52 protein-coding genes (2 of these 52 cut by a window edge) are annotated in these 56693 nt (G+C 65.6%); 34 read left to right on the top strand and 18 right to left on the bottom strand.

Annotation, left to right across the window (positions count from 1 at the left end; genetic code table 11):
• Together ACM9LZ_RS11765 and ACM9LZ_RS11760 are read left to right on the top strand one after the other, a co-directional pair.
• Window positions 1–200: the 3' portion of a glycoside hydrolase family 3 protein gene (locus tag ACM9LZ_RS11765; RefSeq protein ID WP_416619659.1), read on the top strand. It extends 1753 nt beyond the left edge of the window; only the last 200 of its 1953 coding nucleotides appear in the window; its start codon lies off the left edge, out of view; it ends in the stop codon at window positions 198–200.
• 11 nt (window positions 201–211) lie between these two features.
• On the top strand, window positions 212–1714 hold the full coding sequence (locus ACM9LZ_RS11760) for a carboxylesterase/lipase family protein (RefSeq protein WP_416619658.1): 1503 nt from the start codon (window positions 212–214) through the stop codon (window positions 1712–1714).
• A gap of 48 nt (window positions 1715–1762) precedes the next feature.
• Here the strand turns inward: ACM9LZ_RS11760 and ACM9LZ_RS11755 are convergent, their stop codons facing one another.
• The 4 genes from ACM9LZ_RS11755 to ACM9LZ_RS11740 are packed head-to-tail and all read right to left on the bottom strand — an operon-like array spanning window position 1763 to window position 4780.
• Complete coding sequence (locus ACM9LZ_RS11755; RefSeq protein ID WP_416619657.1) at window positions 1763–2545, bottom strand: crotonase/enoyl-CoA hydratase family protein; 783 nt, start codon at window positions 2543–2545, stop codon at window positions 1763–1765.
• A complete protein-coding gene (locus tag ACM9LZ_RS11750) occupies window positions 2542–3189 on the bottom strand; it encodes a TetR/AcrR family transcriptional regulator (protein WP_416619656.1) in 648 nt (215 codons plus the stop codon). Before ACM9LZ_RS11750 ends, ACM9LZ_RS11755 begins: the two co-directional genes overlap by 4 nt.
• On the bottom strand, window positions 3186–3989 hold the full coding sequence (locus ACM9LZ_RS11745; protein ID WP_416619655.1) for an SDR family oxidoreductase: 804 nt from the start codon (window positions 3987–3989) through the stop codon (window positions 3186–3188). The genes ACM9LZ_RS11750 and ACM9LZ_RS11745 overlap by 4 nt, the downstream gene beginning before the upstream one ends.
• A complete protein-coding gene (locus tag ACM9LZ_RS11740) occupies window positions 3986–4780 on the bottom strand; it encodes an enoyl-CoA hydratase/isomerase family protein (RefSeq protein ID WP_416619654.1) in 795 nt (264 codons plus the stop codon). Before ACM9LZ_RS11740 ends, ACM9LZ_RS11745 begins: the two co-directional genes overlap by 4 nt.
• 334 nt (window positions 4781–5114) lie before the next feature.
• On the opposite strand from ACM9LZ_RS11740, the gene ACM9LZ_RS11735 reads away from it, so the two are divergent.
• Together ACM9LZ_RS11735 and ACM9LZ_RS11730 are read left to right on the top strand one after the other, a co-directional pair.
• Window positions 5115–7457: a TonB-dependent receptor gene (locus ACM9LZ_RS11735; protein WP_416619653.1), complete on the top strand. Its 2343-nt coding sequence runs from the start codon at window positions 5115–5117 to the stop codon at window positions 7455–7457.
• On the top strand, window positions 7457–8314 hold the full coding sequence (locus ACM9LZ_RS11730; protein WP_416619652.1) for a MaoC/PaaZ C-terminal domain-containing protein: 858 nt from the start codon (window positions 7457–7459) through the stop codon (window positions 8312–8314). The genes ACM9LZ_RS11735 and ACM9LZ_RS11730 overlap by 1 nt, the downstream gene beginning before the upstream one ends.
• A gap of 8 nt (window positions 8315–8322) precedes the next feature.
• Here ACM9LZ_RS11730 and ACM9LZ_RS11725 read toward each other — a convergent pair whose 3' ends face one another.
• Window positions 8323–8928 carry a TetR/AcrR family transcriptional regulator gene (locus tag ACM9LZ_RS11725; protein WP_416619651.1) on the bottom strand — a complete coding sequence of 202 codons (606 nt, stop codon included), beginning with the start codon at window positions 8926–8928 and terminating at the stop codon, window positions 8323–8325.
• Window positions 8929–9210: 282 nt separating this feature from the next.
• Here ACM9LZ_RS11725 and ACM9LZ_RS11720 point away from each other — a divergent pair, with 282 nt between their 5' ends.
• From ACM9LZ_RS11720 to ACM9LZ_RS11660, 13 genes are all read left to right on the top strand, one after another.
• Window positions 9211–10179 (top strand): NAD(P)H-dependent flavin oxidoreductase, encoded by a 969-nt coding sequence (locus ACM9LZ_RS11720; protein WP_416619650.1) that lies wholly within the window; start codon window positions 9211–9213, stop codon window positions 10177–10179.
• On the top strand, window positions 10176–11342 hold the full coding sequence (locus ACM9LZ_RS11715) for an acyl-CoA dehydrogenase family protein (RefSeq protein WP_416619649.1): 1167 nt from the start codon (window positions 10176–10178) through the stop codon (window positions 11340–11342). Before ACM9LZ_RS11720 ends, ACM9LZ_RS11715 begins: the two co-directional genes overlap by 4 nt.
• A 42-nt stretch (window positions 11343–11384) precedes the next feature.
• Complete coding sequence (locus tag ACM9LZ_RS11710; protein WP_416619648.1) at window positions 11385–12155, top strand: enoyl-CoA hydratase/isomerase family protein; 771 nt, start codon at window positions 11385–11387, stop codon at window positions 12153–12155.
• A gap of 193 nt (window positions 12156–12348) precedes the next feature.
• The gene (locus ACM9LZ_RS11705) at window positions 12349–13248 is read left to right on the top strand and encodes an SDR family NAD(P)-dependent oxidoreductase (RefSeq protein ID WP_416619647.1); all 900 of its coding nucleotides are present in this window, start codon (window positions 12349–12351) and stop codon (window positions 13246–13248) included.
• The gene (locus ACM9LZ_RS11700; RefSeq protein ID WP_416619646.1) at window positions 13241–13798 is read left to right on the top strand and encodes a hypothetical protein; all 558 of its coding nucleotides are present in this window, start codon (window positions 13241–13243) and stop codon (window positions 13796–13798) included. The genes ACM9LZ_RS11705 and ACM9LZ_RS11700 overlap by 8 nt, the downstream gene beginning before the upstream one ends.
• A complete protein-coding gene (locus tag ACM9LZ_RS11695; RefSeq protein WP_416619645.1) occupies window positions 13795–15627 on the top strand; it encodes an AMP-binding protein in 1833 nt (610 codons plus the stop codon). Before ACM9LZ_RS11700 ends, ACM9LZ_RS11695 begins: the two co-directional genes overlap by 4 nt.
• On the top strand, window positions 15620–16825 hold the full coding sequence (locus tag ACM9LZ_RS11690; RefSeq protein WP_416619644.1) for an acetyl-CoA C-acetyltransferase: 1206 nt from the start codon (window positions 15620–15622) through the stop codon (window positions 16823–16825). The genes ACM9LZ_RS11695 and ACM9LZ_RS11690 overlap by 8 nt, the downstream gene beginning before the upstream one ends.
• Before the next feature lie 17 nt (window positions 16826–16842).
• Entirely contained in the window at window positions 16843–18969 is a 2127-nt protein-coding gene (locus tag ACM9LZ_RS11685; RefSeq protein WP_416619643.1) for a 3-hydroxyacyl-CoA dehydrogenase NAD-binding domain-containing protein, read from the top strand.
• Window positions 18970–18980: 11 nt separating this feature from the next.
• Entirely contained in the window at window positions 18981–19742 is a 762-nt protein-coding gene (locus tag ACM9LZ_RS11680; protein WP_416619642.1) for an SDR family NAD(P)-dependent oxidoreductase, read from the top strand.
• Window positions 19739–20518 (top strand): enoyl-CoA hydratase/isomerase family protein, encoded by a 780-nt coding sequence (locus tag ACM9LZ_RS11675; protein ID WP_416619641.1) that lies wholly within the window; start codon window positions 19739–19741, stop codon window positions 20516–20518. Before ACM9LZ_RS11680 ends, ACM9LZ_RS11675 begins: the two co-directional genes overlap by 4 nt.
• The gene (locus tag ACM9LZ_RS11670) at window positions 20515–21639 is read left to right on the top strand and encodes a CaiB/BaiF CoA transferase family protein (RefSeq protein ID WP_416619640.1); all 1125 of its coding nucleotides are present in this window, start codon (window positions 20515–20517) and stop codon (window positions 21637–21639) included. Before ACM9LZ_RS11675 ends, ACM9LZ_RS11670 begins: the two co-directional genes overlap by 4 nt.
• Window positions 21620–22057: a PaaI family thioesterase gene (locus tag ACM9LZ_RS11665; RefSeq protein WP_416619639.1), complete on the top strand. Its 438-nt coding sequence runs from the start codon at window positions 21620–21622 to the stop codon at window positions 22055–22057. Before ACM9LZ_RS11670 ends, ACM9LZ_RS11665 begins: the two co-directional genes overlap by 20 nt.
• Window positions 22058–22417: 360 nt before the next feature.
• A complete protein-coding gene (locus tag ACM9LZ_RS11660) occupies window positions 22418–22669 on the top strand; it encodes a hypothetical protein (protein ID WP_416619638.1) in 252 nt (83 codons plus the stop codon).
• A 70-nt stretch (window positions 22670–22739) separates the two neighbouring features.
• On the opposite strand, the gene ACM9LZ_RS11655 is transcribed toward ACM9LZ_RS11660, so the two are convergent.
• On the bottom strand, window positions 22740–23753 hold the full coding sequence (locus ACM9LZ_RS11655) for an ABC transporter substrate-binding protein (RefSeq protein ID WP_416619637.1): 1014 nt from the start codon (window positions 23751–23753) through the stop codon (window positions 22740–22742).
• A 178-nt stretch (window positions 23754–23931) separates the two neighbouring features.
• Here ACM9LZ_RS11655 and ACM9LZ_RS11650 point away from each other — a divergent pair, with 178 nt between their 5' ends.
• Window positions 23932–26754, top strand: coding sequence for a TonB-dependent receptor plug domain-containing protein (locus tag ACM9LZ_RS11650; protein ID WP_416619636.1), 2823 nt, complete (start codon window positions 23932–23934; stop codon window positions 26752–26754).
• A gap of 53 nt (window positions 26755–26807) precedes the next feature.
• Here ACM9LZ_RS11650 and ACM9LZ_RS11645 read toward each other — a convergent pair whose 3' ends face one another.
• The gene (locus ACM9LZ_RS11645; RefSeq protein WP_416619635.1) at window positions 26808–27536 is read right to left on the bottom strand and encodes an SDR family oxidoreductase; all 729 of its coding nucleotides are present in this window, start codon (window positions 27534–27536) and stop codon (window positions 26808–26810) included.
• A 98-nt stretch (window positions 27537–27634) separates the two neighbouring features.
• On the opposite strand from ACM9LZ_RS11645, the gene ACM9LZ_RS11640 reads away from it, so the two are divergent.
• Window positions 27635–28102: a YkgJ family cysteine cluster protein gene (locus ACM9LZ_RS11640; protein ID WP_416619634.1), complete on the top strand. Its 468-nt coding sequence runs from the start codon at window positions 27635–27637 to the stop codon at window positions 28100–28102.
• A gap of 10 nt (window positions 28103–28112) precedes the next feature.
• Here ACM9LZ_RS11640 and ACM9LZ_RS11635 read toward each other — a convergent pair whose 3' ends face one another.
• From ACM9LZ_RS11635 to ACM9LZ_RS11615, 5 genes are read right to left on the bottom strand one after another with little or no spacing between them, the layout of a single operon-like run.
• Complete coding sequence (locus tag ACM9LZ_RS11635; protein ID WP_416619633.1) at window positions 28113–29534, bottom strand: aldehyde dehydrogenase family protein; 1422 nt, start codon at window positions 29532–29534, stop codon at window positions 28113–28115.
• A gap of 5 nt (window positions 29535–29539) precedes the next feature.
• Window positions 29540–29881: a carboxymuconolactone decarboxylase family protein gene (locus ACM9LZ_RS11630; RefSeq protein ID WP_416619632.1), complete on the bottom strand. Its 342-nt coding sequence runs from the start codon at window positions 29879–29881 to the stop codon at window positions 29540–29542.
• Between the two features lie 20 nt (window positions 29882–29901).
• On the bottom strand, window positions 29902–30762 hold the full coding sequence (locus ACM9LZ_RS11625) for a p-hydroxycinnamoyl CoA hydratase/lyase (protein ID WP_416619631.1): 861 nt from the start codon (window positions 30760–30762) through the stop codon (window positions 29902–29904).
• A gap of 13 nt (window positions 30763–30775) precedes the next feature.
• Window positions 30776–32911, bottom strand: coding sequence for an acetate--CoA ligase family protein (locus ACM9LZ_RS11620; protein WP_416619630.1), 2136 nt, complete (start codon window positions 32909–32911; stop codon window positions 30776–30778).
• Window positions 32912–32917: 6 nt separating this feature from the next.
• Window positions 32918–33700 carry an HpcH/HpaI aldolase family protein gene (locus ACM9LZ_RS11615; protein WP_416619629.1) on the bottom strand — a complete coding sequence of 261 codons (783 nt, stop codon included), beginning with the start codon at window positions 33698–33700 and terminating at the stop codon, window positions 32918–32920.
• A gap of 278 nt (window positions 33701–33978) precedes the next feature.
• Here ACM9LZ_RS11615 and ACM9LZ_RS11610 point away from each other — a divergent pair, with 278 nt between their 5' ends.
• The 6 genes from ACM9LZ_RS11610 to ACM9LZ_RS11585 all read left to right on the top strand — a co-directional run bounded on the left by ACM9LZ_RS11610 (window position 33979) and on the right by ACM9LZ_RS11585 (window position 42094).
• Window positions 33979–34863 (top strand): cupin domain-containing protein, encoded by an 885-nt coding sequence (locus tag ACM9LZ_RS11610; RefSeq protein ID WP_416619628.1) that lies wholly within the window; start codon window positions 33979–33981, stop codon window positions 34861–34863.
• Window positions 34864–34921: 58 nt separating this feature from the next.
• Window positions 34922–35833, top strand: coding sequence for a DUF6282 family protein (locus tag ACM9LZ_RS11605; protein WP_416619627.1), 912 nt, complete (start codon window positions 34922–34924; stop codon window positions 35831–35833).
• A 73-nt stretch (window positions 35834–35906) separates the two neighbouring features.
• Entirely contained in the window at window positions 35907–37235 is a 1329-nt protein-coding gene (locus ACM9LZ_RS11600) for an MFS transporter (RefSeq protein WP_416619626.1), read from the top strand.
• A 10-nt stretch (window positions 37236–37245) separates the two neighbouring features.
• Window positions 37246–38178 carry an amidohydrolase family protein gene (locus tag ACM9LZ_RS11595; protein ID WP_416619625.1) on the top strand — a complete coding sequence of 311 codons (933 nt, stop codon included), beginning with the start codon at window positions 37246–37248 and terminating at the stop codon, window positions 38176–38178.
• Entirely contained in the window at window positions 38175–38972 is a 798-nt protein-coding gene (locus ACM9LZ_RS11590) for an amidohydrolase family protein (protein ID WP_416619624.1), read from the top strand. Before ACM9LZ_RS11595 ends, ACM9LZ_RS11590 begins: the two co-directional genes overlap by 4 nt.
• A gap of 230 nt (window positions 38973–39202) precedes the next feature.
• A complete protein-coding gene (locus ACM9LZ_RS11585) occupies window positions 39203–42094 on the top strand; it encodes a TonB-dependent receptor domain-containing protein (protein ID WP_416619623.1) in 2892 nt (963 codons plus the stop codon).
• A 59-nt stretch (window positions 42095–42153) separates the two neighbouring features.
• On the opposite strand, the gene ACM9LZ_RS11580 is transcribed toward ACM9LZ_RS11585, so the two are convergent.
• Window positions 42154–43758: a GMC family oxidoreductase gene (locus ACM9LZ_RS11580; protein WP_416619622.1), complete on the bottom strand. Its 1605-nt coding sequence runs from the start codon at window positions 43756–43758 to the stop codon at window positions 42154–42156.
• Window positions 43759–43894: 136 nt separating this feature from the next.
• Between ACM9LZ_RS11580 and ACM9LZ_RS11575 the strand changes: the two genes are divergently transcribed.
• Entirely contained in the window at window positions 43895–45388 is a 1494-nt protein-coding gene (locus tag ACM9LZ_RS11575) for an aldehyde dehydrogenase family protein (RefSeq protein WP_416619621.1), read from the top strand.
• Here the strand turns inward: ACM9LZ_RS11575 and ACM9LZ_RS11570 are convergent.
• Window positions 45385–46170 carry an IclR family transcriptional regulator gene (locus tag ACM9LZ_RS11570; protein ID WP_416619620.1) on the bottom strand — a complete coding sequence of 262 codons (786 nt, stop codon included), beginning with the start codon at window positions 46168–46170 and terminating at the stop codon, window positions 45385–45387. The two genes, ACM9LZ_RS11575 and ACM9LZ_RS11570, sit on opposite strands and share 4 nt — an antisense overlap.
• Before the next feature lie 160 nt (window positions 46171–46330).
• Between ACM9LZ_RS11570 and ACM9LZ_RS11565 the strand changes: the two genes are divergently transcribed.
• On the top strand, window positions 46331–47518 hold the full coding sequence (locus ACM9LZ_RS11565; protein WP_416619619.1) for an FAD-dependent monooxygenase: 1188 nt from the start codon (window positions 46331–46333) through the stop codon (window positions 47516–47518).
• Window positions 47519–47560: 42 nt separating this feature from the next.
• Complete coding sequence (locus ACM9LZ_RS11560) at window positions 47561–48742, top strand: alpha/beta hydrolase (protein ID WP_416619618.1); 1182 nt, start codon at window positions 47561–47563, stop codon at window positions 48740–48742.
• A 54-nt stretch (window positions 48743–48796) separates the two neighbouring features.
• On the opposite strand, the gene ACM9LZ_RS11555 is transcribed toward ACM9LZ_RS11560, so the two are convergent.
• The gene (locus tag ACM9LZ_RS11555; RefSeq protein ID WP_416619617.1) at window positions 48797–49324 is read right to left on the bottom strand and encodes a VOC family protein; all 528 of its coding nucleotides are present in this window, start codon (window positions 49322–49324) and stop codon (window positions 48797–48799) included.
• A gap of 86 nt (window positions 49325–49410) precedes the next feature.
• On the opposite strand from ACM9LZ_RS11555, the gene ACM9LZ_RS11550 reads away from it, so the two are divergent.
• Window positions 49411–50199, top strand: a complete 789-nt coding sequence (locus ACM9LZ_RS11550; protein ID WP_416619616.1) for a helix-turn-helix transcriptional regulator — start codon at window positions 49411–49413, stop codon at window positions 50197–50199.
• Here the strand turns inward: ACM9LZ_RS11550 and ACM9LZ_RS11545 are convergent.
• Window positions 50183–51061, bottom strand: a complete 879-nt coding sequence (locus ACM9LZ_RS11545) for a LysR family transcriptional regulator (protein ID WP_416619615.1) — start codon at window positions 51059–51061, stop codon at window positions 50183–50185. The genes ACM9LZ_RS11550 and ACM9LZ_RS11545 overlap by 17 nt on opposite strands.
• Window positions 51062–51238: 177 nt before the next feature.
• Between ACM9LZ_RS11545 and ACM9LZ_RS11540 the strand changes: the two genes are divergently transcribed.
• Genes ACM9LZ_RS11540 through ACM9LZ_RS11520 form a run of 5 tightly spaced genes read left to right on the top strand, consistent with a single transcriptional unit; the run spans window position 51239 to window position 55080 of the window.
• The gene (locus ACM9LZ_RS11540; protein ID WP_416619614.1) at window positions 51239–52006 is read left to right on the top strand and encodes an alpha/beta fold hydrolase; all 768 of its coding nucleotides are present in this window, start codon (window positions 51239–51241) and stop codon (window positions 52004–52006) included.
• A 12-nt stretch (window positions 52007–52018) separates the two neighbouring features.
• Window positions 52019–53209: an LLM class flavin-dependent oxidoreductase gene (locus ACM9LZ_RS11535; RefSeq protein ID WP_416619613.1), complete on the top strand. Its 1191-nt coding sequence runs from the start codon at window positions 52019–52021 to the stop codon at window positions 53207–53209.
• Window positions 53210–53217: 8 nt separating this feature from the next.
• Window positions 53218–54186, top strand: a complete 969-nt coding sequence (locus tag ACM9LZ_RS11530; RefSeq protein WP_416619612.1) for an alpha/beta hydrolase — start codon at window positions 53218–53220, stop codon at window positions 54184–54186.
• Entirely contained in the window at window positions 54183–54572 is a 390-nt protein-coding gene (locus tag ACM9LZ_RS11525; RefSeq protein WP_416619611.1) for a carboxymuconolactone decarboxylase family protein, read from the top strand. Before ACM9LZ_RS11530 ends, ACM9LZ_RS11525 begins: the two co-directional genes overlap by 4 nt.
• Entirely contained in the window at window positions 54562–55080 is a 519-nt protein-coding gene (locus ACM9LZ_RS11520) for a flavin reductase family protein (RefSeq protein WP_416619610.1), read from the top strand. Before ACM9LZ_RS11525 ends, ACM9LZ_RS11520 begins: the two co-directional genes overlap by 11 nt.
• Before the next feature lie 73 nt (window positions 55081–55153).
• On the opposite strand, the gene ACM9LZ_RS11515 is transcribed toward ACM9LZ_RS11520, so the two are convergent.
• Together ACM9LZ_RS11515 and ACM9LZ_RS11510 are read right to left on the bottom strand one after the other, a co-directional pair.
• Entirely contained in the window at window positions 55154–55669 is a 516-nt protein-coding gene (locus ACM9LZ_RS11515; protein WP_416619609.1) for a gluconokinase, read from the bottom strand.
• 7 nt (window positions 55670–55676) lie between these two features.
• Window positions 55677–56693 carry the 3' portion of an ABC transporter ATP-binding protein gene (locus ACM9LZ_RS11510; RefSeq protein WP_416619608.1) on the bottom strand. Its footprint extends 75 nt past the window's final position, so 1017 of the gene's 1092 nt are visible here — the last part of the coding sequence; its start codon lies off the right edge, out of view; it ends in the stop codon at window positions 55677–55679.

The following is a 56693-nucleotide window of genomic DNA, read 5'->3' as shown; positions in this document are numbered from 1 at the left end:
TGCGCCCGCACGCTGCCCTGCTGCTCGCCTCCTTCGGGATCAGCGATGCGGCGCTGTTCGACGCGCTGTGCGGTGTCACGCCGCCTGCGGGCCGGCTGCCTTTTGAACTGCCTTCCGGCATGACCGCTGTGCGGGCACAATCGCCGGCCTTACCGCATGACAGCGCAAACCCGGCCTATCCCATCGGCTCTGGACGTTGAAACGGGAGTGGATGATGCGTCACCTGTTCATTGCCTTGTTGTTGCTCCTGTCCCCTGCCGCCGCCGCGGCCCCCGTTACGACCGTGGATGGCGGCAGGGTGGAGGGTGTGGCCGAGGGTGATATCGTCGCCTTCAAGGGCATCCCCTATGCTGCGGCCCCCGTCGGTGATCTGCGCTGGCGCCCGCCGGCCCCCGTCGTGCCGTGGCAGGGTGTGCGCAAGGCCGATACGTACGGCCTGGATTGCCTGCAGAACCCGTTCCCCGGCGATGCCGCCCCGCTGGGCGGCCCGATGGGAGAGGACTGCCTGTTCGTCAATGTCTGGGCGCCGAAGCCGCAGGCCGGTGTAAAGCGGCCCGTCATGGTCTGGATCCATGGCGGCGGCTTCGTCAATGGCGGGTCGTCGCCCACCGTCTATGACGGATCGGCCTTTGCCCGGTCCGGTGTTCTGCTGGTCAGCCTGAATTACCGCCTGGGCCGCTTCGGCTTCTTCGCCCATCCGGCCCTGTCGGCGGAGGCGGGGGCGGCGCCAACGGGCAATTTCGGCTTCATGGATCAGGTGGCGGCCCTGCAATGGGTTCGCCGCAACATCGCCGCCTTCGGGGGTGATCCCGCCAATGTCACCTTGTTCGGGGAAAGCGCCGGCGGCCGGTCGGTACATGTGCTTCTGGCCGTCCCCGCCGCCAGGGGGTTGTTCGACAAGGCGCTGATCATGTCGGGTGGCGGGCGTGCCACGGGGCTGGGGCTGGTCCCGCTGGCCGTGGCGGAAGAACGCGGTGTGACCTTCGCGCGCAATGCCGGCGTCAACCATGAGGATGCCGCCGGGCTGGCCGCCCTTCGCGCCCTGCCGGCCGACAGGATCGTCGACGGGCTCGACATGCGCGCCATCATGGGTGACGGCGTGGATCATTATGCCGGTCCCATGCTGGATGGAAAATTCCTGACCGAGGAACCGGCAAGGACGATCGCCGATGGCAAGGGCGCGCGGATGCCCATGATGATCGGAGCCACAGGCCTGGACGGGTTCCCCATCGGGGACGCGGACACGCTGCTGACGGCCTTTGGCGGGGATGAGGCGGCGGCACGCAAGGCCTATGCCAGCCCGACCCCGCTATTGACCAGCTGGAAGATCGTCGGCGACCGCATCTTCATCGAACCCGCGCGATATCTGGCCCGGCAATGGTCGGCATCGGGGCTTCCAACCTATGCCTACCGCTTCGATTATGTGGCCGAAAGCCAGCGGGGCGCGATGCCGGGGGCCACCCATGCCAGCGAAATTCCCTATGCCTTCCGCACCGTCGAATATCGCTATCCCGGCGCAGTCAGTGCGGCGGATAAGGCCATCGCCAAGGCCTTTCACGATCATTTCATCGCCTTCGCCATGTCGGGTGATCCGGGCTACCCGATCTACCGCGCGGCGGAAGACAGGCTGATGTCTTATGCCCCCGGCGGCGCGGCCTTCGTCCCCGACCCGCTGCGTCTGCGCCTGGACCTGATGGAAAAGGCGCAAAAGTGACCGGAAACGCCGTTCCGGCCGTCCGTTCGTCAGGCAATGCCAGGCGGATCAGCGCCGGGACGGCCCCTTTGCGGCGGCCAATGTCGCGGCATGCTGCGCCGACCGCAGCAAGGCCGTCTGCTCCCGGGCTTCATGATACAGGATATCGGCGGCATCCCGATCCGCGGCGGCGTTCAGCAGGCGCTTGGCGGCGCGGACGGCCTCGGGACTGCGCGTGGCGATAAGGCGGGCCGTGTCCATCGCATCGTCCAGGGGCGTGCCGGACAACCGGGTGGCAAAACCCAGCGTCAGCGCGTCCGCCCCCGTGAATTCCCGGCCCGTGAAGGTCAGGTCGCGGATCACATCGTCGCCCGCCAGGCCTTGCATGCGCGCGATGCCGCCCATGTCGGGAACAAGACCCCAGCGCACCTCCATGACCGACAGCCGTGTGTCCGGCGTCATGACGCGGATATCGGCCCCCAGCATGATCTGAAACCCGCCGCCGAATGCCACCCCGTGTATCGCGGCAATGACGGGGACGGGCAGGGTGTGCCAGCCCCAGGTCGCCTGCTGGAACAGGTTGGCGGGTCCGTGGGTCGGCACGGTCAGCTGTTCCGGTACGCCCACCGTCTCGGCCAGGGCCGCCGTGTCGATGCCGGCGCAAAAGGCGCGGCCCTGCCCGGACAGCACCACGGCCCGCAGGTCGGTCACCCCTTCCAGATGCGCAACGGCGTCGGCGATGGCGGTGAACATGTCGCGGTCCAGCGCGTTCAGCTTTTCCGGTCTGGCCAGCCGCACATCGGCAATGCCGTCCGCAATATCCAGGGTGACGCGGTCTTGGAATACGATCATGCCGTGTCACCTTCCCGATGCGCCACAGGCGGCGGCAGCGCGCCGCGGATGCCGAGCAGCAGGATGCTGCGAAACTGGGCATAGACAGCATCCAGGGAGAATTCGGGCTTGTCCAGGATCCAGCGGGTGACCCAGTTGAACATGCCGAAGATGGCATAGGTGGTCAGGGTGACGTCTCCCGGCACGATGGAGCCGTCCGCCATGCCCTGCTCGACGATCCGGCGCATATGGCGGCTGATGGACCGGCGGCAATCCCGATATTCGGCCTGCCCCTTGTCCGACATCACATTGATGTCCGACAGGACCAGGCTGATCCCGTAATTGTTGGCGATGACCCGCAGATATTGCCGCAGGAATATCTCCAGCCGGGTCAGTCCGGGCAGGGCGGGGTCATCATGTTCGGCCAGCGCGGCTTCCAGCCGGTCGCGCGCCTCCAGCACGCAACCCAGCAGGATGTCCTCCTTGCTGGGGAAATGGTAATAGAGCGTCGGTTTCGTGACCGATAGCGCCTTTGCCACATCATCCATGGATGTGCGGTCATATCCCTTGGCCTGGAACTGCTGCGAGGCCACGTCCAGGATGCGTTCGCGGCTGAGGGTGCCCCGCCGGTGGCGGGGCCGTTCGGCCCCTGTCTTCACGCTCATGCCCTCCCTCCCGCATTTCCCGTCCGTCCCGCCATGTAGCCGCCATCAACCACCATGACGGTGCCGGTTATGCTGGCCGCCGCGGCGCTGGCCAGGAAAACCGCAACATCGGCGATTTCGGCCTTCGTCGTCCAGCGTCCCAATGGGGTATCGCGGGTGAAGCGCTCGCGGTCGGCCGCCGTCGGTGCGATGCGGGCCATGCCCTCCGTATCGCTGACGGCGCCCGGTGCGATGGAATTGAGGCGAATGCCCTCCTGTCCCCATTCCAGGGCCAGCGCCCGGATCATGGCGTCAAGCCCGGCCTTTGCGGCACAGACATGGGCTTGCGCCGCAAAGGCGGTGAAGGCGTGCAGCGCCGAAATATTGATGACCGAAGCGCCCGGCCGGCGCAGGTGGGGATAAGCGGCCTTCATCACATGGAAGCCGCCGACCAGATCGATATCGATGACGGTGCGGAAGCCCTTGGCCGACATGTCCGCGGCCCGTGCCAGGAAGTTGCCGGCCGCCCCAGAAACCAGGATGTCGATGTTGCCCAACCTTTCCGCTCCGGCGCCGACAGCCGCCGTAACGGCATCAAAGTCCCGCACGTCGGCAACAGAACCGCTGGCGTCGCACACTTCCGCCAGGCTGCCTATGGCCGCCGCCACCCTGGCCGGGTCGCGGCTGAACACATGGACGGCGGCCCCCAGTTCGCCCAGGCGCCGGGCGATGGCCAGGTTGATGCCACTGGTGCCACCGGCCACCATGGCCGTCCGCCCCCGAAACAGGCCGGCGCTGAAGGTCGGTCCGGGGCCGGTCATAGCGCCCCCAGCCGTTCGGTGGCCTTGCTGGTGCCGGCCTTCAGCCGGGCATTGCCATCGGCGATGCGGCGCCTGAACAGGCCACGCTGGGTCAGATCCTGCGTGACCGACAGTTCAAAGGCCAGCGCGCTCAGATGGTCCATGTTGCCGGCCCTCAATGCCACATCCTTCAGGACCATGGCCAGTTCGGGCCCGGCCTCCGCAATCTGCCGGGCCAGTTTCAGCGCCGTTTCGCGCAAACGGCCATAGGGCACGACCTCGTCCACCAAGCCAACGCGCAATGCCTCCTGCGCGCTGATCGGGTCACCGGTGAACAGCATGCGCCGGGCGCGCTGCGTACCGATACGTTGCAGCATGCCATGATAAAAGCCGTTCATGGCATATTTCACCTGCGTGGAGCCGAAAGCGGCATTCTCCGATGCGATGGTGATGTCGCACATATTGGCGACATCCATGCCATAGCCCGGTGCCACGCCGGCCACAGCGGCCACCATGGGCTTGGGGAAATCATAGAAGGTCTTCATGAATTTCAGCGCCAGGTCGGTGAAGCGCCGGCGCTCGTCCCCTTCGATGCTGTTCAGGATGTCCAGCCGCCAGCCGGCGCAGAAATAATCCTCGTTGCCGATGACCAGAACACAGGCGACATCGTCATCCTCGGCCCAGGCGTTCAGCGCGGCGATGATTTCATGGTGCAGTTCCCAGCCCAGCGCGTTGCGCTTCTCCGGATGGTTCATTTGAAGGATGCCGACGCCGTCCTGAACGGACAGGATCAGGTGGGGGTAGAGGTTCATTGGATGCCTCCCTGGCTTTAAGTTACCAATTAGTATTTTGGGGGTGGCGGAAATCCAATGTCAATCCCCGATCTCACAGCGTGCGCGGCACGTTCCGCGGCTGAAAAAGAGCAGAAATCTTTAATTCACGGGCACTGGACAGCGCCGCAAGCCTATGTTACCGTCTGTTCGGTAACTGAGAATTGGTGACTGCCGATGAAAGTTACCAACCAGTTTGGAATTCAGCATCAACCTATCGGCGGCCCCGGCAAGCGGTGGCCGCGATGTCCGGCATTTGCCCGGCCCAAGCCCCGCAAAAGGGGCACAATGATCCGACATGGGGAGGAAACAAGAAATGCGCAAGCTGTTCCTGCGGTCTTCATCTGTTCTTGCACTGGGAGCAGCCGCCCTGGTCGCGGCACCCTCGGCGGCGCAGGAACAGCCGTCCGGTGCCGGCCCGTCCCCCGCCTCCGGGCAGGAGGAAGGCAGTTTCCTGGCCGAGATCATCGTGACGGCCCAGAAGCGGTCGGAAAGCAGCAACCGCGTGCCCATCTCCATCACCGCCGAAAGCGGCGTGGAACTGGCCAAGATCGGCGTCACCGATGTGCAGGCCCTGGTCAAGGTGACGCCGGGTTTCAACGCCATCGACAGCGGCTATGGCACGCCCGTCTATTTCCTGCGCGGTATCGGCTTCTTCGACAGCAGCCTGGCGGCCAAGCCCACCGTGTCGGTCTATATCGACGAGGCCCCGATCCCGTTTTCCATCATGACGACGGGCGCCTCCTTCGACCTGGAGCGGGTGGAGGTGCTGAAGGGACCACAGGGCATCCTGTTCGGCCAGAATGCCACGGGCGGCGCCATCAATTACGTGGCTGCCAAGCCGACAAGTGATTTCGAGGCGGGGATGCAGGTCGGTTACGGCCGGTTCAACCGCCTGGACCTGGAAGGTTATGCCAGTGGTCCGGTATCCGACACGCTGGGCGTCCGGCTGGCCGTGCGGCACGAGGGTGGGGACGCCTGGCAGAAAAGCTTCACCCGCGACGACGAGCTGGGGCGGCGCGACTTCACGCAAGGACGCCTGACGCTGGCCTGGGAGCCGGACCCGGCGCTGCGCGTGAATTTCCAGTTGAATGCCAACAAGGACCGGTCCGACACACAGGCCCCGCAACTGGTGGCACCGTTCCGCCAGTCGGCCGGCGGCTATTTCAGTCCGGCCCTGCAGGCCTACCCGGCCGCGCCGGAGAACAACCGCGCCGCCGACTGGGGATCGACCGTGCCCCTGCGCCGCGACAACCATATGGTGCAGGGAACCCTGCGTCTGGATTACGACATCTCCGACACGATCACCGTGACCTCGCTTTCCTCCTATGCGACGTTCGAGCAGCTTTACGGGCAGGATGGCGACGGCACCAGCCTGCAACTGACCGACCTGCTGATCAGCGGCGATATCGACAGCTTCACCCAGGAACTGCGTGTGGCGGGCAGCTTAATGGGGGATCGGGGCAATTGGCTGCTGGGCGGCAATTACGAACATAGCAAGGCCAACGAACTGGTGCGGCAATTCCTGTCCGAGCAGACGTCGGGCCATGTCTTCGACCGGCTGGGCCTGCCGGCGATTACGGAGGTGCCGCAGCGCGGCAACACGAAATATGTCAGCAAGGCCGTGTTCGGCAATGTCGCCTTTCCGCTGGCCGATACCCTGTCGGCCACGGCCGGCGCCCGCTATACCAAGACGGATGTGGATTTCCAGGGCTGCATTCTGAATGCAGGCAATGGCACCTATGGCAAGGGGTTCGAAGCCAATTTCGGCCTGCCGGCCGGCACCTTCCCGCTGAATGCCTGCGCCACGCTGGATGCGACCAACCGCCCGGCCGAATTCGACGGCACCCTGCCGGAAGATAATGTCTCCTGGCGCACGGGCCTGGAATGGGCGCCCAATGCGGATCACCTGCTGTATGGCAATATCAGCCGCGGCTATAAGGTCGGCTCCTTCGCCAACCTTCCCGCCTCCACCCTGGCCCAGTACCAGCCCGTCAAACAGGAAGAGGTGACGGGTTACGAGATCGGGTTCAAGTCGCGCGTGGCCGGCCGCACCATGCAGGTCAACGGCGCCCTGTTCCTCTATGATTATACCGACAAGCAGCTCAAGGGCCGGACCATCGTGCCCATCTTCGGGCCGCTGGAAGCCATGGTCAACGTGCCGAAATCGCAGGTGAAGGGGGCGGAGATCGAGGTGACCTGGGCACCCGTGGAAGGGTTGAGGCTGAAGGGTGGCGCCACCTACCTGGATACGGAGGTGACCCGGTCCTTCCTGAACTATACGGCCTTCGGTGCGCAGGCCGACTTCAAGGGCAGCCGCTTCCCCTTCACGCCGAGATGGCAGGGCAATGCGGATGCCGAATATCAATGGCCCGTGGGGGCCGGCAAGGACGCCTTCGTCGGTGCCAGCTACATCTATCGCAGCGGCACGAATGGCGACTTCATCCCCGATCCCCGTCTGGCCATCGACAGCTATGGCTTGCTGGACCTGCGCGTCGGTCTGCAGGACGCCGCCGGGGACTGGCGTGTCAGCCTTTATGGCCGCAATGTCACCAACGAATATTATTATCAGACGGCGGTGCGGCGGGGGGATGCCATCGTGCGCTATGCCGGCATGCCCGTCACCTATGGGGTCACGGCCAGCATCAGGTTCCACTGATGCCCATCGACAGGGCCATGGTTGACGGCCTGTCCCTGACGGACCAGCCCGTCCACCAGACGGCGGCGGCTTCCATCCTCTACGCGCTGGGGACCGGCTTCGGCCGGGACCCACTGGACGGGCGGGAACGCCGCTTCGTCCATGAACGGGACCTGGTGGCCTTGCCCACCCTGGCGGCCCAGCTCACCTTTGCCGGGCATGTGCTTCTGGAACGGATCGGTGCTGACATGCGGCTGGTGGTCCATGCCGGGCAGGGGGTGGCGCTGCACCGCCCCCTGCCGCCGGAAGGTCACCTGCTGTTCGATACAATCGTCACTGGCATCATCGACAAGGGCGCGGGCAGGGGCGCGCTGGTGCTGCTGGAAACGCACCTGCGGGAAAGGACGGGCGGCGGGTTGCTGGCGGTGGCGACCTCCACCGCCTTTGCCCGCGGCGACGGCGGTTGCGGAAGTGCGGGGCGTGACCGGGCGCCCCCCCTGTTCCCCGCGCCGCCGGCCCGGCCGCCCGACCATGTCGATATCTTCCACACTAGGCCGGACCAGGCCCTGCTTTTCCGGTTGAGTGGGGACATGAACCCGCTGCATGCCGACCCTGAGGCGGCGCGGGCCGCCGGCTTCGACCGGCCCATCCTGCACGGGCTTTGCACCTATGGCATTTGCGGCCGGGCGGTGCTGGCAAGCGTGTTGGATTTCGATGCCACGCGCCTGCGGGCCTTGCATGTCCGATTTGCCCATCCCGTATTTCCGGGGGAAACCATCATGACGGAAATGTGGGTGGAGGAGGGGCGCGTTCTGCTGCGGGCCCATGTGCGCGAACGTGCGGTGGCGGTGATCAGTGGCGGATATGCCCTGATCTGACCCGCCGCTCAGCCGATCCCGTCGAAGATCACCGAGATGAACCGGTCGAACACCTTTTCCAGCGAGGTGCTGCTCTTGCGGAAATGCCAATGGCCGACCCAGTTGAACATGCCGAAGATGGCATAGGTGGTCAGCTTGGTTTCCGGCACATGGATCGACCCGTCGGCGACCCCGGCCTTGATCCGGCTTTCCAGCGCCTCGTTCATCACCCGGCGCAGTTCGTTGTATCTGGCCCGGCCTTCGTCGGACATGACGCGGTCGTCAGCCAGGATCATGCTGACGCCGATATCGTGGGTGATGACCTCCAGATACAGGCGCAGGAATACCTCGACCCGCTTGCGGCCGGTATCGTTCTCATCGTCGCGCCGGGTGATCTCCTCACGGAAATAATCATCGGCGGAGAACACGCAGGCCAGCAGAATCTCCTCCTTGTTGGCGAAGTGATAATAGAGGCTGGGCTTTGTGATGGAAAGCGCGCGCGCGATATCGTCCAGCGTCGTGCGGTCATAACCCTTCTCATGAAACATCAATGCCGATGTATCCATGATCAGTTTCTTGTTGATGGTTCCACGCTTCGGGCGGACCAGCTTCGGCTTGGCCGTTTTAACAGGCATTTCCACACATTCCCCCACGAACGGCCGACGGCCCTTCGACAATGTCTCGAATGAACGGCGACTTTATCGCCCATGGCATTTCGCCACGTTACTTTCGTACCAGTTGGTAATCAACTGGCCTGTTCATTCCGCATGCTGAATCGAAAAGATAGCATTCAGCCCCGCATTCTATCAATAACCACATGAAATACATCGATTTTTAATATTGGCACCAACCCCGCGATTCTATCGTTGACGGACGCATCGCCATAAGTTACCGTCCAGTAAGTAACAGGAGGAAACATGCAAACGAGATTCACGAGGCTCGTGGGTGTCGAGCATCCGGTCATGCAGGGCGGCATGATGTGGGTGGGCACGGCGGACATGGCCGCCGCGGTTTCGAACGCCGGCGGTCTTGGCACCATTACCGCCCTTACCCAGCAGACGCCCGACGATCTGCGGCGCGAGATTGACCGCTGCCGGTCGCTGACGGACAAGCCTTTCGCGGTGAACCTGACCATCCTGCCGTCGGTGAAGCCGCCGCCCTATGCCGATTATCGCCGTGCCATCATCGACAGCGGCGTTTCGGTGGTGGAAACGGCCGGGTCGCGGCCGCAGGAACATGTGGAGGATTTCAAGGCGCATGGCGTGAAGGTCATCCATAAATGCACCTCCGTCCGCCATGCCGTGTCGGCCCAGAAGATGGGCGTGGACGCCATCTCCATCGACGGGTTCGAATGCGCCGGCCATCCGGGGGAGGATGATGTACCGGGCCTGGTGCTGATCCCAGCCGCCGCCGACAGGATCGACATTCCCATGCTGGCATCGGGTGGTTTCGGCGACGGGCGTGGGCTGGTGGCAGCATTGGCGCTGGGGGCCGACGGCATCAACATGGGCACGCGCTTCTGCGCCACGGTCGAGGCGCCGATCCATGAAGCCGTGAAAAGGCTTCTGGTCGAGAATGACGAGCGGGCAACCAACCTGATCTTCCGCAAATTCCACAATACCGGCCGCGTCGCCAAGACATCCGTATCCGACAAGGTTGTGGAGATCAGTGGGCGGGAAGGGGCGCAGTTCGCCGATATCCAGCCGCTGGTGTCCGGAGCCAGGGGGCGCGTGGCGCTGGAAACGGGCGATCTGGAAGCGGGCCTGATCTGGGCCGGCCAGGTCCAGGGCCTGATCCGCGACATTCCCACCTGCCGTGACCTGATCGACCGGATCATGCGCCAGGCAGATGAGATCACGGCCCGCCTGCGGGAGCGTGCGGCATGAATGCCATCGATCTGGTTCCGGCATCCTTCATGGCCGAGACGGAGATGGCCATTTTCCAGCGCAGTCTGGCCGGCTTCCTGGACGCCCACGCATCACCGGCCGCCATCGACCGCTGGCGGGCCGGCAAGCAGGTCGACAAGGCCGTCTGGCGGGCGGCGGGTGAAGCCGGGCTGCTGGGTGTGTCGATGCCGGAGGAATATGGCGGCGGCGGGGGGGATTTCCGGCATGAGGCGGCGATCGTCCAGGCCATCGGCCATCGCGGCGCCGACGCGCTGACCCTCTGCCTGCACAATGCCGTCATCCTTCCCTATTTCGCCAGTTACGGCACGCCGGAGCAACGGGCGCATTGGTTGCCGCGTTTCTGTTCCGGGGAGATGGTGACGGCCATCGCCATGACGGAACCGGCCGCCGGATCGGACCTGCAGGGCATGCGCACCCGCGCCCGCCGCGACGGTAACGGGTATCGTCTGACGGGACAGAAGACCTTCATCTCCAACGGCCAGATCGCCGATATGGTGCTGGTGGCCGCCAAGACCGACCCCGATGCCGGCAGCAAGGGCATCTCCCTGTTCATTGTCGATGTGTCGCAGGCGCCGGAGGGCTTTGCCCGTGGCCGCAACCTGGACAAGGTGGGCCAGGAAGGGCAGGACACGTCCGAACTGTTCTTCGATGACCTGTTCGTGCCGGCTGATGCCCTGCTGGGGGACGTGGAAGGCAGGGGCATGGCGCAACTGATGGCCAAGCTGCCGCAGGAACGGGTCGTCATCGCCTGGCAGGCCATGGCCATGATCGAACTGGCCCTGGGGGAGACCATTGCCTATGTCAGGCAGCGGGAAATGTTCGGCCAGTCCCTGGCGGCCTTCCAGAACACCCAGTTCAAACTGGCCGAATACAAGACCCAGGCGACCATCGCCAAGGTGTTCCTGAACCATTGCACAGAAAAGCTGCTGGCCGGAGAGCTGGATACGGCGACCGCGTCCATGGCCAAATACTGGATATCCGACCAGTTGTCGGAAATCGTCGATGGCTGCCTGCAATTCTTCGGCGGCTACGGATACATGAACGAATATCCGATCGGCCGCCTGTACCGCGACAGCCGCATCCACCGCATCTATGGCGGTGCCAACGAGATCATGAAACTGCTGATCGCCCGGACGCTCTGATCCTGCGCGACAGCCCTGATATTTGAGGAAACGGAGAGCAAGATGGCAAAGTACGGAACCGTTCTGGCCGAGGTGAAGGACGGCATCGGCACCATCACCCTGAACCGCCCGGACAAGCGCAATGCGCTGTCGACCGAGCTGTTCGAGGATCTGGTGGAGGTGCTGACCCCCTGGCGGCGTGACGACAGCGTTGCCGTCGTGGTGATCAAAGGGACAGAAGACTATTTCTCCGCCGGACTGGACCTGGACACGATGAACTGGGCCACGGATGCCGACCGGCTGCGCTGGTACGACGCCACCTATTACGGCTATCTGGAACTGCTGGAATATCCCAAGCCGACCATCGCGGCGGTGGCCGGACACACATTCGGCGGCGGCTGCGATATCGCGGTGTTCTGCGATATCCGGGTGTCCAGCCCGAATGCCAGGTTCGGCTTTCCCCAGGTGCGTTTTGGCCTGACGCCCTTTGTCGATCCGTTGCAGCGCATTGTGGGCCAGAGCCAGGCGAAGCTGCTGACCCTCACCGGCCGGCGCATCGATGCGGCCGAGGCGCTGCGCATCGGCTTGATTGACCAGATCGCGGAGGAGGGCAAGCTGCTGGAGACGGCGAACGGCATCGCGGCAGAGATTGCGTCCACCAATGTCGACACGGTTGTGCGTTGTACCGAGATGCTGCGCCGATCCTGGTCCATGGACCCGATGGCCGCCTATGTCTATGGCCATGTGCAGTATCGCGACGTCCACTGGAACCCTGCCATTTCCCAGCGCATGCTGGATGCACGCGCCAAGATTGGCCGGCGGGCGGGGGCGTGAGGTTGCCTTTTCGCTACGGTCATTCCCGCGAAAGCGGGAATCCAGCGTAAGGCGCGATCAGCGCCGATATGAGTCTTATCGCGGCAGACGCCGCTTATGCTGGATCCCCGCTTTCGCGGGGATGACGGGTTGGAGAGGGGCGAAGCAGTAACAAGGCGGACAAAACCGCCGCACCGGCAGGGAGGAAATCGGCATGGTGCAACAGCCATTGTTTGATGGCCAGGTGGCGATCGTCGTGGGTGGTGGCCAGGGGCTGGGGCGACAATATTGCCTGGACCTGGGTGCCGCCGGCGCCCGTGTGCTGGTGGCCAGCCGCAGCGACGCGGCCCTGTCCGTTGCCGATGAAATCCAGGCGGCTGGCGGAACGGCTCAGGGTTTGGCCGTGGATGCCAGGGACGGGGATGCCATCATCCAGGCCGCCCTGGCCGCGTTCGGTCACATTGACGCCCTGATCGTCAATGCCGGCATCACCCGTGACCGTTCCTTCGCCAACATGGCCCGGGCGGAATGGGATGAGGTGCTGGACGTGCATCTGAACGCGGCCTTTGCCTGTGCCAAGGCCGCGTGGGAGCCGATGCGGCGTCAACGCGGCGGGGCGATCCTGTTCACCACCTCCGGTGCCGGCCTGCACGGCGCCTTCGGTCAGGCCAATTACGCCGCCGCAAAGGCCGGCATCATCGGCCTGACCCGCACCCTGGCCGTGGAGGGAGAACGGGTGGGCATCCGCGTCAATGCCCTGGCGCCCATGGCCAGCACGTCGATGACGGATGGCGTCTTTTCCGCCGACCTGAAAGCCGGGTTGAGGGTGGAGGATGTGTCACCCTTCGCCCTGGCCCTGATCCATCCGGAATGTCCCGCCAGCGGACAGGTGATCGAGGCCGGCGGCGGTTGGGCCGCGGCGATGCGCTGGGAACGCAGCCTGGGCCTGCGGCTGGAGACGCCGGACACGCGGACCGTGCTGTCGCGCTGGTCGGCGGTGACGGATTTCGACGCCGGGTCCGATCTGCCGGCAACGACGCTGGACTGCCTGGGTGCTGCCATGGGCAGCACACGGCGCATGAGAAACAGGGAAAGGGAGGAAGAACATGTCTGAAGCGAAGCGCCTGGAAGGTGAGGCCCTGGACTGGCCCGCCCTGGACCCGCAGGAACGTTACCGCCGCTGTGCCTGGGAAGGGCTGCTGATCATCCAGCGCACCGACGAGCATGTCTGGGAGAACCAGGGGCCGGAAGCCTGGGAGAAATTCTCCGACGAGACGCGGCCCGGCTGGGCCGGTCCCATCGGGCGCAAACTGGTGAAGGATCACCCCGCCGATTTCACCCCCGATATCGAAGGGGCGCTGAAGCTGATGGCCGTCTATGGCGCAGAAGTCTGGGGCGGGGGGCATCGCGACGTCACCCGCATCAACAAGATCGACGAGGCGGAAGGCCGCCTGACCATCATCGATCATGGCTGTCCGCAATGGCGCGCCTTCTCCGCCGAGATGCGCGGGGTCTTCCCCTGCAACAAGGCCTGCGGGCGGGAGATGGACAGCGTGGTGCGGCAGGGGCTGGGACCGGATTTCGAGGTGGAAACCATTGCCGGCCGGCCCATGGGTGATGATGATTGCGTCTGGCGGGTCCGCAAGCGGGGGGTGGGGCAATGAGCTTTGCCAGGACGCCGCCGCCGGCCGTGACCCTGGACCGGGAGGAAGACGGCACCATCCGTCTGGGCTCGCCTTTATCGATGCCTACACCGGCGCCGTCGCTGGCTCACCGGTTCGACGCGGTGGCGGATGCCCATCCCGACCGGCTGTTCATGCGTCAGCGTTACGGGGTCGGCGGCTGGCGGGACATCACCTATGGTGCCGCCCGGCGGGCGGCCGACGGGCTGGCGCAATGGCTGATCGACCAGGGGATCGGGGAGGGGGACAGTGTCGCCTATCTCTCCGCCCCGTCCATCGAACATGGCATCGCCGCCGTGTCGGTGCAGCGCACGGGCGCGGCCATCGCGCCGATCAGCGTCGCCTATTCGCTCTTGTCCACCGACCATGCCAAGCTGAAGGAATGCGTGGCCACGGCGGGGGCCCGGATCGTCATCGTCGATGATGCCGATCGTTTTGCCCCGGCGCTGCGGGCACTGGCCCGGCCGGGCCTTCGCTTCGTGGCCGTGACGGGCGGCGTGCCGGGCCTTGCCGTGGAACGCTGGGCCGATGTGGTGGCGACGGAGCCGACGGGGCAGGTGGCCGAGCGCATGGCGGCAATCCGGCCCCACATGATCGCCCGCATCATGTTCACCTCCGGCTCCACTGGATCGCCCAAGGCCACGCCGCAGCCCCATGCCTGTCTGACCGTGTCCTTCGCGCAGATGGAAGCAGTGAATCTGCTGGATTTCGACGGGGAGCCGCCGCAATTCCTTGAGGCCATGCCCTTCAGCCACATCATGGCCGGCAATTACAATTTCGGGAACATCATCGCGGCCGGCGGCACCCTGTGGATCGATGATGGCAAGCCGACGCCCGACCTGTTCGCGCGCACGATCGCCAATCTGCGGGATGTCTCGCCGCATTTCTTCATCACCGTGCCGCTGGGTTACGCCATGCTGTGCGATGCGATGGAGGCGGATACCGACCTGCGTGACCGATTTTTCCGCAATATCCGCTGGCTGGGCTTCGGTGGTGCCCTGATGCCGCAATCGGTGGCGGAACGGCTGGCGGCCCTGTCGCTGGCGGCCAGGGGGGCGGAGGCCCCGGTCTATTCCTTCTATGGCGCCACGGAATTCCTGCTGGGTGCCCTTAAATACTGGCCCGGCGGCCCGACCGACGTGATCGGCCTGCCGCTGCCCGGCGTGGATTTGAAACTGGTGCCCATGGATGGGCGGTATGAAATGCGCATGCGCGGCCCCACGCTGATGCCACGCAGCGGCTATCTGGGCGCGGCCGACGTCTCCGCCGGGCTTTTCGACGCGGAAGGCTATTTCCGCACCGGTGACGCCGTGCGTTTCGCCGACCCGGAGCGACCGGAAGGCGGGCTGGTTTTCGCCGGACGGCTGGCCGATGATTTCAAGCTGCTGTCGGGCACCTATGTCCAGGTCAATGCCCTGCGCCAGGATTTCCTGGCCGTTGCCGAGGCGCTGGTGCGCGAAGCGGTCTTTTGCGGTGTGAACCAGGACCATATCGGCGCCCTGATCTGGCCCCGCGCCACGCTGACCCCCTTCGCGCGGGAGGAGTTGCGCGCTCTGATCGCCGATTTCAATGCGGCGCAGACAGGATCGGCCCGGCGCATCGGCACCGCCCTTGTCATGACCGAACCGTTGGCCTTCGATCGGGGGGAGGTGACCGACAAGGGCAATGCCGCCCCCCGCGTGGTGCGTGAACGCCGCGCGGCGGATGTGGCCCGCCTGTTCGCCGACCCGCCCGATCCCGCCATTCTCTGCTTTACCAGGGGCGCGGCCGTGGCCGCCCGGCCCCGTACCGGAGCAAGCAACCATGCCTGAAGCCTATATTTTCGATGCCGTGCGCACGCCCCGCGGCCGGGGAAAGCCCGACGGGTCCCTGCATCATATCACGCCCTTGTCGCTGTCGGCCCAGGTGCTGGCAGCGCTGCGGGACCGCAATGGCCTGGACACGTCCTTTGTGGATGATGTCGTGCTGGGCTGTGTGTCGCCGGTGGGTGACCAGGGGGCGGACATTGCCCGCACGGCCGTCCTCATGGCCGATTATGCGGAAAGTGTGTCCGGCATCCAGGTCCATCGCTACTGCGCATCGGGGCTGGATGCTGTGAATATCGCCGCGGCCAAGGTGATGGCGGGTGAGGCACGGCTGGCCATCGGTGGCGGGGTGGAAAGCATGTCGCGCATCCCCATCAATTCCGATGGCGGCGCCTGGCCCATCGACCCGGATTCCGCGCTGAAGAACTATTTCGTGCCGCAGGGGATCAGCGCCGACCTGATCGCCACCCTGGACGGGTTCAGCCGCACCGACGTTGACGCCTATGCCGTGGAAAGCCAGCGTCGCGCCGCCCGCGCCTGGCAGGAGGGGCGCTTTGCCCGCTCCATCGTGCCGGTGCGCGATCAGGCCGGCAATATCGCACTTTCCCATGATGAACATATGCGCCCCGACGCAAGCATCGGGGGGCTGGCCGGTCTGAAACCGGCCTTCCAGGTGCCGGGGGAGGCGGCATTCGACGCCATCGCCATCCAGCGCTATCCACAGGTGGAACAGATTGAGCATGTCCATCATGCCGGCAATTCGTCGGGTATCGTCGATGGTGCTTCCGGTGTGCTGATCGGCACGAAGGAGGCGGGTGCGGCGTTGGGGCTGAAGCCGCGTGCGCGTATCCGGGGCGGAGCGTCCATTGGGTCGGAACCCACCATCATGCTGACGGCACCGGCTACGGTGTCGCGCAAGCTGCTGCACCGGCTGGGCATGGTGCCCGGTGATATCGATCTGTACGAGTTGAACGAGGCCTTCGCCGCCGTGGTCCTGCGCATGATGGCGGCCCTGTCCATCCCGCACGATAAGATGAACGTCAATGGCGGGGCCATCGCCATGGGGCACCCGCTGGGCGCCACGGGCGCCATGATCCTGGGTACCGTCCTGGACGAACTGGAACGTACCGGCAAGGGCACTGCCCTGATCACGCTGTGCGCCGGTGCCGGGCAGGGTGCCGCCACATTGATCGAGCGCGTGTGAGCCGGGGGAGGAACAAAATGCAGAATTTCACCATCGAAACGGATGCCGATGGCATCGCCCTGGTCACTTTTGACGTTCCCGGCCGCAGCATGAATACGCTGAGCGATGCCGTAATCGCGGAACTGCCGGACCTGATCGAAACCTTGAAGAATGATGGTGCCATCAAGGGTGTCGTCCTGTGCTCCGGCAAGGCCAGCGGCTTTTGCGCCGGGGCCGACCTGGGCGATTTGGGCCGCGCGGCGGGGTCCCGCATCGCCCCGCCACCCCTGTCCGCGCTATTCCGCCGGCTGGAGGTGCTGGGCAAGCCGGTGGCGGTTGCGCTGGAAGGGCTGGCGCTGGGCGGCGGGCTGGAACTGGCGCTGTCCTGCCATTACCGGGTCGCGGCTGACAGTCCCAAGGTCAGGCTGGGCCTGCCGGAGGTGACGGTGGGCCTGCTGCCCGGTGCCGGTGGCACCCAGCGCCTGCCCCGCCTGACCGGCGTGGCCAAGGCCTTGCCGCTGCTGCTGGAAGGCCGTCCGCTGGACCCTGCCAAGGCGCTGGCGCTGGGCGTTGTGGATGAATTGGTGCCGGCTGACGAGACGGTGGCGGCGGCAAAGCGCTGGCTGCGGGAAAAGGGCGATCCCGTGGCCCGCTGGGACCGCAAGGATTACCGGCTTCCGGGTGGCCTGCCCTACAGCGCCGGCGGCATGCAGGCCTTCATCATGGCCAATGCCACTTTGCGCAAGCGTACCTTCGGCAATTACCCGGCACCCGAAAACATCCTGAAATGTGTGTTCGAGGGGGTGCAGGTGCCCATCGACGCGGGCTTGAAGATCGAAACCAACTATTTCCTCAACACCTTCGCCACGCCACAGGCCAAGGGCATGGTGCGCAGCCTGTTCCTGTCCAAACAGGCGCTGGACAAGGGGGACCGTTCGGCCAAGATCGTGGCCCCCGCCAGTGTCGCCGTGATCGGCGCAGGCATGATGGGGGCCGGCATCGCCTATTCCCAGGCGCTGAAAGGCATCAACACCATCCTGGTCGATGTCAGCGAGGCGGCGGCGGAAAAGGGCAAGGATTATGCCCGCAAGCTGGTGGCTGGTGATGTCGCCAAGGGCCGGCTGAGCGAAGCGGCGGGTGCTGCGCTGCTGGACCGGATCATCGCGACGGCCGATTACGCCAAGTTGGCTGATGCCGATCTGGTGGTGGAGGCGGTGTTCGAGGATGTGGCGCTGAAGCATGAGATCACCCGCCGCGTGCAGGCGGTGGCCGGTCCCGGCATCATCATCGGCTCCAACACCTCCACCCTGCCCATCACGGGGCTGGCGCAGGCATCGGAGCGGCCGGAAAATTTTGTGGGCATCCACTTCTTCTCTCCCGTCGACAAGATGCATCTGGTGGAGATCATCCGGGGCGCGAAGACCAGTGAGGAGACGGTGGCCCGCGCCACCGCCTATGCCATGGCGCTGGGCAAGACGCCCATCGTCGTCAATGACAGCCGTGGCTTCTATACGTCCCGCTGTTTCGGCACCTACATCTATGAAGGGCTGGAGATGCTGATGGAGGGCATCCCGCCGGCCCTGATCGACAATGCCGGGCGGATGACGGGCATGCCGCGCGGGCCGCTGGAACTGACCGACGATGTGGCCGTGGACCTGACGGTTCGTATCGCCGGCCAGACGCGGTCGGCCCTGGGCGATGCCTATCAGGGCCGGCCCTATGAGGCGGTGCTGGAAAAGCTGGTGGCGCTGGGCCGTAGCGGTCGCAAGGTGGGTGCCGGCTTCTATGACTACCCCGCCGGCGCGCCCAAGCGCCTGTGGCGCGGGCTGGCCGATCTGGTGCCGGCGGCCCCGGCGACCCTGCCCGATGTGGCGGCGCTGAAGCAGCGGTTGCTGCACCGTCAGGCGCTGGAAGCGGCACGCTGTGTGGATGAGGGGGTGATCGCCGATCCGCGCGCCGCCGATGTCGGGGCCATCATGGGCTGGGGTTTCGCACCCTGGACGGGTGGGCCGCTGAGTTGCATCGACGCGATCGGTACGGCGGCCTTTGTGGCGCAGTGCGATCGACTGGCTGAACAGCATGGCGAGCGTTTCACACCGCCGCCGGGCCTGCGCGCCATGGCGGCCGATGGGCGCGGCTATTACGCCGCCCTTGATGCCGCCTGAGGAGGTTGACCATGCAGATCAACGGACATGCAGCCATCGTCACCGGCGGTGCCTCCGGCCTTGGGGCGGCCACGGCCGCCCTGCTGGCGCGGGAAGGGGCGAAGGTCACCCTTTTCGACCTGAATGAAGAGGGGGGGCAGGCCACGGCGGCGGCAATCGGTGCCACCTTCCGGGCCGTCAACATCACCGATGATGCCCAGGTGGCCGACGCGGTGCTGGCGGCAGAGCAGCAGAACGGCAAGGCCCGCATCCTGGTCAATTGCGCCGGCATCGCCCCACCCGCCAAGACGGTCGGGCGGGAAGGGCAGCCGCATGCGCTCGACCTGTTCCGCCGGGTCATCGACATCAACCTGATCGGCACCTTCAACGCCCTGTCCAAGGTCGCGGCCCGTCTGGCCGATGCCGATCCGGTGGGGGAAGAGCGTGGCGTGATCATCAACACGGCCAGCGTCGCCGCGTTCGACGGGCAGATCGGGCAGGCGGCCTATGCGGCGTCGAAGGCCGGGGTGGCGGGGATGACCCTGCCCATCGCCCGCGACCTGTCACCCCTGGGTATCCGCGTGCTGACCATCGCGCCCGGCATCTTCATGACGCCCATGCTGGCGGGCCTGCCGCCGGCGGCGCAGGACAGCCTGGGACGGCAGGCACCGTTTCCCGCGCGCCTGGGCCGGCCGGAGGAATATGCCCAACTGGTGGAAAGCATCATCCGCAACCCCATGCTGAACGGCGAGACCATTCGCCTGGACGGCGCGATCAGGATGGCACCGAAATGACCGAGACGATCCGATACGAGGTCCAGGACGGGGTGGCCCGCATCATCCTGGACAATCCCGATGCCGGCAACGCCATCGATCAGGCCTTTGCCGACCGGCTGCTGGACCTGGCCCACGCGGCGGAGGATGACAGGGCCGTGCGCGCGGTCCTGTTGACCGGCGCGGGGCGCCTGTTCTGCGTGGGCGGCAATGTCCGGGCGTTTGCCGCCGCGTCGGACAATCTGGGCAATTTTGTACGCAAGCTGACGGCGTCGTTGCATATGGCGGTGGCACGGCTGGCATCGCTGTCCAAGCCCGTGGTGGTGGCCGTCAATGGCCCGGCGGCGGGCGCGGGGCTGGGTCTGGCCATCCTGGGTGATGTGGTGCTGGCGGGACGATCGGCCAGCTTCACCGTCGCCTATCCCGGCATCGGCCTGTCGCCCGATGCCGGCACCACCTTCCTGCTGCCACGGCTGGTGGGGCTGCGCAAGGCGCAGGAGATGCTGTTCCTGGCAAAAACCCTGAATGCGGAGGAAGCGGTCAGCGCCGGTCTGGCCATGCGGGTGCTGGAGGATGGGGACCTGCTGCCCGAAGCGGAGAAGATCGCCCGGCGGCTGGCCGCCATGCCCACCCAGGCGCTGGCGCGGTCCAAGCGGCTGCTGCTTTCCTCCTCTTCCCGCGAACTGGAAACCCAGTTGGAACGGGAGGCGGCGGATATCGCACTCTGCGCCCTGGAACCCAACGCGACCGAGGGCATCAACGCCTTTCTGGAAGGGCGGAAGGCAAGGTTCGCATGACGCCGACGGAAGTGCCGAAGCGGACGGGACCCCTGGCCGGGGTCCGCGTCCTGGAATTCGCCGGCATCGGCCCCGGTCCCTATTGCGCCATGCTGCTGTCGGATCTGGGGGCGGAGGTGCTGCGCATCGACCGGGCCGGCGGCAATGGCTGGCCCAACCCGGTGATGGACAGGGGACGCGCCAACCTGACGCTGGATATCCGGTCGCCGGGGGGGCGGGAGAAATGCCTGCAGGCGGCATCGCGCGCCGATGTGCTGATCGAGGGGTTCCGGCCTGGTGTCATGGAACGGCTGGGGCTGGGGCCGGATATTCTGTGCGACCGCAACCCCCGCCTGATCTATGGTCGCATGACGGGCTGGGGTCAGGAAGGGCCGCTGGCCAGGGCGGCCGGGCATGATATCAACTATATCGCCTTGACCGGTGCCCTGGCCGCCATCGGTCCGCAGGACGGGCCGGCCATCCCGCCGCTCAACCTTGTGGGTGATTTCGGTGGCGGGTCGCTGTTCCTGGCGCTGGGCATCGTCTCGGCCCTGTGGGAGCGGGAGCGGTCGGGCCGGGGGCAGGTGGTGGATGCCGCCATCGTCGATGGCGTCACCTCGCTGATGGCCATGTTCTCCGGCCTGGTGCCGGCGGGCCATGTGTCGCTGGACCGCGACCGCAGCGTACTGGGTGGGGCCGCCCCCTTCTACCGCTGCTATCGCTGCGCCGATGGCAAGGACATTTCCGTCGGGCCACTGGAACCGCATTTCTACAAGGAATTGCTGGATCGTCTGGGGGCGCCCGCCGATCTTTATGCCGATCAGGACAATCCGTCATCGTGGCCGGCACGCAGCCTGCGTCTGGCTGCCCTGTTCGCCACCCGCACGCGGGCTGAATGGGTGTCACTGCTGGAAGGAACCGACGCCTGTTTCGCTCCTGTCCTGACCCTGGACGAGGTGATGGACCATCCGCACATGGCCGCCCGCGGCGCCTATCGGGATATTGACGGGATACGTCATTGCGCGCCGGCCCCCCGCCTGTCGCGCACGCCGCCGGATATCGGGCGGATGCTGGACGGTGAAACGGTGCTGGCCGGGTGGCTGAAAAGGCAGGAGGTCCGGAATGGATACCATCATCAATGAAGGGCCGATGACGCATGGCGCCTGGGGCCCGGTCGAAACCATCGACCATTTCGCGCAACTGGTCGGTCCGCTGTCGATGCTGGTGATGCCCGACAATCCGGAGGAGCCGGTCAGGATCGGGTTCAGGGTGGAGGAGAAACACTGCAACAAGCTGGGCGGCTGCCACGGCGGGATGCTGGGCACGGTGCTTGACCTGGCGTTGGGCTATGTCGCCAATTTCGCGAACCAGGAGACGGGAACGCCGACCATCAGCCTGTCCACGGATTTCCTGCGCCCGGCCGGTGCCGGAACCTGGATCGAGAGCCGCTGCCGCCTGATCCAGACCACGCGGCGCATGGCATTCGTCGATGGTCTGCTGATATGCCGTCAGGGGCCGGTGGCCAGGGGAAACGCCATATACCGGCGGCGCGCGGGGTAGGAGGGGGAACGCCCCTTCCTTTTTAGCCGCCTTGCATCGTCTGTCCGGTCGCCCGGACCTTGATACGTCACCGGCGGGCCATTTTCATTTCCACCTGTGCCAGGATGGCGCTGATCTCGTCCCGCCGGCCGGCGTCGGCCACTTCGCGGCCGGGTCTGCGCCATGCCGGTCAGTCCGGCGAACCGCTGCGCCAGGGGGCCGTGTGCGTCCAAGCGGCCGAAATATTGCCGGTCCGCGATATTGAACAGCATCTGCGGTGCCAGCCGCCGCGCCTGCTCGGCTGCGTGGGCAATGCCGGCCGGTGTCGACAGATCAGCACGGATATGCCGGCCCGGCATTCCGCTCTCCGGGATGGCGGCTGTGCGGGATGGCCCGGAAAAGCCCGGCGAACAGACCGAAGATGCGGTTTGCCATGTCGATGACGGCCTGCTGGTCGCGCGTGTCATGGTGGACCTGCCCGGCGGCTGGTCCATGGGTGTCGCCATGGATAATATCCTGGACATCGATGCCAACCAGTTCGCCCATGGCAATCCGTTCACGCTCGCCGCCGGTCCGCAGACAACCTCTGTTCGCCCCCGCGCGGTCAGATTGAGCATTGGCTGGGAACGATAAAGGCGGCAGCCAGGAATAGTGGCCGGCCTGATGCGGCCTCCCCTCCTTCCGGTGTCCGCCTTGCCAGGCGTTATTCGGCCGGGCCGCCATGGGTTGCCAGCGCGTCGTGCAGCACCGTCGCATCGATTAAAGGGGCGAGTTGCGCCCGGTCGCGCGGCGAGCGGGCGTTCTGGGCCGCCAGCCACTGCTCCTGCTCCACCATCACGTCCAGCAGGTCAGCCGGCAGGCCGGCCGGAAACCGGTGATGGGGCCAGGAGGCGGCGACCAGATCGGCGGGATACCCGCTTGAGGTGGCGACAAGCGGCCAGATTTGCGACGGCTGGTCGGTGGCAACGCGCGCGGCCGTGATCAGCCGCCGCACGAAATCGACGATCCGTTCCCGGCGCGCAGGATCGGCCAGCGCCTCTGCCGTGGTGTTCAGGTTGTAAAGCTCCCGGTAGAGGACGGGGTCGGAGAAGCTGATCGCATCATCGCCCAATGTCCGCTCGCCGCGCTCGCTTTCCGGCTCCCAGATCGCGATGGCATCCACTGTGCGCGCGGCCAGCGCCGGTTCCATTTCCCGCGGGCGCAGGGGAACCAGGGTGACGGCATCGCCCGGAATACCCGCCTTCGCCAGCAGCCTGTCCAGGAAATAGGCGGCGGAGGTCCGTTCGAACACGCCGATGCGCTTGCCGCGCAGATCCTCCACCTGCGCGATGCCGGCGGAACGGCGGGCGACAACACGGTAAAGCCCCTCTGTCACCGTCAGGATGATGCGCAGGTTCGGATTGGCGACAGAGGCGCGGAGTGCCTGGGTTTCGGCCTGTGCCGCCAGGTCGGCCCGGCCCGGCGCATGGTCGAAGCCACCCGCCGCCGCCACGCCATCGACCCTGAAAAGATTGTCCACACCACCGCTGCTGAAGGTTGCGACCAAAGGGCCGGCCTGTTCAACCGCGTACAGCACAGGTCCGACTTCCATGACGTCGTGCCGGCCGACGATCCGCAATGCCGCCCCCTTGTCACCGACAGGGCCGGCCACAACCGGGGCGCAGGCAGTGGTAAGGCAGGCGGTCAAGCCAAGGATCAGGCACCGGATGCGCCGCATCAGCGTTTCCTCTTTACAATCAGATATCGTTCAACATTGTATAATATGATTCGTTATGATGCCGCAAGGGTATCAATCCCGGCGATATAAACGATTGGACGGGTTAACCGTGCTTCGTGCGAATGTGCTGCAAAAGCAAGGCCTGTCGGAGGCCAAGACCATAAAAGGGGAGGGCGGAATGCTGCATCGAAATGATATCCTGACTATGTACGGTTTCAGGAGCCGGCAACGGGCCGCGGCCGTGGCCCTGTGTGCGCTTTCGGTCGGATTTCTGTCCGCGGCCGGCGCGTTTGCACAGGACAAGGACGCGGAAATGGCTGCCGAACCGCTGCAACTGACGGAAATCATCGTTACCGGCACGCGCATCACCGGTTTCACGGCGCCGACACCCGTGACGTCGGTGGGGCAGCAGGAGTTGGAAGCCCGCGGCATCCGCAACCTCGCGGATGTCATGTTCGACATGCCGTCGCTGAAGCCGGTGCAGAATACCGGCCAGTCGAGCCAGCCCATCGGCGCCAGCAATTTTGACCTGCGCGGCCTGGGCCCCAACCGCACCTTGGTGCTGGTCGACGGGCGCCGCTTCGCGGCCACCGACCCGACCGGTGGCATCGACATCAATGTCATCCCGGCTGCCCTGATCAAACGGCTGGAGATCGTGACCGGTGGCGCATCCGCCGCCTATGGCTCCGACGCCGTGTCGGGCGTGGTCAACATCTTCCTGGATGACCGTTTCGAAGGGGCCAAGGGGTCCGTCCAGTACAGCCAGTCCAAATATGACGACCACCACAAGCCGGCGGCATCGGTTGCCGTGGGCAAGGCGTTCGGACGCCTGCATCTGGTCGCCGCCGGCGATTATTTCAAGGATGACGGGCAACTGGCACAGGCCAGCCGTCCCTGGGCCCGCGGTGGCTATGCGATCATGACCAACCCGGCTGCCGGCACGCCGGGCCAGACCCGCCAGGTCATCGCACCCGATGCGCGCTTCTCGCAGATGACCCTGGGCGGCGTGACCGCATCCAACAGCATCGCGGCGCTGCGCAACCTGCAATTCGGACCGGGCGGCACGGTGCTGCCCTTCAATCGCGGTACTTATGTCGGCAGCACCTATATGTCGGGCGGGGACGGCGCCTCGCTCTCCGACACGTCGAACATCTCGCCGGAGATCGAACGCGGTACCGGCTTCGCCCGCCTCAGCTTCGATGCGACAGAGGATGTCAGTTTCTTCGCCGACGCGCTCTATTCGCGTGCCGACATCTTCTCCGACGGCACGACGGCTACCGATAATGGCAACATCACCATCCAGCGGGACAATGCCTTCCTGCCCAGCCAGATCCGGGACATCCTGGTCGCCAACAACCAGTCGAATTTCCGGATCGGTCGCGTCGGTGCGGAGGAAGGGGCCTTCACCAACAGCGTGGAGAATACCATCCAGCGCTATGGCCTTGGCGCCAACGGCCGGTTCGGCGATGGCTGGCGCTGGGATGCGTCGGCGCAGTTCAGCCGGGTGCGTTACTATCGCGAGGATGGCAACAACCGGAACAATAACCGTTTCAACCTGGGCGTGGATTCCGTCATCAATCCGGCCACGGGCCAGCCGATCTGCCGGGCGCTGCTGAACAATCCCAACCCGACGGCGGCACAGGACCCCTATGGTGATATCCGCGCCTGCGTGCCCATCAACCTGTTCGGTGCCGGTTCTGTCTCACAGGCGGCACTGGACTATATCGGCGGCACGGCCTTCCTGGACAGCCGGCAGAAGCAGGATGTCTATGCCGTGAATGTGGAGGGTTCGCCCTTCGCGACCTGGGCGGGTGATGTGTCGATGGCGGCGGGTGCCGAATATCGGCGTGAATCGGTGCGGGCCACCAATGACGATGTCTCCAAGCGTTCCGGCTGGAAGACCGTCAATCCGCAGGCGCTGGACGGATCGCTGAACGTCAAGGAAGCCTATATGGAGCTTGTGGCCCCGCTTCTGGTCGATGCGCCGCTGGCTAGGTCGCTTGAGCTGAACCTGGCCGGCCGCGTCACCGACTATTCCACCAGCGGCAGGGTGGAAACCTGGAAGGTGGGCGCCAATTATCAGCCCATCGACGAGGTGCGGCTGCGGGCCACCCTGTCACGCGACATCCGGGCGGCCAATATCAATGAACTGTTCTCCGGCCAGAACCAGTTCTTCAACACCATCACCAACCCGGAAACCAATGTCGCGCTGACCACGCTGCAATTGACCGGTGGCAATCCCGACCTGCGGCCGGAACGCAGCAAGTCCTTCACGGGCGGTGCCGTGTTCCAGCCCGACTGGTTGCCGGGCTTCCGCGCCTCATTCGATTATTTCTCCTTCAATATCCGTGATGCGATCACCTCGCTCAACGGCCAGCAGATCGTGGATGGTTGCCTTGTCCGCAAGCAGACCGACCTGTGCGGCGCCATCACCTTCGACGGCAATGTCATTTCGCGGGTGCAGGCCACGCTGATCAACGCGGCGCGCTCCTCGGCCAAGGGCTTCGACATGGAAGCCATGTATGGTTTCGACATGGCCGATGGCCGGATCACGGTCCGGGGCCTGGCGACCTATATCGATGAACTGACCGTCACCTCCAACGGGGTCACCACCGACTATGCCGGTGTGGTGGGCAGCACCGGGACGCTGGGACCGGCCGGCGGCATTCCCAAATGGCGGGCGTCGCTGTCGGCCGATTATGCGGGCAGTGGGTTCGCTCTGGGGGTGCTGCTGCGCTATGTCGATGGCGGGAAGCTGAACGCGGGCTATGTGGAAGGGGTGGATATTCCCGACAATTCCGTGCCCTCGCGTACCTATGTCGATATCAATGCCAAGATCGACGTGACCGACGCGGTGGAGATTTACGGTGCCATCGACAATCTGTTCAACGTCGCACCGCCCATGACGCCGAACGCCGTCACGGCACCCAGCTACGCCTCCTCCGCCTTTTACGACCGGATCGGCCGTGCCTATGCCATCGGGGCACGGTTCCGGTTCTGATGCCAGGCGCCTTGGGGCCGGTGGAACCCGGCCCCAAGGCGCCGCCTGCCGGATCAGCCCCGACCCAGGAAGGGCTGCCCGATGGGCAGGATGACGGATTCCAGCACATTGACCTCCGGCGGCATCGCCGCGATGCAATGGACAAGATCGGCCACCTGTTCCGGCCGCATGGTCTGGTCGGCCCCATGCCGGCCCAGACCGGGAACGAAGCTGGTCATGGTGGAGCCGGGATGGATGATCCCTGCCGTGATGCCATGCTCCCGTCCATCCAGCGCGATGGACCGCGTCAGCCCGTCCAGGGCGAACTTGGTGGTAGTATAGGCAGCCGTATGTTCGCGCGGCACCAGCGCGGAAATGCTGCCGACCAGCAGGATGCGCCCCCGCCCGCGCGGCTTCATGGCCCGCACCGCCGCGCGGCAGCACAGGAAGGCGGAGGTCAGATTGACATCCAGCACCGCCTGCCAGCGCGCCAGGCTCAAATCCTCCAGCGGTGTCTTGTCGGCAATGCCAGCATTGCTGACCAGCAGGTCCGGCGCGCCCAGATCACGGGCCACCGCCGTAAAGGCGCCTTCAACCTGCTCTTCCCGGGCGACATCGGCCCGATAGGCGCGGGCCATACCCCCGGCCGATACGATCTCCGCGACGATCGTCTCCAGCCGATCCAGGCTGCGGGCGACCAGGGCCACCGCCATGCCGGACGCCGCCAGCTTGCGGGCGATGGCCGCCCCGATGCCGGAACTGGCGCCGGTCACGAGGGCCACTTGACGGGAAAGGTTCAGCATTCTCGATCCTCCGCTTTGTCGGGTCGCACTCGGCCGGATGGGTCGAATGCGCTATTGTTGAAATCATTTCTATATTGTCGAATGTTGATGGGGCTTGGATGCCACTCGACCAGAACGCCATCCCGTGTGACGGCTGCATCCAATGCTGCCGGAACGATCAGGTGATCCTGCATCCCGACGCAGGGGACGATCTGTCCTTCTACCGCTGGGAACCCATCGCCTCGGCCCTTTATCCGGGGCGGGCGGTGCCGGCGCTGCGGCGCGATCCGGCGACGGGCGATTGCGTCTATCTGACGGAAGCCGGCTGTTCGATCCATGACAGGCGGCCTGCCGTCTGCCGCCGTTTCCATTGCGCGCGCACGGCGCTGGCGCTGGAACAGCTTTCAGGCCGCACCCGGAAAATTCTCCGCCGCCGGGGCGATGTATACGATGACGCACTGCTGGCGCGCGGAAAGGACCGGCTTCAGCGGGCACGCGACCTGGGTCTGGAACATGTGCTGGACACCGCGCAGCAGGTCGCTGCGTTTGAGCGGATCGCAGCGCTGCCCGTGCCGAAGAAACGCTGATGCCGGCGGGTCAGGCCCCGCCGGCACCATGCATGACACGGATTTCGGCATAGGAGCGCAGGCCGGCCACGCCCATGCCCCGGCCGATGCCGGATTCCTTGAACCCGCCGAAGGGCAGGTCGGGGGCCGCCCCACCATGGGCATTGATCCAGACGGTCCCGGCCTCCAGCCGTCGGGCCAGCGCTTCCGCCCGCGCCTGATCGCCACTCCAGACCGAGGCACCCAGACCGAAGCGGGTGGCATTGGCGCGCATCACCGCCTCATCATCGCTGTCGAAGGACAGGATGGGCAGGACGGGGCCGAACTGTTCCTCATCCACCAGCCTGGTACCTTCGCGAAGGCCGGTGACGATGGTCGGCGCGATGAAATAGCCGGGCCGGTCAAATGCCATGCCCCCGGCCAGGAAGCGGCCGCCCCGGTCCCGCGCGTCCTGGATCAGCGCCATCACCTTGGTGAATTGCGGCTGGTTCTGCACCGGCCCCAGTTCCACATCCGGGTCGAACCCGCCGCCCACCCGCGCCTTCCGCGCCAGCACCGCCAGCGCCTCGGCCAGGGCATCGGCGATGGGGGCCTGGGCAAAAACACGCTTCACGGCCATGCAAATCTGGCCGCTATTGATGAAGGCGCTGGCGAACAGGCGGGGTGCCACGGCATCCAGGTCGGCATCGTCCAGGACGATGGCGGCATCGTTGCCGCCCAGTTCCAGCGACACGCGCTTCAGGCTGTCCGCGGCGGCGGCCATCACCTTCTTGCCGGTGGCGGTGGAGCCGACGAAGGCGATCTTGTCGATGCCGGGATGGCCCGTCATCCACTGGCCAAGATCATTCCCGCCCGACAAGGTATTGACCAGACCCGGCGGCAGGGTGCGGGCCGCAATCTCTCCCAGGCGCAGGGTGGATAGGGGTGTGAAGGGCGACGGCTTGACCACCACGGCATTGCCGGCCGCCAGTGCCTGCGCCACCATCTGCATGGCCAGGATCAGCGGGGCGTTCCAGGGCGCGATGACGCCGACGACCCCCATGGGCACATAATCCAGGCGTACTGGGCCGGACGGTCCCTCTCGCAGATAGCCGCCGCCGATATCCAGGGCCGCCATGCCGGCGATCCGTTCGGCGGCGGCCTCCACCTCCCGCCGCGCGGCGGCCAGGGGTTTGCCCTGTTCACGGGTCAGCAGTGCTGCCAGCGGCTCCCTTTCCGCGCGGATGGCGGCGGCGAACCCTTTCATGGCTTCTCGGCGGCCATCGCTGTCGGTATCCCGCCAGTTGGCGAAGGCGCGGCGCGCGGCGGCGACGGCCTGGTTCAGATGCGCCTCGGTCGCGTCCGGCGCACGGGCGAAGGGCTCCCCCGTGGCCGGGTCGATCACGGGGAAATCCGACGCGGCGGCCACGCCCGCGCCATCGATGGAAAGCAGGAAGGCGGGGGGACCGTCCACGGGGTTCACTCCTTTTTTGCTGCCGCCTCGCGCGCCTGGACGACCTCCAGGAACTTGCGGCTGGCGGTGATGGCAGACGGCCAGGAGGCGTAGAAGGCGAGATGGGCGAGGGCCTCGCCGATCTCCTCCTTCGTCAGGCCGTTATCCAGGGCAAGCCCCAGATGGGCCGGCAACTGCTCGGGCCGGTACATCGCAACCAGGGCCGCGATGGTGACCAGGCTGCGGTCGCGCTTGGACAGGCCCGGACGTTCCCAGACTTCCTCGTAAAGGACGCGATCGGTCAGTTCGACCAGGGCTGGGGCCACCGCCGCCAGTTCGCTGCCCTTGTTGCTGCTCGGCCTTTTCATTTGCGCTCGCTCCTCGCTGTTTATTCAGGCCGAGTGTAGGTGCCCATGCCGGGGCGGAAAGTCTTTTCGTCCAGAAACTGCTTCAGCCCCTGTTCCTTGCCGCGCTCCGGATCGACGAAATTGGTCTGGTCGACCTTGGCGGTCAGATATTCCGACGCCTGCTCCCAGTTCATCTCGCGCGAATATTTATAGGCCAGCTTGGCCTGACGCAGCACGGTCGGGTTCTTGCCCAGCAGGGTGCGGGCCAGTTCGGTGGTGCGCTGGCGCAGCCTTTCCTTGGGCACCGCCTCGTTGACCAGCCCCAGGGACACAGCCTTGGCACCGTCAAACTGCTCGCCCGTCATGACATAGTACAATGCCTGACGGTCGCCCATCACGGTACCGATGGCCTTCGACACCACACCGCCGGGAATGACGCCCCAATTGATCTCCGACAGGCCGAACACAGCCTTTTCGTCGGCGATGGCCAGATCGCAGCAGATCAGGGGCGTGAAGGCACCGCCGAAGCACCAGCCATTGACCATGGCGATGGTGGGCTTGGCGTAATGCATCAGGGTCCGCCACTGCCAGGCGCGGGTGGCACGATAGGCGCGGTGGCGTTCGATATCGCCCAGCCCGTCGGTGGCCCGGAAGAAATCCTTCAGGTCCATGCCGGCGGAAAAGGCCTCGCCCACGCCGGTCAGCACGATGACGCCGCAGCGCTCGTCGGTTTCCAGCGCGTCCAGCACCTCGTTCATTTCCTGAGCCAGCCCGACACTCATGGCGTTGCGCTTGGCCGGGCGGTTGATCTGCACCCAGGCGATGCCGTCGTCGAATTCGACCAGCACTTCCCGTCCGCCGGGGATGGGTTTCGTGGTCTCGATGGCTTCTGCTGTCGTCACGGGGAATGTCTCCTCAATCTGCGATGAACAGGGCGTCAAGCGCCATGACGCCTTCGCCTTGGGCGAAGACCGACAGGGGGTTGACGTCGATTTCCTTGATGCTCGGATGGGCGCGCAGGATATTGCCCACGGCGCGGATGGCATCGGTCACGGCATCGACATCGCGGGCCGGCTGGCCGCGGAACGGACCCAGCAGCCTGGCGCCGCGCATCTCTTGCAGCCTTTCCAGGATCTGGGCGCGGCTGGCATGGGCGGGCAGCATCTCCAGGGCGTCCAGCGCCTCCACCCAGACACCGCCCAGGCCGAACACGACGAACGGACCCCATTCGGGATCGTTGCGCCCACCGATGACCAGTTCCAGCCCGGAGCGCGCCATCTCCTCGATCAGGATGCCATCGATGGCACCGTCGGGCAGGGCTTGCTGGGCATTGTCCATCAGGCGCTGCCAGCCGGCACGCAGGGCTGCCTCGTCCTTGACGCCAATGATGACGCAGCCAACCTCGCTCTTATGCATCAAGGTGGGGGCCTGCAATTTCATGGCGACGGGGTAGCCGATGCGGCCCGCCAACTGGGCGGCGGAATCCACGTCGCGGAAGACCAGCACGCCGCGCGGCACACGGACGCCGAATTCCGCCAGCAGCGCCTTGCCTTCATATTCCGGCAGCGAACCGGGGCGGGGCAGGGGGGAACCCGGACCGGGTGACGGGGTGCGGCCGGCGATCCTTGCCGCCGCCCCCGCCTGGCGCTGGATGGCTGCGAAGGCCCGCAGCGCGCGGTCGGGGGAACGGAACAGCGGCGTATCGGTTGCCCGGAACGGGCCGATACAGCCGGGATCCAGCGGTGCCTCGTCCCCGATGATGGCGACGGCCACGGGCTTTGGCGCCACACGGGCCAGGGGGGCGATCGCGTCGGCCTTGGCGCGCTGTTGCCACGGTCCGCCGCCGGCCAGGGCCAGCAGCACGGCCCCGACGGCCGGATCGGCCATCATCACCTCCGTCGTGCGGGCGAAAACGCCGGCGTCGGAGAAGCCGGCGATGCCGACATCCAGCGGATTGGACGCCTCGCATTGCGGGGGCAGCAGGTCGCGCAGACCGTCCAGCGTCTCCTGGCCCAGGGCGGCGACCTCCAGCCCGATCTTTTCGCAGAAATCCAGGCTGAGGCCCCGGACCGCACCGGAATTGGTGATGATGGCCATGGCCCCGTCGGCCGGTGCCGGAAAACGGTAGAGGATGGCGGCCGCGTCGAACAGCTCGTCCATAGTTTCCACCAGGATGACGCCTTCATCCTCCACGGCGGCCTTCATCACGGCATGGTCGCTGGTCATGGCGCCGGTATGGGATTGTGCCGCCGCGCGGCCCGACGCACTGGCACCCGGATGGACCATGACGAGCGGCCGCCCCGCTTCCCGTGCCATGCGTGCGGCCGACAGGAAGGCGGCGGGATCGCGTATCTGTTCAATATAGGCGGCGATCAGGCTGGCGCCTTCCGCCACCAGATGGCGGATCACATGGTCGATGCGGACCACGGCTTCGTTGCCCGTCGATACGACATGAGAGATGCGGGCACCCCGCGCCAGCAGGGCAGAGCGGATGTTGGAGGCCATGGCCCCGCTCTGGGCGACGATAGCCATATGCGGCCCGGCCGCCAGTGGCTGGAACTCCAGCGATTCAAAGCTGAGCGCGGCGCCGCTGGCATAGTTGGCGAAACCCATGCAATTGGGGCCCAGCAGCGCCAGGCCGCCGGCACGGCAGATTTCGGCGATTTCCTCCTGCTCGCGCGCGCCTTCCTCCCCCGCTTCGCGGAAGCCGGCGGCGAAGACGATGGCACCGCCGACGCCGCGTTCGATACAGGCCTCCACCGCCTCCCGAACGGCCTTGCGCGGAACGTTCAGCACGGCCACGTCCACGCCGTGCGGCAGGGACTGGATCGATGGCAGGCAGGGGGTGCCGTTGATCTCCGCACGGGTCGGGCTGACCAGATGCACGGTTCCCGTGAAGCCGGATCCGGTGATGTTGCGCAGCACCGCCCCGCCGACGGATGCCGGTTCGGGGGATGCGCCCGCGATGGCGATGGAACGGGGGCGCAGCAGGCGCGTCAGGTCCATGCGGGAAGGCGGCTGCCCTCCCGTCTCAAAATTCGACGTCTGCATTCAGACCTACCGTCGGTTGGTGCGGAAGGGCGCGAACCGGTCCGCCGCCCCCTTCAGCGCGTTCTTGTACATGACCATGTCGGACTGCCATGCGATGTAGCGGGCGCCGCGGTCGATCCCGGCTTTCAGGCTGTCCGGGCTGCCCGCCACCACGCCGAAATGCCGGCCGGCCCGCTGGCAGGCATCCACGACCCGGTCCACGACCGCCTGCACGTCCGCATGCTCCGGCTCCCCTGGATGGCCCAGCGACTGGCTGAGGTCGCCGGTGCCGATAAAGGCTACGTCCAGGTGATCCAGGGCGCAAAGGGCGTCGATATCGGCGGCCATGCGCGCATTTTCCACATGCACGGCCACGAGGGTGTCGCGGTTCGCCTGCTCGATATAGGTTTTGGGCGGTGTGAATGCGTAATCGCCGGCCCGGCAGCCAGGGGCCCAGCCGCGCTCGCCCAGCGGATGATATTTGGCGCGGCGGATCACGGCCTGCGCCTCCGCCGCTGTCGACAGGGAAGGCACCTGGATGCCGCTGGCTCCGCTGTCCAGCGCGTGCAGGATATTGGCCTCTCCCGCGTCGGCGGTACGGACGATCGCGCTGATACCCACCAGTTGGGCCGCCCGGATCAGGTCTTCGATCTCGCCATGCGTGAAATTCGCATGTTCGCTGTCGATGATGATGAAGTCGAAGCCCGCAAGGCCGATCATCTCGACAAGGTTGGGCGCCGGGAACTTGACGAAGGTGCCGAAGGTCGGCTCGTCATTTTCCAGGCGCCGCTTGACTAGACTGTTGATCACAACGCATCTCCCGACAGGCGACGTCTCTTCGGGGTGGGGACGTCTGCCGTGCGTTCATCCAATGCAATCGGCGGGGGGGAATCAAATGCTGATTGCGGCCGCGATCGATAACGATGCGGCATCGAAGCCGTTTGCAGGCCAACCGATGCCGTCGCGGCATCAATCGCACGGTCAAAAAGAATTAGACGGAAGATGCCGATGCCTTCCTACTGCTGCAATCAGTCCATGCCGGACTTGCAAAAATGTTCCTGGGAGGCGGTGTGTACGGAAAGAACGACTTGCGGGCCGCATTGGCGCCACCGGCGCCGAAGCCGCCGGCAACCCCCTTCAAACCGGCGTCCTATGGCCGCTTTTACGCGGAAACCCCGGCCGAGGAAGGCGACAATGTCCAGACCTGGCTGGCACGGGGACAGAATCTGATCGTGGCCTACAGCCGTGTGTCTGCTGGTGCCCTGCTGTCCCGGCAGGGGCAGGTGGATGAATATGCTGTCGTCCTGCCCGATTCCGGCCTTTCGGTGGAAATAACGGCCGGCGGGCAGGTGGAAACGGCGCAGGGCCCCTGCGTTGCCTTCATTCCCCCCGGTGACAGCCAGCTACGCGCGCTGGGGAAGGGGGAAGTCTACCGGTTGATCACCACGCGGGCCACGGACCTTGCGGCCCGCTGTTCCAATGCGGCCGATTTTGCAACGCCCGACCCCAATGTGCCGGACCTTGTATCCTGGCCCGATCCGGTCGACGGTTGGCGCATCCGTGTCTATGCCGGTGATGTGCCGGCCCAGCCGGGGCGGTTCGGCCGCCTTTACCGCTGTTCCACCATCATGGTGAACCTGACCAGCGGCCGGCCCGGCCCGCGTGACCCCGCCGACCTGTCGCCCCATCATCATGATGATTTCGAACAATATTCCATCGCGACGGCGGGCGAGTTCATTCACCATCTGCGCTGGCCCTGGACCGGGAACAGTGCGCATTGGCTGGATGACCAGCATGAATTCTGTGCCGCCCCGTCGGTTGCCGTGATCCCGCCACCGGCGACACACACGTCACAGGGCACGGCACCGGGACTCAACCGGCTTCTGGATGCTTTCTGCCCGCCCCGGCGCGATTTTTCGGCGCGTGAAGGCTGGGTCCTGAACGCGGCGGATTATCCCGCCCCCGAACGCTGACCTGAACAGACAAGCACGAGCCGCGGTCAACGCGGCCCCCGTGAAATGGGAGGAAGAGATGACTGACCCCAGGATTGAATCGCTGCTGATCGGTGCCGTGGACCTGCATTGCCACAGCGGGCCTTCGGTGATGCCGCGCAGCCTGAACCATGTCGAGGCGACCCATCAGGCCGAAGCGGCCGGCCTGCGCGCCATCCTGTTCAAGGACCATTATTATTCCGTCACACCGGTGGCCGAGCTTCTGAAGGAGACGATGAAGCCGAAGATCGAGCTGCTGACCGGCGTGCCGCTGAACAACACCACGGGCGGGCTCAACCCCTATGCCGTGGAACATGGGTTCAAGCTGGGCGCGCGTCTGGTCTGGATGCCGACCTTCTCCGCCGCCAACCATATCCGCCATTCCCACCGTCGCCAGTTCCTGCCCACCAAGGAGCAGATGCTGGCGCCCACGGCGCTGTCCGTTGTGGATAATCGCGGTGCCCTGGTGGACGAGGCGAAGGTCATCCTGGACCTGATCGCCAGCTATGACGCCATCCTGTCGGCCGGGCACCTGCATATCAGCGAGATCTGGCCCCTGTTCACGGAAGCGAAGAAGCGCGGCGTCAAGCGCCTTCTGGTCAACCATCCGACCTTCCTGATCGACGCGAATGCCGCCGACATGAAGGAACTGGCCGCCATGGGAGCGCTTCTGGAACATTCCTGCTGCATGTGGGCAGGCGTGCAGGGGCGCAACTACACGGCCGACAGCCTGGATCAGGTGATCAAGGCCGGCGGCGTGGACAGCACGATCATCGGGTCGGACCTGGGCCAGGTGGGCAATCCGTCACCGGTGGACGGGTTCCGCCATGTCATCGGCATGTGCATCGGCCTGGGCTATTCCGATGATGACATCCGCAAGATGATCGGCCTGAACGCCGCCCGGCTGGTCGGGCTGGACGAACCCGGCCGGCAGCGGTCGGCTGCGGAATGATGGCCCCAGGGGCGGCGGCGCATCGCCGTTGCCCCGCAACGACACCAAAGTCGGAATTCAGGGAGAAACGATCATGTCGGCCAATCCGCTGGACGTCATCGCCAAGATGCCGATGCGTTTCCGGCAATATGTCATCATCGGGCTTTGTTGCCTGATCAACGTCACCGAAGGCTATGACATGATGTCGGCGGCCTATACGGCGCCGCTGTTCACGGCGGAATGGGGCGTGCCGCGCACCGCGCTGGGTATCCTGTTCTCCATGGGGTCGCTGGGTTTGGCCATCGGTGCCTTCGGCGCCGCCCCCATCGCGGAACGTATCGGCCGACGTGGTGTCACTTTCCTGGCGCTGGCCGGCATCACCCTTTCCCACGCCGCATCGGCGGTCGCCAACTCCATGGAGATGCTGACCTTCCTGAAATTCCTGATGGGTATCGGGCTGGGGATGCTGGTGGTCAGCCTGAACGTGCTGGTTTCCGAATATGCCAATGATGACCGGCGCAACCTGATGCTGTCGATCCTGCACACGGGGTTCAGCATCGGCATGACGTTGAGCGGGGCCATCACCGGTCTGCTGCTGGAACCATATGGCTGGCGGTCGGTCTTCGTTGTCGGGGCCGGCATCAATGTCACGCTTCTCGTCATACTGGTGCTGTTCATGTGGGAATCTCCCACCTATCTGCTGACGGCACAGCCGAAGAACGCCCTGCCGCGCATGAACCGGATAATGACCGGTCTGGGCCATCAGCCGCTGGACCGGCTGCCGCCGCCGCCGGAACGGGCGCGCAAGCAGCAGAACCGGGCCGTGGCCTTGTTGTCCGGCGATGTGCGGCGGCTGTCCATTCTGATGTGGACCGCTTCCTTCATCTATGCGGTGGTCGGCTATTTCCTGCTGAACTGGAAGCCGACCGTGCTGGTGGAGGCAGGGCTGACCCCGACCGAGGCCAGCTATGCCGGTGTTCTGCAGGGGGTTGCCGGCTCGCTGGGCCATCTGGTATTCGGCATCTTTGCCAAGCGCGTCGGGGAAGAACGGCTGACGGCGATCTTCTTCATCGTGATGGGGGGGGTGCTGGTCGTGTTCGGTGGCATCCAGGCCAGCGTGCCCGTGATGATCGGCCTGGCCTGCACCCTGACCTTCTTCACGGTCGGCTCCTATACGGGTGTGTTCCTGACCACCATCGCCCATTATCCGCCGCATCTGCGCACCTTCGGTGTTGGGTTCGTCGTCGGGTTCGGCCGGGCGGGGGCGGTATTGGGGCCGTTCATCGGTGGCCTGCTGCTGGATGCGGATATCGGGCGGGTGGCAGCCTTCGCATTCTTCGCCGTGATGTGCGTGGTCCCGGCTGTGGCCATGCTGGTGCTGGGCCGGAAGGCCGATGCCACCCCGGCGCCCGCGTCAGTCTGAGGGGTGCGCCATGAACCCGATCATCGATATCGGCGGGGACCCGGTTTACGATTCCCACGCCCATGTGTTCACCAACGACGAAGCCCGATACCCGATGGACACCCGCAATGCGCGGGAAGGCGAGGAAAATCTCCGCCGGCGCATCGCGGCGGAGCCGGTGACGGCCGAGCGCCTGCTGCGATGGTGGGCGGAAAGTGGTGTTACCGGCGGGTCCGCCGTGCAGTACAACACGATCTACAAGAAGGATAACCGCTACCTGCTGGACATGTCCGACACCCATCCGGGACGCCTGCCCGCCGTCGTGATGCTGGATGCGCAGGACCCGGAGACGCCGACGGTTCTGGAAGGGATGGTTCTCCGGCACGATATCGTCGGGCTGCGCCTGTTCGGCTATCCCGACGAAACCGGTGCCTATCCCTGGCTGGACAGCGAGGCCGCGTTGCGGACCTGGCAGGTCGCGGATCGCCATGGGTTGACCATGGTGGTGATGTATGCGCCCGGCGTGGCCGCGCCGGCGCCGCTATGCCGCATCGCCGGTCTTGCCCGCCGCTTTCCGCGCCTGCGCATCGCGCTGGACCATTTCGGATGGCCGAGCGGCGGTGACGACCGGTCACAACTGGGCCTGGTCCCGGCGCTGGTGGCCATGCGGGAATACCGCAATGTCTATTACAAGCTGACCACCATCAATTTCCGGATGTTCGACAAGGCAGGCGTGGATCATGCCGCCTTTGTCCGGCGGGCTGTCGATATCATGGGCGCCGACCATGTCATGTGGGGTTCCGACGTGGGGAATACCCTGGAAACCTATGCCGACATGGTGGCACAGGCGCGGGAAGCGGCGGCCCTGCTGAACGCGAAGGAACGGCGCCTGTTCCTGCATGACACGGCGTGCGGCCTGTTCCAGCGCGGGGCTGTACCAGCAGGGGAGCGTGCAGCATCATGATTGCCGATCCGCCCATCGTCGATGCGCACGCCCATATCATCACGCGGCGCATGCCCTTCCGGGAGGATGCCTGGATCCGGCCCGATTATGAATATACGGCAGAGGATTTCATCGCCGACCTGGACCGGCACGGGGTCGCGTTCGGCATCGTCACGGCCGCCAGCCTCTATGGCGACTATAATGACTATACGCTGACCTCGCTGGCCCGATACCGGCGCCTGCGCGCGACCGTGATGCTGGAGCCGGAGACCGATGCCGCAACCATCCGCAGCCTGCGCGACCAGGGTGTCGTGGGGGTGCGCATGCAATGGAAGGTGGATGCGGCACCGCCTGATTTCCACAGTTTCCCTTATCGAAAATTCCTGAACCGTCTGGCCGATTGCGGCATGCATGTCGAACTGAACGCCAGCGCCGATCAGCAGGCCATCGTCCTGCCGGTCCTGGCGGCCCACGGGATCGATGTCGTGGTCGACCATTTCGGCCTGCTGCGCGCGCCCGATGGCATGGACGGCGACGGCTTCCAATCCATCCTGCGGGCCGTCGCGGGGGGACGGACCTGGGTGAAGATTTCTGCCGGCTTCCGGCTGGGACCGGGCCTTCGCCGGGCCGCTTCGGCCCGGCTTCTGGCCGAAGCGGGCGGGGACCGCCTGTTATGGGGCAGTGACGCGCCCTTTGTCGGCAAGGAAAGTGCCATTTCCTATGGCGACACCCTGGCGCAGTTCCAGGAACTGGTCCCCGATGCGGCCGTTCGACGCCGGATTTCCGACGCCGCCCTGCGCCTCTGCTTCTTCTGAAAACCGCGCGGCGGTGACTGCTGTCGTGTCTACCGGAGCGGCAGTCGCCATCGGGCGTGGCCCTGCGCCGCGCCCTTGTTCCGGCCGGGGCAGGATGCTCCCGCTACCAATGCCGCCCCGTTATCGGTCTTGCCGATAGTGGCATTGGACTGTTCGTCATAGACGAACACAATATGAAATCAACGAACAATATACAGGCCGAATGATCGTCATTCGGCGGGGAGGAACAAATGGTTCAGGAGATGTGCGCCGGTTCCCATGCAGATATGCCGCGCAACGGCGGCGGGCGGTCGTTCAGGCTGGGCATGGTCAGCCTGCTGGCCTTGTGCGCCCCGCTGGCGGCCCCCTTGGCCGCGGCGCAGCAGCCGGCGGGACCGTCCGGTGCGGAACCGATGCAGGCACTGGATGAAATCGTCGTCACGGGCACGCGCATTTCCGGTTTCACGGCGCCCACGCCCCTGACCTCCGTCGGGGCGGTGGAGATGCAGGACAGGGGCGTCAGCACCGTGTCCGACCTTTTGCGCGATGTGCCGCAACTGAAGGTCAACCAGAATATCGGCAAGTCGAGCGAACCCATCGGCGCGTCCAATGCCGACCTTCGCGGCCTGGGCACCCAGCGCACGCTGGTATTGATGAACGGCAACCGCGTCGGGGCCACCGATCCCGCCGGCACGATCGACACCAACATCGTTCCCGTCGCGCTGATCCGGAATGTGGAGATCGTGACGGGCGGCGCCTCGGCCGCCTACGGATCCGACGCGGTGGCCGGCGTCGTCAATTTCGTGCTGGACAAGACGTTCCAGGGTGCCAAGGCCGATATTTCCTATGGCGTGACCGATTATGGTGATTTCCGCCGTCCCAAGGCCAGCGTCGCGGTGGGCCATGGTTTTCTGGATGGCAAGCTGCATGCCACCCTGGCGGCCGATTTCCTGCATAATTCCGGCCAGACCAGCCAGGCGGAGCGCCCCTGGGGCCGAAACCGCACGGTGCAATTGACCAACGCCGCCTATACCCCCACCAACGGCCAGCCGCGCCTGTTGATCGTCGAAAATGGCGTGTTCTCGCAGATGACGCCCGGCGGCGTGGTCGGCCTGCAGGGCGGGCGCAACACGCTGGCCCAGAGCCTGGCGGCGCAATTGGGCTTCGCACCCGGCACGGGCGTGCAATTCGGTCCGAACGGCCAGCCCCTGCCGTTTGAATACGGCACCAATGTCGGCGGCACCTATATGCAGGGCGGCAACGGCTATCAGGTGATCGACGGCGGCAACCTTCTGCCGGAAATCGAACGCAAAAGCGGCTATGGCCGTGTCAGCTTCGAGGTGAGCGACGATATCACCCTGTTCGCCGACATGCTCTATTCGGAGGTGCAGGCGGAATCCGATCTGGCCGCAAACCCGGATACCGGCACGCTGACCATCCGCAACGACAATGCCTTTCTGGATGGCTCGGTGAGGGCGGCGATGGCCTCGCTGGGCCTGACCAGCATCCCCTTTGGCCGCATCAACCTGGAGGATGGCAATTCCATCTTCCAGACCACGACCAAGGCCCGGCGCTGGAGCTTTGGCGCCGAGGGCATTCTGGCCGGCAACTGGACCTGGAGCGCGACGGGACAGATCACCCGCAACACCTATGACCAGGCGGCGCTGAACAACCGCATCGCCCAGCGCTGGACCTATGGCATCGACAGCGTGATCAACCCGGCCACGGGACAGCCCATCTGTCGCGTGCTGCTGAACAATCCCAACCCCACGGCGGCACGGGACCCGTATGGCGATATTCGGGGCTGTATCCCGATCAACCCGTTCGGCGCCGGTTCCATCACCCAGCAGGCCCAGGCCTATTACCACGGCACCTCCACCACTTTCGCGGAGATGCGGCAGGAAGTCTATGCCGCGAACATCTCCGGCTCTCCCTTCACCACCTGGGCGGGGCCGGTGTCGGTGGCGGCGGGCGCGGAATATCGCACGGAAAAGACGGTTCAGACGTCGGACGCCAATTCTGCCGCCAGCCGCTGGCGTTCCATCAACGCACAGCCCTTCAGTGGCAAGTACCATGTGAAGGAAGGCTATGCGGAGGTGGTGGTGCCGCTGGCCGACGGGGCGGCATTCGCCAACAAGCTGGATTTGAACGGCGCGGCCCGGTACACGGATTATTCGACCAGCGGCACGGTCTGGGCCTGGAAGATCGGCGGCAATTACGAGCCCGTGGCCGATGTCCGCTTCCGTGGCACCCTGTCCCGCGACATACGCGCACCCAACAATTACGAACTATTCTCACGCGGCAATCAGGTGATCAACCAGATCATCGATCCGCGCACCAATATCGGCCGCCAGACGACGCAGATCACGGGCGGCAATCCCGACCTGCTGCCGGAAAAGGCCGATACCTATTCAGTGGGTGTCGTCTATCAACCCGGCTGGTTGAGCGGCTTCCGCGCGTCCTTCGATTATTACAATATCAAGGTGAAGGACGCGATCTCGGTCATTTCGGCACAGGATATCGTGAATTTCTGCTTCCGGGGACAGAGCGTCTTCTGTTCCGGGGTAACCCAGACCAACGACATCATCACCCGGGTCAATATCATCCCCTTCAACGCCAACTCGCAGAAGGTGGCGGGGCAGGATCTGGAGATGGAGTATAATTTCCCGCTGGAAATGGCGGGTGCTGACGGTGACATGCGGCTGCGGCTGCTGGTCAACCATGCCGACAAGCTGGCCACCACGGCCAATGGTGTAACCAACGATTATGTCGGGCTGGCCGGCATTTCCCCGCCGCCGCAGGGCGTGCCGGAATGGCGTGTGAACCTGAATGTTAGCTACAGCTTCGATGATTGGAAGCTGGGGGTCGGCTATCGCTATATTTCCGGCGGCAAGATTGACACGCGGTTCAACCGGACCGTTCTGGACATTGCCGACAACCGCATCGACGGCATCAATTACTTCGATGCCAACATCGCCTGGGATGCGACGGCGAATGTCACGATCTATGGCTCGGTGGAAAACCTGACCAACGAGGCACCGCCGATCACGCCGAACGGCATCGTGCAGCCGACCATCGCCAATTCCCCCTTCTTCGACAATCGCGGACGTTTCTGGGTCATCGGCGCGCGGGCGCGGTTCTGAGCTTTCTCCCATCCCCTCGACAGGGCGCCGGTTGCGTGAACCGCACCGGCGCCCTTCTTTTATCGCTCACCAAGGATCAGGTCGGACGCTTTCTCCGCCACCATGATCACGGGCGCGTTGGTATTGCCGCCGGGAACGGTGGGCATGATGGAGGCATCGACGACCCGCAGGTTCGCCACGCCCTTCACGCGCAGCATCGGATCGACGGTGGCGGCGTCATCCATGCCCATGCGACAGGTGCCGACCGGGTGCTGGGTGATGCGCAGATTGGCGCGGATGAAGGCATCCAGGTCCGCATCGCTCTGGCGATCGATGCCAGGCTTCGTTTCCCGCGTGGCCAGGGAGGCCAGCGGACCGCTGCCAAACAGGGTGCGCAGCACCCGGATACCGCGTCGCAGTTCGGCATAATCCCGCTCATGCGACAGCAGGTTCAGATGGACGCGCGGCTTGTCGCCCGGATCGGCGGAACGCAACGTCACCTGCCCCCGGCTTTCCGGGTGCAACTGGATCACCATGACGGAGAACATGTCGGCAAGGCGCCGCCGCACGCCGGGCATCCACAGCTTGGCATCCAGCCGGACCGGCATCACCATCAGCTGGATATCCGGCCGTTCCAGATCCGGCAAGGTCTTCAGCAGCGCGGCACAGCTTGTCACCTGCGAGGCGAAGGGACCCGTGCCCAGCAAGGCCCAGCGCAGAGCGGAGAGGGCGGCGCGGTCGAAGCGGAGCTGTTTCAGGAACGTATCGGCGGCGGCCGCGAATTCGGCATAGACCAGTGGGTGTTCGGACAGGTTCTGGCCGACGCCCGGCGCGTCCACCCGCACATCGACACCATGGTCGCGCAGATGCGCCGCCGGCCCCACCCCGGACAGCATCAGCAGATGCGGGGAATTGTAGGCCCCGCCGGACAGGATGATGTCGCGGTCGGCCCGGACCTGCGCCATCGCGCCGTCACGGCGATATTCCACGCCGGTGGCCCGCTTCCCCTCCCACAGGATGCGCGTCACCTGCGCCCCGGACAGCAGGGTCAGGTTGGGTCGCTTCAGGGCCGGGCGCAGATAGGCCTGCGCGGCGCTGGCCCGCCGGCCCTGGCGGGTGATGGTCACCTCGCTCAAGGCGAAACCCTCCTGCTGTTCCCCGCTGAGATCGTCGCTGATCGGGAAGCCGGCGGCGGTGGCGGATTGCAGGATCTCATCGGTCAGCAAGGCCGGATGGCGTACCTGCGTGACGGACAGGGGGCCGTCGCCGCCATGATAGGGACCGGCCCCGCGCCAACTGCTCTCCATCCGCCGGAAATAGGGCAGCACATCATCATGGCCCCAACCGGGACAACCCATGTCGCGCCATTCATCATAATCACGGGCGTGGCCGCGCATATAGATCATGCCGTTGGTGGTGGAACAGCCGCCCAGCACGCGCCCGCGCGGCAGGGGCAGGCTGCGCCCGTCAAGGTTGGCCTCCGGCTCCGTGGCATAGCCCCAATCCTTGGCCGGGTCGGCCATGGCCGCCATGAAGCCCAGCGGCATGGCATGGAAGGGGCTGGCGTCGGAGCCGCCCGCCTCGATCAGCAGCACGCGGCGGGTGCCATCGGCACTGAGACGGTTGGCCAGCACGCAGCCCGCCGACCCGGCGCCGACGATGATGTGGTCGAACTTCTGCGTCACGGTTCCTCACAAATCCAAAAGGGGTGTTGCACAATAACGGAATATGTTCAACAATAGCAAACGAAGAGACGCCGAGGCGTCCACCCGGCCGCACGCGCCGACATCCTATCCATCCATCAATTCGAGACGGTGAGAAATGCCGGATATCGCAAAGGACCAGATCGCCCTGGAAGAAGCGCGACGCTTCGCCGGGCGAGAACATGGCCTGTTCATCGACGGCACATGGCGGGAGCCGCGCACCGGTGCCGGCTTCGACACGTTCAATCCCGGCGACGGGTCTGCATTGGGCCAGGTGGCCTTGGGCGGGGAAGCGGATGTCGATCTTGCCGTGCGGGCGGCGCGCGCCGCCCTGGATGGGCCATGGGGGGAGATGAAGCCATCGGAACGCGCCCGCCTTCTCTGGCGGCTGGCCGACGCGATCGAGGCCAGGGTGGAGGAATTCGCCCTGCTGGAAACACTGAACAATGGCAAGCCCTTGCGCGATGCCCGGCTGTTCGACGTCCCGCATGCGGTGGAAACCCTGCGCTACAATGCCGGCTGGACGACAAAGCTGGGCGGGGAAACGGTGAACCTGTCCGGTCCCGGCACCTGGCACGCCTATACGGTGCGGGAACCGGTGGGCGTTGTGGCGGCCATCGTGCCCTGGAACGCGCCATTGGCCATGGCGGTGGCCAAGATGGCCCCGGCACTGGCGGCCGGCTGCACCCTGGTCCTGAAGCCCGCCGAACAGACGCCGCTGACGGCGATCAAGCTGGCGCATCTGGTGGAGGAGGTGGGCTTCCCCAAGGGCGTGTTCAATCTGGTGACCGGGGTGGGGGAGATGGCGGGGGCGGCCCTGGTGGCCCATCCCGGCGTGGACAAGGTGACCTTCACCGGCTCCACCGAGGTTGGCCGCCTGATCATCAAGGCCGCGACGGGCACCATGAAGCGGGTGACGCTGGAACTGGGCGGCAAGACGCCGGTAATCGTCATGCCCGACGCCGATATCAGCCGCGCCATCGAGGGGGCTGCCCGGTCGATCTTCACCAATGCCGGCCAGATCTGCAACGCCGGGTCCCGCCTGTTCGCGCATGAGAGCGTGTTCGATGCCCTGGTGGAAGGCGTGTGTGACTTCGCGTCCAGGCTGCGCGTGGGGCCGGGTCTGGACCCCACGACGCAGATGGGGCCCGTCGTCTCGGCCGAACAGAAGGCGCGGGTGCTGTCCTATATCGAGGCGGGGTTGAGGGACGGCGCGCGGATCAGCGGGCAGGGCACGGCCGCGGACGGCCCCGGCTATTTCGTGCCACCCACGGTGCTGACCGGCACGACGCCGCAGATGTCGGTGGTGCGGGAGGAGATTTTTGGCCCCGTCCTGTGTGCCATGTCCTTCAGCGACGGCGACCTGAACGCCATCGCGGCACAGGCCAATGATACCGAGTATGGTCTGGGTGCCGTGGTCTGGACACAGAATCTCAGCGCCGCGCACCGTTTGGCCCGCAAGCTGAAGGCCGGAACGGTGCGGGTGAATGGCGGCGGCCTGGACCCCGCCCTGCCTTTCGGCGGGTTCAAGCAATCCGGCTGGGGCCGGGAGAACGGCCGGGAAGGGATCGAGGCCTATACGGAGGTGAAGTCGGTCGCCATCGCCATCTAGGCCGTTGCCGGCCGCGTCCCGGCGGCGCGGCCGCCCATCTTCACGCTGACCCGGCCGGCGGCATCCAGGACATGGTCAATGCTGGACCGCGTTCGGTCACCGGTCAGGTACTTGTCAGGGCCCAGCAGCGTCAAAGCCGCCGCCAGACCGTCGCTGTAATCGAAGATCGGGGCGGAGATGGCGGCAAAATTGGCGTTGATCAGGCCGCTGGTGGTGGCATAGCCATTGCGCCGGACCGCCGCCAGCAGGTCGGGCGCCGGCATCAGGTCTGGCTGGCCTTCCGATGAAAGGTAGGTCAGCGCCTGTGGCAGGAAGGCCAGGAAGATGATGCCCGTCGCCGAACTGGCCATCGGCAGAACATGGCCCAGCCGTACCGTGAAGGCTCCCTGGCGGTTGCCATCCACCTTGGAAACGATGGCCGGACCATATTCGGTGAAGACGGACAGATAGGTGGCGCAGCCCGTGCGCGCCGTCAGTTCCGCCATCTCCATATTGGCCGCTTCCACCACGGACAATTGCCGGATGGCCGACAGGCCCAGTTCGGTGGCGTAAGGGCCAAGGGCATAGCGTGCCGTCTGCGGGTGCTGCGCCACCAGCCCTTCCCGCATGAAGGAAGCCAGATAGAGATGGGCCTTGCTGGCCGGCATCTCGGCGGCCTTGGCGATGTCGCGCAGGGCCATCGGCTCGGTCGCGCGCTGCAAGACCCGGATCACCCGGAACCCCACCTCGATGGATTGCACGCGCCGCTTCTGGTTGAGGGAATCGTCGGACGGATTCGTCATCGTTTTCTCGCTGGTTCCCCGCCATGGGTAGCAGAGCTTCGGGTTTGCGTCGACAGCGCAATGGTTCTGGCCGGGGATCGACTCTTGTGATATTGACGAATAATGTTCGTTATTATCGAACGTTAAAACTCAAACGAGGTGTCCAATGCGGATAGCCCCAATGCGGATAGCCATTGTCGGGGCGGGGATCGGCGGACTGACGGCGGCCCTGGCGCTGCTGCGACGCGGGTTCGACGTCACGGTCCATGAACAGGCCGACGAATTGCGGGAGGTCGGGGCCGGGTTGCAGATCAGCGCCAACGGCACGCGGGTTTTTGCCGCACTGGGCATCCTGGATGCCATCCTGGCGCAATCCTACTGCCCGGTCGGCAAGGAAATCCGGCTATGGAGTACGGGCCAGACCTGGAAGCTTTTCGATCTGGGGCCGCAATCGGTGGAGCGCTATGGCGCGCCCTACATCACCATCCATCGCAACGACCTGCATAATGTGCTGGCCGAGGCGGTACGTGCCGTCCGGCCGGACGCGATCCGGCTGGCGTCGCGCTGCGTCGATGTGGAACAGGAGCCGGCCGGTGCGACGCTGCACTTCGCGGACCAGCCGGCGGAGCGGGTCGATCTGGTGATCGGTGCCGATGGCGTGCATTCCGTCATTCGCCAGAAGCTGTTCGGTGAACTGGCGGCCAGCTTCACGGGCATCGTGGCGTGGCGCGGGGTCATCCCCATGGACCGGCTGCCAGCCCATCTGGTGCGCGATGTCGGCATCAACTGGATCGGGCCGGGCGGCCACATCGTCAATTATCCCATCCGGCGCGGAGAATTGATGAATTTCTCCAGCGTCGTGGAAAACCAGGACTGGAAGACGGAATCCTGGTCCAGCCCGTCCACGGTGGAGGCCTGTCTGGCCGACTATGCCGGCTGGCATGCCGATGTTCACACCTATATCCGGGCCATCCCGCAGCCCTTCCGCTGGGCGTTGCTGTCGCGTCAGCCGCTGGACAATTGGACGAAGGGCCGCGTCACGCTGCTGGGCGACGCCGCCCATCCAATGCTGCCCTTCATGGCGGCGGGGGCGGGCATGGCCGTCGAGGATGCCTTTGTCCTGGGCCGGGCACTGGAAACCTATGCCGGCGACCATGCGCGGGCATTCCAGGCCTATCAGGCTGCGCGCATCCCCCGCACGACGCGGGTGGTCCAGGCGGCCTCGGCCAATGCCGGCCGCTTCCACAATCCGGCCCTGGCCGAGGCCGCGGGGGCACAAGCCTATGTGGACCGGGAATGGGACCCTGAACGGGTGGCCGAACGCTACGAATGGCTATTCCGGCATGATGTGACGACCGTGCCGTTGTAAGCGCACCGTCAGCAGAAGAACAATCCGAAGAGAGAAACGAACATGTCGCAACCAACAGCCTGGGTCCGGCAGCCGCAGGTGGTCAGCTTCCCCGACATCAGGGGGTTCAGCGAAACCTATGGCTTTGCCGGCAATTCAGGGAAGGTCAACCTGGAAGGCCAGCTTCTGTGCCGGCCGGCTGCCCGCGCCCGCACGGTCTATCTTTTCATGCACCCGACATCGACGCTGCAATTGCTGCCCATGCCGATGGCGCTGGCGGATCAGGGGCTGGATGTGCTGTGTGCCGCCAGCCGTTACCCCCGCAACGACAGCGCCCTGATCATGGAGAAGGTGGCCATCGACCTTGGCCGCTGGATCGCCCATGCCCGTGAGGTGCTGGGCTATGAGCGGGTGGTGCTGGTCGGCTGGTCCGGGGGCGGATCGCTGTCGCTGTTCTATCAGGCGCAGGCGGAGAAACCATCCATCACCCACACACCGGCCGGTGACGCGCTGGACCTGACCCAGGCCGGGCTACAAATGGCCGATGGCGTCATCTTCATCGCCGCCCATCTGTCCCGCGCGGAAACCCTGACCGAATGGCTGGACCCATCGGTGCTGGACGAGGCTGATCCCGACCGGCGTGACGTTGCTTTCGACATTTATGCCGACGATTGCCCCAACAAGCCGGCCTTCGACCCCGATTTCATCAGCCGGTTCCGTGCCGGCCAGGTTGCCCGCAACCGCCGTATCACCCAATGGTGCCAGGAACAGCTGGAACGGCTGCGCCGGCGCGGCGGGGCTGAGCAGGAACGCGCCTTCATCGTCCATCGCACCATGTGCGACGTGCGCTGGATCGACCCCACGGTCGATCCCAATGAACGGCGGCCGAACTGGACCTATATGGGCGATCCGCGTACCGTCAATGTCGGGCCGGTGGGGCTGGCGCGCTTCTGCACCCTGCGATCCTGGCTCAGCCAGTGGAGCTATGATCTGTCCAACGCCAAGGGGCCGATGAACGCCGCCCGCATCCACCGGACACCGGTGCTGCAGATCGAGAACACGGCCGATGATGCCGTCCCGGCCTCGCACAATCCGGCCATCAACGCGGCATTGGCCACACCGGACAAGGAATATCACCGCATCATCGGGGCCACGCATTATTATATCGGCCAGCCTGAGCATCTGGCCACCTGCATCGGCCTGATCACGGACTGGAGCCGGCGCAAGGGGTTCCTGGAAGGGTGATGGCAAAGCCCCCTTTCCCCGGACAGGCCGAGGGAAGGGGGGCATCGTTCCGGTTCACCCCGCCCGCGCCTTCAGCCGTGCGGCCTTGGCCGCCGTCCATCGGTCCAGGTCGGCGCGGGCCGTGCGGGCGGCATCGGCAAGGTAGGTGGGGGATTCCGTGCGGGCCGTCACCTCAAGACGCAGGCCGTTGGGATCGAAGAAATAGATGGATTTCACGAATTCGTGATCGACCAGTCCCAGCACCTCCACCCCATGCGCGACCAGCCGTTCGCGCATGGCCAGGACATCGGCCACGGACCCGGTTTCCATCGCGAAATGCTGCACCCAGCCGGGAGTGTTGGGGGAGGGGGCAGGCATCTCGTTTTCGCCGAGGTCGAAAAAGGCGATGTAGGAGCCATCGGTCATGGCGAAGAACATATGGGCATAGGGCTTTTCCTCTCCCGTGCTGGGCACGCGATCGGCGGTCATGCAATTGACCAGCGGCAGGCCCAGCACATCCTCGTAGAAATGGCGGGTTTCCTCCGCATCGCGGCAGGGATAGGCGAAATGGTAAAGGCCCTTGATCTTCGGCGGCGTGGACATGGCATCGTCTCCCGGATGTCGTTGAATGGTTGGGGCCAGCATAGGCCGGGTGCGGCGGGCCTTCGTCCCCCCGGCAGGGGGACAGGATGATGGACAGGCGTGATGACATGACGATGCTGGCCGGGCTGGTGGCCGCGGTCGGCACCCCGGACTTCCCGGCCCGGTTCCTGCTGAGCCTGCGTGACCTGTGCGGTGCGCGGCTGTTCTCCGCCTTTGCCCCGACCGGACCGGGGGCCCCCCGCGCCCTGTTCGCGGAGGGGGATTGCCGGGCCGTGCCGGATTTCGCCCGCTCGGCCTCACAGGCTTATTGCGGCCGTTTCTGGCGCACCGATCAGGCCGTCCGCCGTGCGGTGCCGGGCCGTGCCAGGGGTGGTGTCATGGTGGTGCGCACGCGCGCGCGCGACATCGCCGATCCCGATTACCGCCGCACCTGCTACGAGCGTGGGGACATCGCCGAACGGCTGAGCATCCTGTCGGCGGGGCCGCGTGCGCTGGTGGCCAGCGGCTACCGCAGCTCCGTTGATGGCGAGTTCCAGCCGGCGGACATCGAACGGCTGGAGGGTGCAGCCCCCATCCTGATGGCAGCACTGTGCCGCCATGTCGATCTGTCGGCCAACCGGCCCTGTGATGATACGCCGGAAACGGTGGCAGACGTGCTTCTAGCCGCCGGCGTGGGGTTGAGCCTGCGTGAGGCGGAAGTTGCCGCCAATATGATCCTGGGCCGGACCCAGGCGGAAATCGGTGCCGCCACCGGCCTGACCCTGTCCAGCATCATCACCTATCGCCGCCGCGCCTATTGCAAGCTGGGCGTGATGGACAAGCAGGACCTGGCGACGACGTATGGGCGGTTGCGTCCCCCTACCGCATCGCGTTGATGAAACGCAGCACGGCGGGCGAGGGGTCGGAGCGGCGCCAGGCCAGATGCAGGCGGAAGGACAGCTCCAGATCCTCCACCTCCCGCAGCAACACACCCTGACGCGGCACCTGCCGCGTCTGCTGGGTGAAGCCGATGCCCAGGCCGACGGCCACCAGGCTCAACAGGATGCTGTCGGTGGCCGTTTCCTGCACGATGTTGGGTGAAAAGCCATTGTCCATGCAGGCCTGCATCAGCCGGTCGAAATAACGCGGTTGCGGCTTGCGGGCAGGGAAGATGAAACGTTCCTCCGCCAGATCCTGCATCCGGATGGGGCGTTGGGCCAGCGGATGATCCTCATGGATGGCCAGCACGATCTCGCTATTGCCCAGCTCGCAGGTTTCCAACTGCCCGTGGTTTTCGTCCGGCAGATGAATGTCATAGACAATGGCCACATCCACGGTGCCGTTGCGCAGGCCGTCGATCTGGTTCAACGAACTCATCGGCAGAAGGTTCAGTTCCACCATGGGTTCATCCAGGCGGAACCGCAGCAGCTTGGACGGGATGTCGGGATGGCGGGACGCCAGCTCGCTGAACCCGATCTGCACCGACCCGACATGACCGGTGGCATAGCTTTTTGCGCGCGCGACGGAGCGCTGCAGCTTTTCCAGAATGGCGTCGGTATCTTCCAGGAAGGCCCGCCCCGCCGGTGACAGGCGCACGCCGCGCGGCAGCCGTTCGAACAGTTGCACGCCCAGTTCTTCCTCCAGGTCGCGGACCTGACGGGTCAGCGCCGGCTGGGCGATGCGGATCGCCTGCGCGGCGCGACCGAAGTGCTCCTCGCGTGCAACTGCTTGAAAATACCGGAGATGTCGAAGTTCCATGTCTAATTGATACCGCGCCGGCATCAGTTCTGCAAGACAAAGAATTGGACGGCAAAGCCTTCGCCCGGCCAAGAATCAGCCATCGTCAATCAAGCGTGAAGCGTTCAAGAAAGGTCATGGCGGATGAATAGCGAAGCGGCGAACGCCCTCTCTCCTTCCGGAACGCGGTTTTTACAGGTGGGCGGCGTTCGCCTGGAAATGCTGGTCAAGGGCGAAGGTCGGCCCCTGCTGCTGCTGCATGGCATGGACGGGGTGGAGGCGCTGTTTCCCCTGATCGATCTTCTGTCGGCCACGCACACGGTCTATGCCCCGTCGCATCCGGGCTTCGGCGGGTCGGACCTGCCACGGTCCTACTCCACCGTCGATGATCTGGGTTATTTCTATCTGGACCTGCTGGACCAGTTGGATTTGCACGATGTGGTGCTGGCCGGCTTTTCCTTCGGCGGCTGGATCGCGGCGGAAATGCTGGTGAAGAATAATGGGCGCGTGGCCCTGTCGGTGCTGGGCGCCCCGTTCGGGATCGAAACGGCGGACCGCACGACGCGCCGCGTGCTGGACATTTTCGTGCAGGATGGCGGCACGTTGGAGCGCCAGTCGCAATTGACGCCCGCCCCCCGGCTGGACCTGGCCGCCATGCCGGAGGAGGTCCTGGAACGGCGCGTGCGCAATGCGGAGGCCACCATGCTGTTCGGCTGGTCGCCTTATATGTGCAACCCCAAGCTCCGCCACCGTCTTCACCGCGTCACCGTCCCGACGCTGGTCCTGTGGGGAGAGGATGACGCCATCGCATCCCTGGATTACGGGCGCGACTATGCCGCGCTGATCCCCGGCTCCACGTTCGAAACCATCCCGGAATGCGGTCATCGCATCTATGTCGACCGCCCCGATATGGCGGCACGGCGCATCGGCGATTTCGCCCGCGGCGGCGCCGCCGTCGCGGCTTGAGGAGTACCCTTCATGAAAGTCTGGCAATTCAGCGAACAGGCCTATCACCCCGCCTTCGAGGTGCCGGGACCGATGCGCATCACCCTGCCGCAGCATCATTGCGACCCGGTGGAGGCGGGGCGGCTGATCAACCGCTATCTGGATGAATATGTCCTGGCCGACGAGCTGGGATACAACATCATGATCAACGAGCATCATGCGGCGGCGACTTGCATGTCGACATCCTGCATGACGACGCTGGCCATCCTGGCGCGCCAGACGCGCAACGCGCGGCTGCTGGCGCTGGGTATTCCCATCGGCAATCGCGCCAACCCGGTGCGCGTGGCGGAAGAAATCGCCATGGCCGACGTGATCTCCAACGGCCGGCTGGAGGTCGGGCTGGTCAAGGGGGCGGCGTATGAGGTGTTCATGTCCAACCGCCAGCCCGTCCGCTTCATGGACCGGTTCTGGGAAGCCCATGACCTGATCCGGGAGGCGCTGACCAACCAGGGGGACAATTTCTCCTGGGACGGGGAATTCTTCAATTATCGCGCCGTCAGCCTGTGGCCGCGTCCCATCCAGCAGCCCACGCCCCCCATCTGGATGACGGCATCCAGCGGGTCCAGCGCCGCACAGCAGGCGAAGCTGGGCTATGTCTGCGCCACCTTCCTGTCGGGTGCCGTTGCACGGTCGGTCTTTGCCGCCTATCGCAAGGCCTATCAGGAAGCGCACGGAGCGCCCGCGTCGGAGGATCGGCTGGGCTATCTGGGCCTGGTTTCGGTCGCCCATGACCGGCGGACGGCGTTCGAGCGGGCGGAACAGATGAAGGCCTATTTCACGACGGCGGCACGGCTGGACCCGCAATTCCGCAACCCGGCCGGCTTCACGTCGGTCAAGGATAATGTCCGCCTGCTGAAGGCCGGGCCAAATGCCATCCGCCCCCGCCTGCGCGATGGCAGCCCGCTGCCGTCCGACCCGACCATCGAGCAATATATCGATGCCGGCCTGATGTTCGTCGGCACGCCGGATGACGTGTTCGGACAGATCAGCCGCTTCTATGCCGATGTCGGCGGGTTCGGCAATCTGCTGATGATGGGGCAGGCCGGCACGCTGGGCCATACAGAGACGGTGGAGAACCTGACCTTGTTCGCACAGGAGGTCGCCCCGCGTCTGGCCGAACTGTCCGTGGATGCCCCGGACATAAGGTATGAGGCGTTCGCCTGAGCCCGCCCGTGTCCGCGACAGCGGCGCCTGCGACCCTGGCGGAGGGGATGGAGGCCTATCTGGGGGCCTTCCGTGCGGCGCAGTCACCGGGCGGCGGAACCCTGTCGGCCGCCCGGCTCCTCTCCGATCTGAATGCCGGTGCCTTTGCCCGGCCCCCCGCTCCCGGCCTGCGGCGCCATGCCAGTTTCATCGTGGCGCCGGGACGGGAGATCGGTATCACCCTGTTCCATCCGGGGCGCGATATCGAACGGCCGGGCATATGCTATTTCCATGGCGGCGGCTTCGTCTTCGGCAGTGTCGAAAGCTTCGACATCGTGGCCCAGGGGCTGGCCGAGGCGACCGGGGCGGTGGTGGTCAGCGTGCAATATCGCCGCCTGCCGGAGAGCAGCTATCACGCGGCACAGGAAGATTGCCTGACGGCCTTCCAGTGGCTTGTGAGCCATGCCGGTCTGCTGGGTGTCGATCCGCGCCGCATCGCCGTGGCCGGCGACAGTGTCGGCGCCCTGTTCGCGACCATGACCGCCATCATGGCGCGCGATGCGGGCCTGGATGTCCGGCCCGTCTGTCAGATGCTGATGTATGGCGCCTATGCGCTGATACCCGATCGACCGTCATACCATCAGGGCCGCGACCCGCTGCTGACGGTGCCACGGGTGGAGGATTTCGTGCGGATTTACCGGCAGTCGCAGGCGGCGGAGCCCTTTTTGATGCCACCCCTGTCCGTGCCGGACCTTTCCGGCCTTCCCCCGGCCCTGCTGATCGGGGCCGAGCATGATCCGTTGCGGGGGGAGGGGGAGGATTATGCGGCACGGCTGCACGATGCCGGTGTGCCGGTACAGGTCCGCACCGCACCAGGCATGATCCATGGCTTCATGCGCGCCATCGGCCTGTCCCCCGCCGCCGCATATGAAATGGAAACGATGGCCGGGACCGCAAGGCCCTTTCTGTGGCCCCACGAACAGGAGCAAACAAAATGAGTTCGTCACATGACACCGATGCCGCCGCGCGTGGCCGGGCCCTGCGGGAGCAGATTTTCGGGGCCGAGGGCATGAAAAGCCTGCTGGATGCCGATGATTTCACCATGCCCCTGCAGGATGCCGTCACGCGCATCTGCTTTGGCGAGGTGTGGGACCGGCCCAGCCTGTCGCTGAAAATCCGTTCCATGCTGACCATCGCCATCCTGGTGGGACAGAGCCGTCCCGCCCAGCTTCGCAACCATGTGAAGGGGGCCATCGCCAATGGGGTCAGCAAGGAGGAGATCCGTGAAATCCTGCTGCATGCCACGCTGTATGCCGGCCTGCCGGCCGGTGCGGATAGTTGGCGGGAGGCTGGAGCGGCGCTGAGGGAAATCGATGCCTACTGACGCCGTCGCCACCGACAAGGCCGATATCGCCGCAGCCCTGCGCAAGGGGTTGCGCAGTCTTGCCAAGGCCGTCGTGGTCATCACCTGCCACCACGAGGGCCAGCGCTTCGCCATGACGGCCACAGCGGTCAGCGAACTTAGCATGGACCCGCCCTCCATGCTGATCTGCGTGAACCGGTCGGCCAGCCTGTTCGCACCGCTGTCAGAGGGGGCGGATTTCTGCATCAACATCCTGACGGCGCGGCAACTGGAAATATCCAGCCTTTGTGCCGGCCGGGAGAAGGGAGAGGCGCGCTTCGCCATCGGCGACTGGCGATGCTCCCCCCTGGGCCATGCCTATCTGGCCGATGCGCAGGCCAGCTTCTTCTGCCGCAATGTGGCGAACACCCGGTTCGGCACCCACGGGGTGTTCATCGGGGAGGTGCAGGCGGTGCTGGACTTGAGCCCGATCGACCCGCTGGTCTATATGGATGGCCGCTATGGCGGCTTCGCGGCGGTGTCCGGCTGAACCCCGATATGAGGGCCGGCGGAATGCGGCCGCCTTGATAGTGGCCATCGATCAGTATCAAGGCGGATGAGTATCATTCTGCCCGGATGAAGGCCAGGGCGCTGCCCAGCAATACCGGCATCGGCTCCCGCAGGTCCAGCGTCACGGCGCCTGCCTCCGCTGTCGGTAACTCCAGGGTTTCAAGCTGGCTGTCCAGCAGGGATACCGGCATGAAATGGCCGGGTCGCGCGGCCATCCGGTCGGCCAGGATTTCGCGCGGACCATGGAGATGGATGACGGCAAGCGGCAGCCCACCGGCGCGTAGCATCTCGCGATAACGCCGTTTCAGGGCCGAACAGGCCACGACCAACCCGGTCCCGGCCCTTGCCGCGGCCCGGATTTCCGCGGCGATCGCCGTCAGCCAGCCCTGCCGGTCCCCATCCGTCAGGGGAATGCCGGCCTGCATGCGGGCGACATTTTCCGGGGGATGCAGCCTGTCCCCTTCCAGAAAGCCCGTGCCCAAGGCCTCGGCCAATGCCGCCCCCAAGGTGGACTTGCCACAACCGCACACGCCCATCACCAGCACCAGGGGCTTTGGTGTCACCATCATCCGACCCTCAATCCAGGCGTTGGCCGTCGCCGCTGTCGAACAGGCTGGCGGCCGCACCGTCCAGGCGCAGGTCCACCATCTGTCCGGGCGACAGGGCCACACCGGGCGGCATGCGGGCCGTGACCTCCCGGCCGGCCAGCCGGATCAACACATAGGTGTCGGGCCCGGTCGGCTCGGTCATGAGTACCTGACCCCGGCAGGTGCCGGCCCTATCCGTCGGAGCCGGGGCCAGAGCCAGATGTTCCGGCCGCAGGCCCAGCACCAGCGGGCGTCCCATGTGCCGTGCGGTGGCCGCCGGCAGCCTCGGCAAGGGCAGGATGGCCTCCCCCAGCCGCAATCCCGGCAAGTCACCCGCCGCCGCCAGCTCCCCTTCCAGGAAATTCATCGTCGGCGCACCGACGAAGCCGGCCACGAAGCGGTTTGCCGGCTTCGCATAGACCAGTTCCGGCCGGTCGCATTGCTGCACACGGCCCTTGTTCATCACCACGATGCGGCTGGCCAGCGTCATCGCCTCCACCTGATCATGGGTCACATAGAGGGTGGTGCGCCGGGAGCGCTCATGCAGGCGTTTCAATTCCACGCGCATGTCGGCGCGCAGCTTTGCATCCAGGTTGCTCAACGGCTCGTCCAGAAGGAACACCTGTGGTTCCCGCACCAGGGCACGGCCGATGGCCACCCGCTGCTGCTGCCCGCCGGAAAGCTGCGACGGCTTGCGGTCCAGCAGATGTTCGATTTGCAGCAACCGGGCCACATCCGCCACCTTCGCCTCGATCCCGGCCCGGTCCAGCCCGCGCATCTTCAACCCGAAACCGATATTCCGCGCGACCGACATGGTCGGGTAAAGCGCGTAGGACTGGAACACCATGGCAATGTCGCGCTGGTCGGGTTCCAGCGCCGTCACGTCGCGGTCGCCGAAATGCAGTGTGCCGCCGCTCGGCTCCTCCAGCCCCGCCACGATGTTCAGCAGCGTGGACTTGCCGCAACCCGACGGGCCCAGCAGCACAAGGAATTCCCCCGGCTCGAT

It is taken from the genome of Niveispirillum fermenti, from assembly GCF_048066175.1.
GTDB lineage: Bacteria > Pseudomonadota > Alphaproteobacteria > Azospirillales > Azospirillaceae > Niveispirillum > Niveispirillum fermenti.
Note: the sequence above shows the minus strand (reverse complement) of the source record. Positions and strands in the feature narration are given on the sequence as shown.

Excerpts from the sequence above, each read along its gene's own strand:
- ACM9LZ_RS11575 (WP_416619621.1), top strand. The coding sequence starts at position 43,895 with ATGCCGGATATCGCAAAGGACCAGATCGCCCTGGAAGAAGCGCGACGC.
- ACM9LZ_RS11605 (WP_416619627.1), top strand. The coding sequence starts at position 34,922 with ATGACTGACCCCAGGATTGAATCGCTGCTGATCGGTGCCGTGGACCTG.
- ACM9LZ_RS11565 (WP_416619619.1), top strand. The coding sequence starts at position 46,331 with ATGCGGATAGCCATTGTCGGGGCGGGGATCGGCGGACTGACGGCGGCC.
- ACM9LZ_RS11655 (WP_416619637.1), bottom strand. The coding sequence starts at position 23,753 with ATGCGGCGCATCCGGTGCCTGATCCTTGGCTTGACCGCCTGCCTTACC.
- ACM9LZ_RS11710 (WP_416619648.1), top strand. The coding sequence starts at position 11,385 with ATGGCAAAGTACGGAACCGTTCTGGCCGAGGTGAAGGACGGCATCGGC.
- ACM9LZ_RS11535 (WP_416619613.1), top strand. The coding sequence starts at position 52,019 with ATGAAAGTCTGGCAATTCAGCGAACAGGCCTATCACCCCGCCTTCGAG.
- ACM9LZ_RS11685 (WP_416619643.1), top strand. The coding sequence starts at position 16,843 with ATGCAGAATTTCACCATCGAAACGGATGCCGATGGCATCGCCCTGGTC.
- ACM9LZ_RS11595 (WP_416619625.1), top strand. The coding sequence starts at position 37,246 with ATGAACCCGATCATCGATATCGGCGGGGACCCGGTTTACGATTCCCAC.
- ACM9LZ_RS11690 (WP_416619644.1), top strand. The coding sequence starts at position 15,620 with ATGCCTGAAGCCTATATTTTCGATGCCGTGCGCACGCCCCGCGGCCGG.
- ACM9LZ_RS11680 (WP_416619642.1), top strand. The coding sequence starts at position 18,981 with ATGCAGATCAACGGACATGCAGCCATCGTCACCGGCGGTGCCTCCGGC.
- ACM9LZ_RS11720 (WP_416619650.1), top strand. The coding sequence starts at position 9,211 with ATGCAAACGAGATTCACGAGGCTCGTGGGTGTCGAGCATCCGGTCATG.
- ACM9LZ_RS11735 (WP_416619653.1), top strand. The coding sequence starts at position 5,115 with ATGCGCAAGCTGTTCCTGCGGTCTTCATCTGTTCTTGCACTGGGAGCA.
- ACM9LZ_RS11745 (WP_416619655.1), bottom strand. The coding sequence starts at position 3,989 with ATGACCGGCCCCGGACCGACCTTCAGCGCCGGCCTGTTTCGGGGGCGG.
- ACM9LZ_RS11640 (WP_416619634.1), top strand. The coding sequence starts at position 27,635 with ATGCCACTCGACCAGAACGCCATCCCGTGTGACGGCTGCATCCAATGC.
- ACM9LZ_RS11560 (WP_416619618.1), top strand. The coding sequence starts at position 47,561 with ATGTCGCAACCAACAGCCTGGGTCCGGCAGCCGCAGGTGGTCAGCTTC.
- ACM9LZ_RS11760 (WP_416619658.1), top strand. The coding sequence starts at position 212 with ATGATGCGTCACCTGTTCATTGCCTTGTTGTTGCTCCTGTCCCCTGCC.
- ACM9LZ_RS11755 (WP_416619657.1), bottom strand. The coding sequence starts at position 2,545 with ATGATCGTATTCCAAGACCGCGTCACCCTGGATATTGCGGACGGCATT.
- ACM9LZ_RS11725 (WP_416619651.1), bottom strand. The coding sequence starts at position 8,928 with ATGCCTGTTAAAACGGCCAAGCCGAAGCTGGTCCGCCCGAAGCGTGGA.
- ACM9LZ_RS11740 (WP_416619654.1), bottom strand. The coding sequence starts at position 4,780 with ATGAACCTCTACCCCCACCTGATCCTGTCCGTTCAGGACGGCGTCGGC.
- ACM9LZ_RS11550 (WP_416619616.1), top strand. The coding sequence starts at position 49,411 with ATGATGGACAGGCGTGATGACATGACGATGCTGGCCGGGCTGGTGGCC.
- ACM9LZ_RS11600 (WP_416619626.1), top strand. The coding sequence starts at position 35,907 with ATGTCGGCCAATCCGCTGGACGTCATCGCCAAGATGCCGATGCGTTTC.
- ACM9LZ_RS11515 (WP_416619609.1), bottom strand. The coding sequence starts at position 55,669 with ATGATGGTGACACCAAAGCCCCTGGTGCTGGTGATGGGCGTGTGCGGT.
- ACM9LZ_RS11705 (WP_416619647.1), top strand. The coding sequence starts at position 12,349 with ATGGTGCAACAGCCATTGTTTGATGGCCAGGTGGCGATCGTCGTGGGT.
- ACM9LZ_RS11695 (WP_416619645.1), top strand. The coding sequence starts at position 13,795 with ATGAGCTTTGCCAGGACGCCGCCGCCGGCCGTGACCCTGGACCGGGAG.
- ACM9LZ_RS11645 (WP_416619635.1), bottom strand. The coding sequence starts at position 27,536 with ATGCTGAACCTTTCCCGTCAAGTGGCCCTCGTGACCGGCGCCAGTTCC.
- ACM9LZ_RS11520 (WP_416619610.1), top strand. The coding sequence starts at position 54,562 with ATGCCTACTGACGCCGTCGCCACCGACAAGGCCGATATCGCCGCAGCC.
- ACM9LZ_RS11675 (WP_416619641.1), top strand. The coding sequence starts at position 19,739 with ATGACCGAGACGATCCGATACGAGGTCCAGGACGGGGTGGCCCGCATC.
- ACM9LZ_RS11665 (WP_416619639.1), top strand. The coding sequence starts at position 21,620 with ATGGATACCATCATCAATGAAGGGCCGATGACGCATGGCGCCTGGGGC.
- ACM9LZ_RS11700 (WP_416619646.1), top strand. The coding sequence starts at position 13,241 with ATGTCTGAAGCGAAGCGCCTGGAAGGTGAGGCCCTGGACTGGCCCGCC.
- ACM9LZ_RS11570 (WP_416619620.1), bottom strand. The coding sequence starts at position 46,170 with ATGACGAATCCGTCCGACGATTCCCTCAACCAGAAGCGGCGCGTGCAA.
- ACM9LZ_RS11670 (WP_416619640.1), top strand. The coding sequence starts at position 20,515 with ATGACGCCGACGGAAGTGCCGAAGCGGACGGGACCCCTGGCCGGGGTC.
- ACM9LZ_RS11730 (WP_416619652.1), top strand. The coding sequence starts at position 7,457 with ATGCCCATCGACAGGGCCATGGTTGACGGCCTGTCCCTGACGGACCAG.
- ACM9LZ_RS11545 (WP_416619615.1), bottom strand. The coding sequence starts at position 51,061 with ATGGAACTTCGACATCTCCGGTATTTTCAAGCAGTTGCACGCGAGGAG.
- ACM9LZ_RS11650 (WP_416619636.1), top strand. The coding sequence starts at position 23,932 with ATGCTGCATCGAAATGATATCCTGACTATGTACGGTTTCAGGAGCCGG.
- ACM9LZ_RS11590 (WP_416619624.1), top strand. The coding sequence starts at position 38,175 with ATGATTGCCGATCCGCCCATCGTCGATGCGCACGCCCATATCATCACG.
- ACM9LZ_RS11555 (WP_416619617.1), bottom strand. The coding sequence starts at position 49,324 with ATGTCCACGCCGCCGAAGATCAAGGGCCTTTACCATTTCGCCTATCCC.
- ACM9LZ_RS11750 (WP_416619656.1), bottom strand. The coding sequence starts at position 3,189 with ATGAGCGTGAAGACAGGGGCCGAACGGCCCCGCCACCGGCGGGGCACC.
- ACM9LZ_RS11620 (WP_416619630.1), bottom strand. The coding sequence starts at position 32,911 with ATGCAGACGTCGAATTTTGAGACGGGAGGGCAGCCGCCTTCCCGCATG.
- ACM9LZ_RS11715 (WP_416619649.1), top strand. The coding sequence starts at position 10,176 with ATGAATGCCATCGATCTGGTTCCGGCATCCTTCATGGCCGAGACGGAG.
- ACM9LZ_RS11630 (WP_416619632.1), bottom strand. The coding sequence starts at position 29,881 with ATGAAAAGGCCGAGCAGCAACAAGGGCAGCGAACTGGCGGCGGTGGCC.
- ACM9LZ_RS11585 (WP_416619623.1), top strand. The coding sequence starts at position 39,203 with ATGGTTCAGGAGATGTGCGCCGGTTCCCATGCAGATATGCCGCGCAAC.
- ACM9LZ_RS11525 (WP_416619611.1), top strand. The coding sequence starts at position 54,183 with ATGAGTTCGTCACATGACACCGATGCCGCCGCGCGTGGCCGGGCCCTG.